The organism is Actinomadura madurae, from assembly GCF_900115095.1.
Classification (GTDB): Bacteria; Actinomycetota; Actinomycetes; order Streptosporangiales; family Streptosporangiaceae; genus Spirillospora; species Spirillospora madurae.
Genome location: NZ_FOVH01000003.1, coordinates 284,456 through 342,126, shown reverse-complemented (window position 1 = coordinate 342,126; position 57,671 = coordinate 284,456). Strand labels below are relative to the sequence as shown.

At 71.4% G+C, this 57,671-nt stretch carries 47 protein-coding genes and 1 pseudogene (2 of these 48 running past the window's edge); 12 read left to right on the top strand and 36 right to left on the bottom strand.

Translation table 11 applies throughout. The annotated features are described in order from the left end of the window. The 3 genes from BM339_RS11130 to BM339_RS11120 form a co-directional block, all read right to left on the bottom strand. On the bottom strand, window positions 1-123 hold the 5' end (the start) of the coding sequence (locus BM339_RS11130) for a hypothetical protein (protein ID WP_021598625.1). Its footprint begins 177 nt before the window's first position; 123 of the gene's 300 nt are visible here — the first part of the coding sequence; it begins with the start codon at window positions 121-123; the stop codon falls past the left edge of the window. A gap of 93 nt (window positions 124-216) precedes the next feature. Next, the gene (locus tag BM339_RS11125) at window positions 217-1,176 is read right to left on the bottom strand and encodes an LLM class F420-dependent oxidoreductase (RefSeq protein ID WP_075020791.1); all 960 of its coding nucleotides are present in this window, start codon (window positions 1,174-1,176) and stop codon (window positions 217-219) included. Between the two features lie 9 nt (window positions 1,177-1,185). Further along, window positions 1,186-1,953 (bottom strand): SDR family oxidoreductase, encoded by a 768-nt coding sequence (locus BM339_RS11120; protein ID WP_021598627.1) that lies wholly within the window; start codon window positions 1,951-1,953, stop codon window positions 1,186-1,188. Window positions 1,954-2,155: 202 nt separating this feature from the next. Here BM339_RS11120 and BM339_RS11115 point away from each other — a divergent pair, with 202 nt between their 5' ends. Continuing rightward, window positions 2,156-2,605: a Zn-ribbon domain-containing OB-fold protein gene (locus BM339_RS11115; protein WP_075020790.1), complete on the top strand. Its 450-nt coding sequence runs from the start codon at window positions 2,156-2,158 to the stop codon at window positions 2,603-2,605. Window positions 2,606-2,681: 76 nt separating this feature from the next. After that, window positions 2,682-3,839, top strand: a complete 1,158-nt coding sequence (locus tag BM339_RS11110; RefSeq protein WP_075020789.1) for a lipid-transfer protein — start codon at window positions 2,682-2,684, stop codon at window positions 3,837-3,839. Here the strand turns inward: BM339_RS11110 and BM339_RS11105 are convergent, their stop codons facing one another. From BM339_RS11105 to BM339_RS11060, 10 genes are all read right to left on the bottom strand, one after another. Continuing rightward, window positions 3,840-5,447: a serine/threonine-protein kinase gene (locus tag BM339_RS11105; protein ID WP_075020788.1), complete on the bottom strand. Its 1,608-nt coding sequence runs from the start codon at window positions 5,445-5,447 to the stop codon at window positions 3,840-3,842. A gap of 268 nt (window positions 5,448-5,715) precedes the next feature. Next, window positions 5,716-6,279 (bottom strand): dihydrofolate reductase family protein, encoded by a 564-nt coding sequence (locus tag BM339_RS11100; protein ID WP_075020787.1) that lies wholly within the window; start codon window positions 6,277-6,279, stop codon window positions 5,716-5,718. Between the two features lies 1 nt (window position 6,280). Next, window positions 6,281-7,096, bottom strand: a complete 816-nt coding sequence (locus tag BM339_RS11095; RefSeq protein ID WP_075020786.1) for an alpha/beta fold hydrolase — start codon at window positions 7,094-7,096, stop codon at window positions 6,281-6,283. 48 nt (window positions 7,097-7,144) lie between these two features. Then, window positions 7,145-7,867 (bottom strand): helix-turn-helix domain-containing protein, encoded by a 723-nt coding sequence (locus BM339_RS11090; protein WP_021597503.1) that lies wholly within the window; start codon window positions 7,865-7,867, stop codon window positions 7,145-7,147. A gap of 28 nt (window positions 7,868-7,895) precedes the next feature. After that, on the bottom strand, window positions 7,896-8,366 hold the full coding sequence (locus tag BM339_RS11085) for a MarR family winged helix-turn-helix transcriptional regulator (RefSeq protein WP_021597504.1): 471 nt from the start codon (window positions 8,364-8,366) through the stop codon (window positions 7,896-7,898). 261 nt (window positions 8,367-8,627) lie between these two features. Then, entirely contained in the window at window positions 8,628-10,196 is a 1,569-nt protein-coding gene (locus BM339_RS11080; RefSeq protein WP_021597505.1) for an acyl-CoA synthetase, read from the bottom strand. Window positions 10,197-10,224: 28 nt separating this feature from the next. Next, window positions 10,225-11,382, bottom strand: coding sequence for a thiolase domain-containing protein (locus tag BM339_RS11075; protein WP_021597506.1), 1,158 nt, complete (start codon window positions 11,380-11,382; stop codon window positions 10,225-10,227). Next, a complete protein-coding gene (locus tag BM339_RS11070) occupies window positions 11,375-12,412 on the bottom strand; it encodes a thiolase domain-containing protein (RefSeq protein ID WP_021597507.1) in 1,038 nt (345 codons plus the stop codon). Before BM339_RS11070 ends, BM339_RS11075 begins: the two co-directional genes overlap by 8 nt. Next, window positions 12,412-13,368 (bottom strand): Zn-ribbon domain-containing OB-fold protein, encoded by a 957-nt coding sequence (locus tag BM339_RS11065; protein ID WP_021597508.1) that lies wholly within the window; start codon window positions 13,366-13,368, stop codon window positions 12,412-12,414. The genes BM339_RS11070 and BM339_RS11065 overlap by 1 nt, the downstream gene beginning before the upstream one ends. Beyond that, entirely contained in the window at window positions 13,358-14,917 is a 1,560-nt protein-coding gene (locus BM339_RS11060; protein ID WP_075020785.1) for an acyl-CoA synthetase, read from the bottom strand. Before BM339_RS11060 ends, BM339_RS11065 begins: the two co-directional genes overlap by 11 nt. 156 nt (window positions 14,918-15,073) lie before the next feature. On the opposite strand from BM339_RS11060, the gene BM339_RS11055 reads away from it, so the two are divergent. Further along, entirely contained in the window at window positions 15,074-15,886 is an 813-nt protein-coding gene (locus BM339_RS11055; protein WP_177287668.1) for a crotonase/enoyl-CoA hydratase family protein, read from the top strand. Window positions 15,887-16,049: 163 nt separating this feature from the next. Further along, complete coding sequence (locus BM339_RS11050; RefSeq protein ID WP_021597511.1) at window positions 16,050-16,460, top strand: hypothetical protein; 411 nt, start codon at window positions 16,050-16,052, stop codon at window positions 16,458-16,460. A gap of 96 nt (window positions 16,461-16,556) precedes the next feature. Here BM339_RS11050 and BM339_RS11045 read toward each other — a convergent pair whose 3' ends face one another. Beyond that, window positions 16,557-17,666 (bottom strand): NAD(P)H-dependent flavin oxidoreductase, encoded by a 1,110-nt coding sequence (locus tag BM339_RS11045; protein WP_024934360.1) that lies wholly within the window; start codon window positions 17,664-17,666, stop codon window positions 16,557-16,559. Between the two features lie 177 nt (window positions 17,667-17,843). Next, window positions 17,844-18,950, bottom strand: coding sequence for a cell envelope lipid trafficking protein PgfA (pgfA, locus tag BM339_RS11040; protein WP_024934359.1), 1,107 nt, complete (start codon window positions 18,948-18,950; stop codon window positions 17,844-17,846). 182 nt (window positions 18,951-19,132) lie between these two features. On the opposite strand from pgfA, the gene BM339_RS11035 reads away from it, so the two are divergent. Together BM339_RS11035 and BM339_RS51230 are read left to right on the top strand one after the other, a co-directional pair. Then, on the top strand, window positions 19,133-19,906 hold the full coding sequence (locus BM339_RS11035; RefSeq protein ID WP_021600062.1) for a class I SAM-dependent methyltransferase: 774 nt from the start codon (window positions 19,133-19,135) through the stop codon (window positions 19,904-19,906). Continuing rightward, entirely contained in the window at window positions 19,903-21,144 is a 1,242-nt protein-coding gene (locus BM339_RS51230) for an acyltransferase family protein (protein WP_075020784.1), read from the top strand. Before BM339_RS11035 ends, BM339_RS51230 begins: the two co-directional genes overlap by 4 nt. 1,033 nt (window positions 21,145-22,177) lie before the next feature. Here BM339_RS51230 and BM339_RS51225 read toward each other — a convergent pair. The 11 genes and pseudogenes from BM339_RS51225 to BM339_RS48575 form a co-directional block, all read right to left on the bottom strand. Further along, a pseudogene (locus tag BM339_RS51225) lies at window positions 22,178-25,414 on the bottom strand (alpha-(1->3)-arabinofuranosyltransferase domain-containing protein); the annotation flags it as partial. Window positions 25,415-25,450: 36 nt separating this feature from the next. Continuing rightward, window positions 25,451-26,635 (bottom strand): glycosyltransferase family 4 protein, encoded by a 1,185-nt coding sequence (locus BM339_RS11020; RefSeq protein WP_075020782.1) that lies wholly within the window; start codon window positions 26,633-26,635, stop codon window positions 25,451-25,453. Next, window positions 26,632-27,495: a glycosyltransferase gene (locus tag BM339_RS11015; RefSeq protein ID WP_021592998.1), complete on the bottom strand. Its 864-nt coding sequence runs from the start codon at window positions 27,493-27,495 to the stop codon at window positions 26,632-26,634. The genes BM339_RS11020 and BM339_RS11015 overlap by 4 nt, the downstream gene beginning before the upstream one ends. Window positions 27,496-27,508: 13 nt before the next feature. Further along, window positions 27,509-27,640: a hypothetical protein gene (locus BM339_RS51220; RefSeq protein ID WP_021592999.1), complete on the bottom strand. Its 132-nt coding sequence runs from the start codon at window positions 27,638-27,640 to the stop codon at window positions 27,509-27,511. Window positions 27,641-27,669: 29 nt separating this feature from the next. After that, window positions 27,670-29,370: an MmpA family trehalose lipid delivery protein gene (locus tag BM339_RS11010; RefSeq protein WP_021593000.1), complete on the bottom strand. Its 1,701-nt coding sequence runs from the start codon at window positions 29,368-29,370 to the stop codon at window positions 27,670-27,672. A gap of 66 nt (window positions 29,371-29,436) precedes the next feature. Beyond that, the gene (locus BM339_RS11005) at window positions 29,437-31,569 is read right to left on the bottom strand and encodes an acyl-CoA dehydrogenase family protein (protein ID WP_075020781.1); all 2,133 of its coding nucleotides are present in this window, start codon (window positions 31,567-31,569) and stop codon (window positions 29,437-29,439) included. A 54-nt stretch (window positions 31,570-31,623) separates the two neighbouring features. After that, window positions 31,624-32,844: a flagellar basal body-associated FliL family protein gene (locus BM339_RS11000; RefSeq protein WP_075020780.1), complete on the bottom strand. Its 1,221-nt coding sequence runs from the start codon at window positions 32,842-32,844 to the stop codon at window positions 31,624-31,626. A gap of 75 nt (window positions 32,845-32,919) precedes the next feature. Continuing rightward, a complete protein-coding gene (locus BM339_RS10995) occupies window positions 32,920-33,744 on the bottom strand; it encodes an EI24 domain-containing protein (RefSeq protein ID WP_083597545.1) in 825 nt (274 codons plus the stop codon). A gap of 11 nt (window positions 33,745-33,755) precedes the next feature. Continuing rightward, window positions 33,756-34,625 carry an SDR family NAD(P)-dependent oxidoreductase gene (locus tag BM339_RS10990; protein ID WP_075020778.1) on the bottom strand — a complete coding sequence of 290 codons (870 nt, stop codon included), beginning with the start codon at window positions 34,623-34,625 and terminating at the stop codon, window positions 33,756-33,758. 48 nt (window positions 34,626-34,673) lie between these two features. Next, entirely contained in the window at window positions 34,674-35,798 is a 1,125-nt protein-coding gene (locus tag BM339_RS10985; RefSeq protein ID WP_075020777.1) for a hypothetical protein, read from the bottom strand. Window positions 35,799-35,805: 7 nt separating this feature from the next. Then, window positions 35,806-36,168, bottom strand: coding sequence for a Crp/Fnr family transcriptional regulator (locus BM339_RS48575; protein WP_075020776.1), 363 nt, complete (start codon window positions 36,166-36,168; stop codon window positions 35,806-35,808). 61 nt (window positions 36,169-36,229) lie between these two features. Between BM339_RS48575 and BM339_RS10975 the strand changes: the two genes are divergently transcribed. Both BM339_RS10975 and BM339_RS10970 read left to right on the top strand, forming a co-directional pair. Further along, window positions 36,230-37,093: a TIGR03619 family F420-dependent LLM class oxidoreductase gene (locus BM339_RS10975; protein WP_075020775.1), complete on the top strand. Its 864-nt coding sequence runs from the start codon at window positions 36,230-36,232 to the stop codon at window positions 37,091-37,093. 39 nt (window positions 37,094-37,132) lie between these two features. Continuing rightward, complete coding sequence (locus BM339_RS10970; RefSeq protein WP_021593011.1) at window positions 37,133-37,570, top strand: nuclear transport factor 2 family protein; 438 nt, start codon at window positions 37,133-37,135, stop codon at window positions 37,568-37,570. Here BM339_RS10970 and BM339_RS10965 read toward each other — a convergent pair. Further along, a complete protein-coding gene (locus BM339_RS10965) occupies window positions 37,557-38,522 on the bottom strand; it encodes an effector-associated domain 2-containing protein (protein ID WP_143118359.1) in 966 nt (321 codons plus the stop codon). The two genes, BM339_RS10970 and BM339_RS10965, sit on opposite strands and share 14 nt — an antisense overlap. Before the next feature lie 319 nt (window positions 38,523-38,841). Between BM339_RS10965 and BM339_RS10960 the strand changes: the two genes are divergently transcribed. Both BM339_RS10960 and BM339_RS10955 read left to right on the top strand, forming a co-directional pair. Beyond that, a complete protein-coding gene (locus BM339_RS10960) occupies window positions 38,842-39,129 on the top strand; it encodes a hypothetical protein (protein WP_075020773.1) in 288 nt (95 codons plus the stop codon). After that, the gene (locus tag BM339_RS10955) at window positions 39,129-40,349 is read left to right on the top strand and encodes an FxsB family cyclophane-forming radical SAM/SPASM peptide maturase (protein ID WP_075020772.1); all 1,221 of its coding nucleotides are present in this window, start codon (window positions 39,129-39,131) and stop codon (window positions 40,347-40,349) included. The genes BM339_RS10960 and BM339_RS10955 overlap by 1 nt, the downstream gene beginning before the upstream one ends. A 12-nt stretch (window positions 40,350-40,361) precedes the next feature. Here the strand turns inward: BM339_RS10955 and fxsT (BM339_RS10950) are convergent, their stop codons facing one another. The 5 genes from fxsT (BM339_RS10950) to BM339_RS10930 form a co-directional block, all read right to left on the bottom strand. Continuing rightward, window positions 40,362-44,534 (bottom strand): FxSxx-COOH system tetratricopeptide repeat protein, encoded by a 4,173-nt coding sequence (fxsT, locus tag BM339_RS10950; protein WP_075020771.1) that lies wholly within the window; start codon window positions 44,532-44,534, stop codon window positions 40,362-40,364. Beyond that, on the bottom strand, window positions 44,531-45,550 hold the full coding sequence (locus tag BM339_RS10945) for an AAA family ATPase (RefSeq protein WP_075020770.1): 1,020 nt from the start codon (window positions 45,548-45,550) through the stop codon (window positions 44,531-44,533). Before BM339_RS10945 ends, fxsT (BM339_RS10950) begins: the two co-directional genes overlap by 4 nt. A gap of 25 nt (window positions 45,551-45,575) precedes the next feature. Further along, complete coding sequence (locus BM339_RS10940) at window positions 45,576-47,054, bottom strand: VMAP-C domain-containing protein (protein WP_143118356.1); 1,479 nt, start codon at window positions 47,052-47,054, stop codon at window positions 45,576-45,578. A 208-nt stretch (window positions 47,055-47,262) separates the two neighbouring features. Beyond that, window positions 47,263-48,645, bottom strand: coding sequence for an MFS transporter (locus BM339_RS10935; RefSeq protein WP_143118355.1), 1,383 nt, complete (start codon window positions 48,643-48,645; stop codon window positions 47,263-47,265). A 376-nt stretch (window positions 48,646-49,021) separates the two neighbouring features. Beyond that, window positions 49,022-50,638, bottom strand: a complete 1,617-nt coding sequence (locus BM339_RS10930; RefSeq protein ID WP_075020767.1) for an ATP-binding protein — start codon at window positions 50,636-50,638, stop codon at window positions 49,022-49,024. 724 nt (window positions 50,639-51,362) lie between these two features. On the opposite strand from BM339_RS10930, the gene fxsT (BM339_RS10920) reads away from it, so the two are divergent. Next, window positions 51,363-53,894 (top strand): FxSxx-COOH system tetratricopeptide repeat protein, encoded by a 2,532-nt coding sequence (gene fxsT / locus BM339_RS10920; RefSeq protein WP_075020765.1) that lies wholly within the window; start codon window positions 51,363-51,365, stop codon window positions 53,892-53,894. Window positions 53,895-53,896: 2 nt separating this feature from the next. Here the strand turns inward: fxsT (BM339_RS10920) and BM339_RS10915 are convergent, their stop codons facing one another. The 3 genes from BM339_RS10915 to BM339_RS10905 all read right to left on the bottom strand — a co-directional run bounded on the left by BM339_RS10915 (window position 53,897) and on the right by BM339_RS10905 (window position 56,861). Then, on the bottom strand, window positions 53,897-55,138 hold the full coding sequence (locus BM339_RS10915; RefSeq protein ID WP_075020764.1) for an FxsB family cyclophane-forming radical SAM/SPASM peptide maturase: 1,242 nt from the start codon (window positions 55,136-55,138) through the stop codon (window positions 53,897-53,899). Window positions 55,139-55,210: 72 nt separating this feature from the next. Beyond that, a complete protein-coding gene (locus BM339_RS10910) occupies window positions 55,211-55,747 on the bottom strand; it encodes a GNAT family N-acetyltransferase (RefSeq protein ID WP_033330221.1) in 537 nt (178 codons plus the stop codon). A gap of 43 nt (window positions 55,748-55,790) precedes the next feature. After that, window positions 55,791-56,861, bottom strand: coding sequence for a hypothetical protein (locus BM339_RS10905; RefSeq protein WP_075020763.1), 1,071 nt, complete (start codon window positions 56,859-56,861; stop codon window positions 55,791-55,793). A 120-nt stretch (window positions 56,862-56,981) separates the two neighbouring features. Between BM339_RS10905 and BM339_RS10900 the strand changes: the two genes are divergently transcribed. Then, on the top strand, window positions 56,982-57,611 hold the full coding sequence (locus tag BM339_RS10900; protein WP_083597542.1) for a hypothetical protein: 630 nt from the start codon (window positions 56,982-56,984) through the stop codon (window positions 57,609-57,611). Here BM339_RS10900 and BM339_RS10895 read toward each other — a convergent pair. After that, a protein-coding gene (locus BM339_RS10895; RefSeq protein WP_021593025.1) for an isocitrate lyase/PEP mutase family protein crosses the window boundary here: on the bottom strand, window positions 57,577-57,671 show its 3' portion. 718 nt of this gene lie beyond the right edge of the window; the window shows 95 of its 813 coding nt (coding positions 719-813); its start codon lies off the right edge, out of view; its stop codon occupies window positions 57,577-57,579. The two genes, BM339_RS10900 and BM339_RS10895, sit on opposite strands and share 35 nt — an antisense overlap.

The following is a 57,671-nucleotide window of genomic DNA, read 5'->3' as shown; positions in this document are numbered from 1 at the left end:
GAGCCGCAGGGCGTCCGAGCCGTCGAGCCCGGACTCGATGCGGATGCCGGTCTCGGGCGGAAGCTCCGGGTTCGCGGTCACTGTACGAATGACCTGGACGGCACCGCTGGTCAGCGTGAGCACGATCAGCTCCTCACGTCTCTGTCTTCTCGGGATTGATCCGCCCTCCCTCCCCGATCCCCACGGCCGTAAACATCGAGACGTGACCGAACGGTCTCAGTCCGCACCCGGCGCCAGCGCCCGCACCGCCTCGACCGGGGACAGGCCCCCGCCGGGGACGATGGCCAGCACGGGGGTGGTGAGACCGCCGTCCACGTACTCGCGGACGCGGGCGCGGCACCGCTCCGGCGAGCCGTGCACGACCAGGTCGTCGACGACCTCGTCCGGGATGACCTCCAGCGCCTTCTTGCGGTCGCCGGCCGCCCACGCCTCGTTCATCGGGCGGAGCGCCTCGCCGCGCCCGAGCCACTCGTGGAACGCCTTGTAGACGGGGACCGTCATGTACGCGGCGATCATCCAGCGGCCGATCGCGCGGGCCTCCGCGACGTCGTCGGTCGGGCAGACGAACAGCCGCGCGATCAGCTCCGGCTCGTCGCCCAGCTCGCCGCGGACCGTCCGGACGTCCTTCGGCGCCAGCCAGTTCGTGATCGCGCCGTCGGCCTCCCGGGCGGCCAGCCGGAGCATGCCGGGACGCAGCGCCGCGAGGACGATCTGCGGCGGGGCCGCGGGCGCGTTGTCCAGCTTGAAGCCCTTGACGGCGAAGGTGTCGTACTCCTCCTTCACCTTCTCCCCCGCGAGCGCCTTGCGGAGGAAGCGCAGCGTGTCACGGGTGCGCTTGTAGGGCTCCTCGAACGGGATGCCGTTCCAGCGCTGCACGATCGTGTCGGACGAGGTGCCGATGCCGAGCACGAACCGTCCGGGCGCGAGGTCGGCGAGGGTCGCGGCCTGCTGCGCCAGGAGCGCCGGGCCGCGGGTGTAGACCGGCACGATCGCGGGGCCGAGCCGCAGCTCGGGGCCCCACTGCGAGGCGAGCGCCAGCGGCGTGAACGCGTCGGTGCCGTTCGTCTCTGCGGACCAGGCGTCGGTGTAGCCGAGCGCGGACAGCTCGGACACGACGTCCCGGTGCTCGGCCAGCGGGAGCCCGGTCAGCGGAATGGTGAGTCCCCAGCGTGACATGCGCTCCCCCTAGGCGACCGAGGGGCGGATGGTGGCGCCGCCGTCCACGACGAGCGTCTGCCCGGTCATCCAGGACGAGGCGTCGCCCGCGAGGAAGACCGCCGCGTTCGCGATGTCCTCGGGCTCGCCGAGCCGGCCGAGCGGCATGTGCTTGCTGATCTCCGCCTCGTTCGGTTCCCACAGGGCGCGGGCGAGGTGCGTCTTGACCAGGCCGGGCGCGATGCAGTTCACGCGGACCTTCGGCGCCAGCTCCATCGCGAACTGCCGGCTCAGGTGGATCACGGCGGCCTTGGTGGCGTTGTAGTAGCCGATGCCGTGCTCGGTGATCATGCCGCCGACGGAGGCGATGTTGATGATCGCACCGCCCCGCTCGGCGAGCGACGCCCGCAGCGCGAGCTGCGTCCACTGGACGATCGCGAACTGGTTGACCTCGACGGTCTTCGCGGCGGCGGCGGGCTCGATGTCGGCCATCGGGCCGAAGTAGGGGTTGGTGCCCGCGTTGTTGACCAGGACGTCGAGGCCGCCGAACTCGGCGACGGCCGCGTCCACGCAGGCGGCGGCCTCGTCGGCATGACCCACGTGCGCGGCCTTGGCGAGGACGCGCACGTCCGGGTACGCAGTGCCGATCTCCTTGGCGACCTCGTCCAGCGCCTCCTGCTTGCGGGAGGAGAGGACGACGTTGGCGCCCTCGGCGGCGAACGCGGTCGCGATCGCCTTCCCGATCCCCCTGGAGGCCCCGGTGACCAGGGCCGTCCTTCCCTGCAGTCCAGTCCGCATCCGCGCGCTCCCTACTGTTCGCACCCTGTGGGCGGCTTGGCAGAATCCGACTCGGTCACTGTATCGAAGTGACTGACGAGTCAGTTAGCTCGGGGGCCGGGGAGCCGCCCGTCCCGCTCACCGGACGCGTCCCGCTCCGAACGGTCGCTTGGTTGTTACGCTGCGCCCGGTTGGAGACGGCGGGAGATCAGGGAGGGGCCGCGTGACCACGACCAAGGAGCGTCGTCCGGCGATCGAGGGCTGGTTCACCACCGGGGACGGCGGCGTCCGGCTCCTGGGCACCCGCTGCTCGTCCTGCGGAACGCCGTACTTCCCGCGCAACGAGCTCGCCTGCCGCAACCCCGGCTGCACCGGCCCGAAGGACGGCTCCGAGCTGGAGCCGTACACGCTGTCCGGACGCGGGCGCGTCTGGTCGTACGCCGACTCCCGCTACAAACCGCCGCCCCCGTACGTCTCCCCCGACCCGTTCGTCCCGTACACCGTCGCGGCCGTCGAGCTCGAAGCCGAGCGCATGGTCGTCCTCGGCCAGGTCGCCCCCGGCCACACCGTCGACGACCTCACCGTCGGCATGGAGATGGAACTGACCGAAGGCACCCTCTACGAGGACGACGAAGCCGAATACACCGTCTGGATGTGGAGGCCCGTCAGATGAGCGCCGCGAAAGGGCGGCCCCGCATAGCGAGCGGAGCGAGCCAGTGAATAGGGACATAGCCGTTCTCGGTGCCGGGATGCATCCGTGGGGGAAGTGGGGACGCAACTTCGTCGAGTACGGGCTGGCGGCGGCGCGGGGCGCGCTGGCCGACGCGGGGCTCGCGTGGTCGGACGTCCAGTACGTGGCGGGCGCGGACACCATCCGGAACGGGTACCCCGGGTTCATCGCCGGCGCGACGTTCGCGCAGGCGCTCGGCTGGTCGGGCGCGCGGGTGTCCAGCTGCTACGCGGCGTGCGCCTCGGGGGCGCAGGCCATCAGCTCGGCGCGCGCGCAGATCCTCGCGGGCCTGTGCGACGTCGCGCTGGTCGTCGGCGCCGACGCGGCCCCGAAGGGCTTCTTCAAGCCCGTCGGCGGCGACCGCCCGGACGACCCCGACTGGCTGCGGTTCCGCCTTCTGGGCGCGACCAACCCGATCTACTTCGCCCTGTACGCGCGCCGCCGGATGGCCATGTACGGCGCGACGCTGGACGACTTCGCCGCCGTGAAGGTGAAGAACGCCCGGCACGGCCTGGCGAACCCGAACGCCCGGTACCGCAAGGAGGTGACGGCGGAGGACGTCCGCGAGTCCGCCGTGGTCGCCGACCCGCTGCGGCTGCTCGACATCTGCGCGACCAGCGACGGCGGCGCGGCGCTCGTCCTGACGTCGATGGAGTTCGCGCGGCGGCACGGGATCGCCGATCCCGTCCGGATCCCGGCGGTGTCGACGGTGACGCCGACGTTCCCGAAGACCGTCCTGGACCTGCCCGACTTCGCCACGGACTCGGCGATGGCGGTGCCCGAGCCCGAGCGCCCGTTCCGGTCCGCGATCGCGGACGCCGCCTACGAGGAGGCGGGCATCGGCCCCGAGGACCTGTCGTTCGCCGAGGTCTACGACCTGTCCACGGCCCTTGAGCTGGACTGGTGCGAGGACATCGGGCTCTGCGAGCCGGGCGGCGCCGAGGAGCTGCTCCGGTCGGGCGCGACGGCGCTCGGCGGGCGCGTCCCGGTGAACCCGAGCGGCGGGCTCGCGTCCTTCGGCGAGGCCATCCCGGCGCAGGCGATCGCGCAGGTGTGCGAGCTGACCTGGCAGCTGCGCGGTCAGGCCGAGGGCCGCCAGGTCGAGAACGCGCGGGCCGGGATCGCCGTGAACCAGGGCCTCTTCGGCCACGGTTCCGCCCTCATCGCCGTCCGGTGATCACGCGACGGTGAACCCGTCGCACGCCATGAAGTACGCGTCGCCGTTGGGGTGCACATGCATCCAGATGACGGTCCAGACGCCCTTCACCAGCGGGTACGTGCCGTTGCCGGAGCCCTCCCACTGGAAGTCGGCCGGGTAGCGGAGGTTCACGTCCTCATTGTTCCTCGGCACCAGGTGCGGCTTGCTCTTGACCACGCCGGTCACGCCGTTGCCCTGCTGTTCCGCCGGCGGGCGTATCTCCGCGGCCACGTAGTAGCCGGACGGTTTCGCGTACTTGAAGCGCATGCTGAGATCCACGGTCTTCCCGGTGACCGGCCGGCGCGGCGCGGACCTCTGCAGGTCGTTGGCGAGGGCCTGGTCCTCGGGCCGGACCGCCGGCAGGCAGGTGAAGTCCTTCACGGAGAACCGCGTGGTCTGGTAGTCCGTGGTCGGCTGCTTCACGAGGATCACGTCCGGCGGGCGGCCTCCCGGGCCGGGGGTCCGGGGCGGCGCCGTGGACGCGCCGCCGCCCGCGCCCTGACCGCCCTGCGCACCGCCCCCGTCGGCCGAGCCGGTGCCGCCCTTGGTAGCGCCCGGGTCGTCGCCGTCGAGGGCGAACCGCGCGACGAGCGCGCCCCCAAGGACGACGGCGGCCACCGCGGCGCCCGCGGCGATGACGGCGGCGCTCGACTGTCCGCGCCCCGCACCGGGCCCCGTCCTGGTGTGCTCCGGCGGGACGAGCCCGGACGCGGCGGCGTCCGCGACGCTGGCGGGCATCGGCCGCGGGACGCCCACCACCCGCTGGTAGAAGGGGTCGCCCGTGACGGGACCCGAGGGCGCGGCCAACTGGAGGAGCCGCTCCAGCGTGATCCGGTCGGCGGGGTCACGCTCCGCGCAGGGCCGGACCAGGTCGGCGACGCGCGAATCGACCCCGTCCAGGTCGATCTCGCCGTCGAGGGTGCGGTGGATGATCGCCTCGATGCGCCCGCCGCCGAACGGCGGGCGTCCCGTGGCGGCGTAGGCGATCGTCCCGGCGAGGGAGAACACGTCCGACGCGGGCCGCGGCTGCTGCTCCCGGACGACCTCGGGCGCGACGTAGCCGGGGGTGCCGTTCCACGCGCCGGTCTGGGTGATCTGCGTCTGGCCCTCGCCGCGGGCGATGCCGAAGTCGATCAGCCGCGGCCCGTCCGGGGCGAGGATCACGTTGCCCGGTTTGAGGTCGCGGTGCTGGACGTTCTGCCGGTGGATCTCCAGCAGCCCCTGCGCGAGGGCGCCGAGCAGCCGCACGCAGGTCTCCGGGGGCAGCGGCCCGTGCTCGGCGACGGCCTGCCGGAGCGTCGGCCCGGGGACGTACTCGGTGGCCAGCCAGTACGGCGGCGCCTCCAGCCCCGCGCCGACCATCGCGGCGGCGAACCGGCTGCGCACCCGCTCGACGGTCGCGACCTCGCGCCGGAAGCGGGCGAGCGCCTGCGGCCCCTCGAAGTCCTCCCGGATCACCTTGATGGCGACGTGCCGACCGCCGCCGGTCAGCCCGAGGTAGACCTGCCCCATGCCGCCGGCGCCGAGGCGGGCCAGGAGGGGGTAGCCGCCGATCCCCGCGGGATCCTCTGGACGGAGTGGTTCCACGGGACAGATGATCTCACTCCGCGGAGGCGGGCACGCACCGCTCGTCGCGACCGACGGGACGGACGGGTGTGACGCAAATCACGTCGCTGACACTGTGTGACCGGCGGCGTAGAGGTGACGTGTCTGGTGTCACCGCCTGAGCTGCAGACTCCGGGGACGGCCGCCGCGGCCGGGGGGACCGCCGCGGCCGTCCCCGGGCCCCACCCGACCGGTTCCGGGGTAGGCGGGGGCCGCCCCGGAACCGTCGGCTTCCTCGCTCTTGGATTCGTCAGCGGGTGCGTTCGTGGATGGTCACCAGGACGCCTTCGCCGTATCGCGTCGCCTCGCGCAGGGTCCAGTTGGTCTTGTCGGGCGTCTCCGTCCAGAGCTTGCGGCCGTGGCCGAGGATCACGGGGATCCACATGAGGTGGATCTCGTCGACCAGGTCGCCCGCGAGCAGCCCCTGGACGAGCCGGATGCTGCCGGGCACGGAGATCTCGCCGTCGACGTCCTGCTTGAGCCGGGTGACCTCCTTGGCCAGGTCGCCCGAGAGCACCGACGTGTTGTTCCAGGCGGGGTCGGTGAGCGTGCTCGAGACGACGTACTTCGGCATGCCGTTGTACTTGTCGGCGAGCTCGCCCTCGTACTCCGGCCAGGCGGAGGCGAAGCCCTCGTAGGTCTCGCGGCCCAGCAGCAGCGCCGCCGACGCGAGCGCCTCGTCGGTCTTGAACTGCTCGCCGTCGGGGCCGCGGTCGACCTCGAAGCTCCAGTCCGGATACTTGAAGTCCTCGCCGCCGGGCGCCTCGACGACGCCGTCCAGCGAGATGAACTCGGTCACCACGATCTTTCCCATGTCAGGCTCCTTGGATGAATTCGCGCAGGGCGGGGGCGAGGACGTCGGCGGTCGTGCCGTGGTTCTCTCCAGGGACCGCCGTCAGCGCGGCGGTCGGCAGGTGGGCGGCGACGGCCTTCGCGCCGGCGGCGAGGTGCGGCCAGGTGTCGCGGCCGTAGAGCACGAGCACCGGGACGCGGACGCCGGACCACAGGTCGGCGCGGAGCGGCTTGCCGGACATGGTGTCCCCGACGTTCCGGCCGTCGTAGGCGATCGTCGGCGCGATCGCCTCCAGGCCCGGCCAGAAGTCGCTCCCGCGCATCTCGGCGACGGCGTCCTCGGGCATGCCCGCGGCGGCGGTCATGAACAGGGCCACGGCGTCCCCCGGACGGCCCTCGGCCACGGCCGCGTCGAGCCGCTCGACGTAGTCGGCGGGCAGCGGCGGGGCGCTGTCGTCGACGATGACCGGCGGCTCCCAAAGCACCAGGCGCGCGACCGGAACGCCGGCCTGGACGGCGTTGAGGGCGAGGAGGCCGCCGGACGACCAGCCGAACACCGTCGCCGGACGGCCGCCGCCCGCCCCCTCGATGATCGCGGCGAGGTCCTCGAACTCGCGCTCGACCGCGTAGGGCGCGGTGTCGCCGCTCTCCCCGCGCCCCCGCCGGTCATAGTTGATCACCTGGAACTCGCCGGCGAGCAGCTCCGCCGTCTGGGCGTTCTCCGGGGTGGTGGCGCGATACGCGGTCGCGCCGTCGATGAGGACGATCGGATCACCGTCGCCCCACGCCGTGTAGGCGATGGTGGTGCCGTCCGCCGAGGTGACAGTGCCCTGGACCATGACGTCGCGCCTTTCTGGTGTCGGTTTCCGCCGCGATCGGCACCGACACTAGGGACGCGAGTCGCCCTCCGGCTTGTACAGAAGCGACAGGGGCTCGCCCGCTTCGTCGCGTCCCTGCAACTGCGTCGCGGTACGGCCGATGAACCGCCGCAGCGACCTGGCCAGGTGCGGCTGGTCGTAGTAGCCGAGCCGGTGCACGACCTCCAGGGCGGGCACGCCCTCCGCGAGCAGCACCGCCGCGTGCCGGGCGCGGTCGATCTGCCGGATCGCGCCCTGGGTCAGGCCCGTGGCGGTGGCGACGCGCCGCTGGACGGACCGGGTTCCGACCTTGGCGATGCCGCCCCACACGACCTCGTCCACCAGCGGGTCGCGGGTGAGCACGCCCGCTCGCACGATCTCGCGGACGAAGTCCTCCGCGCTCTCGTAACCGGGGATCTCCCATTCCTCGCCGCGCAGGACGAAGCGGCGCGCCCCGACGTGCGGGCTCTCCACCTCGGCGTCGACGAGCCGGGTGACCGGCAGGTGCGGCATCGACGTGCCGTGCGCGAAGGTGATCCCGAACGACTCCGAGTCCCCGGCCAGCTCGACGGCCGTCGCGGTCGTCTCCGGTCCCCGGACGGCGGCGTGCAGGGTGCCCTCGTCGTTCCAGAAGACGAGCTCCCAGTTGGACGTCGCGACGGACGTCAGGCTCCCGGATCCGCTCGCGCGCCCGCGCCAGACACGCGCGATGTACGGCGAGTCGGACCCGCGGTGATCGCTCTCGATCGGCATGGCGCGGCATCCCTTCCCCGACCGCAGGCTACGGGAGCTTGCGGATCTCCTCGATGACCGCGGGCATGACCGCGTTGTTGTGGCGGATCCAGTCGAGGAGGAGGGCGACCTGGTCGTCGGTGTAGCTCGCGAGGCGCTCGTTGAAGGCGCGGGCGATCGGCTCGAAGTAGCGGGCGAAGTGGGCGACGTTCTCCTCGACGAGCTCGACGATCACGCGCCGCCGGTCGTCGGGGTCGCGGGTGCGGCGGACGTACCCGGCGCGCTCCAGCCGGTCGATCACGGCCGTGATGGCGCCGCCCGTCGTGATGCCCATGAGCTGGGCGAGCTGGCCCGGCGTCTGCGGCCCGTCCAGCGTCAGCGCGTTCACGCACTGCGCGTCGGTGACGTTCATGCCCGCCTTGCTCGCGGTGGCATGGTGCAGCAGCACCGTGTACACCGTGCTGCGCTGCATCGCCATCTGCAGCTCGCCCGCCATCCGCTCGCGCTCCGGGGTCGACACGCCCTGACTCTCCCCTATTTCTCTCAGATAGAGAGGCTCACTTCAAGAGCGACTCTGTGAGGGGAGTCTATCGACCCCGCGGCGACCGGGACCACCCGGTGTGGCGCAGGCAACGCACCGGGTTGATGAACCCCGTCTGAGCAGCCACTACGATGAATTTGTTAGGACCACTAACAGAGGTCCGCTCCTGGCCCCGAATCCCACGAAGGTTCGGGGCCGACCTCTTCGACCGCTCTCCGTCCGCTCTCCGTCCTGCGGCGCCTACCGCACCTCCTGCGCCACCTGCTTCGCCCAGCGGTAGTCCGCCTTGCCCGCCGGCGACCGCTTCATCTCCGCGACGAACGCGTACACGCGCGGCACCTTGTACCCCGACAGCTGCTTGCGGCAGTGCGCGTCCAGGTCCTCGGTGGACGGCTCCTCCCCGGACGGCTGGACCACCGCCGCGACGCGGTTGCCCCAGCGCTCGTCCGGAATGCCCGTCACGACCGCGTCGTAGACGCCCGGATGCCCCTTGAGGACGGCCTCGACCTCCTCGGGGAACACCTTCTCGCCGCCGGTGTTGATGGTCTGCGACCCGCGCCCGTACACGGCGATCGACCCGTCCTCGTCCACGGTGGCGATGTCGCCGGTGAGCAGCCAGCGCTTCCCGTCCACCACGGGGAACGTCTTCGCGGTCTTCTCCGGGTCGTTGTAGTAGCCCTGCGCGATGTGCCCGGTGCGGGCGACCTGGCCGATGACGCCCGACCCCGGCTTGACCGGCTGGAGCGCGTCGTCCAGGACGGTCACGTTCTCCACGTCCGGCGCGAACCGCAGCCCCTTCTCCGGGCTCGACCCGGCGACCGCCTCGGCCGTCGAGCCCGACTCGGTCGAGCCGAACCGGTCCATGATCATCACGTTCGGCAGCAGCTTCTGGATCCGGTCGCGGACCGTCCCGGTGAAGATCGCGCCCGTGGAGACGTAGGCGAACAGCGAGGAGGTGTCGTAGTCCCCGCGCGCCAGCTCGTCGGCCATCGGGATCGCCATCGCGTCCCCCGTGACCGTCACCGAGTTGACCTTCTCGCGCTCGATCGTCCGCCACACGTCGGCGGCGTCGAACTTGCGCGTGTAGACGAGCGTCGCGCCCATGAACCAGGCGATCCACGTGCCCACCTGCGCGGCGCCGTGCATCAGCGGCGCGACCGGCATCATGATCAGCGGCCCGCCGTTGCGCGCGTTCTCGACGATGTCCTCCGGCTTGGACGGGCGCGGCAGCGACGGGTTCCAGAACCCGAGCAGGATCTGCTCGGCCGACCACATGACGCCCTTCGGCATCCCGGTCGTCCCGCCCGTGTAGATGATGTAGAGGTCGTCCTTGGAGCGCGCCGGGAAGTCCCGCGTCCCGTCGGCCTCCTTCACCGCCTCGTCGTAGGAGACCGCCCCGGGGATGGACGGCGTGCCGCCCACCGCGATGAGGTGCCGCAGCTCCGGCACCTCCGGGACCGTCGCCGCGACCCGGTCCTCGAACTCCACGTCGTACAGGAGCGCGACGCTGTCGGAGTCCCGGTACACGTAGAGCAGCTCGCTCTCCACGTACCGGTAGTTGACGTTGATGGGCACGGCCCGGATCTTCAGCGTGGCCAGCAGCGCCGCCGCGTACTCGATGCCGTTGTAGAGCTGGGCGGCGACGTGCTGGCCGGGCCGGACGCCCGCGTCCAGCAGATGGTGCGCGAGGCGGTTCGCGTGCTCGTCCAGCTCGGCGTAGGTGAGCCGCCGGTCGCCGCATATCAGGGCGGTCCGGTCCCCGATCGCGTCCGCGACACCCTCGAACAGGTCAGCGTGGTTGTACTCCATCGGGCGTCCCTTCCGGCGTCTGGGGGGATCAGGGTCTGTCGCTGCCGACGATCCACATCGCGAAGAACTGGGCGCCGCCGCCATAGGCGTGGCCGAGCGCCCGCCGGGCGCCGTCCACCTGGTGCTCGCCCGCCCGGCCGCGCACCTGCAGCGCCGCCTCGGCGAACCGGATCATCCCGGACGCGCCGATCGGGTTGGACGACAGCACGCCGCCCGAGGCGTTCCACGGGATGTCGCCGTCCAGCGCCGTCGCGCCGGCCTCGGTGAGCTTCCAGCCCTCGTTGTCGCCGCAGAACCCGAGGTTCTCCAGCCACATCGGCTCGTACCAGGAGAACGGGACGTACACCTCGGCGCAGTCGAGCTCGTTCCGCGGGTCGGTGATGCCGGCCTGGCGGTACACGTCGGCCGCCGCGTCCTTGCCGCCCTGCGGGTTCACCGTGTCACGGCCCGCGAACTGCATCGGCTCCGACCGCATCGACGTGCCGTGCACCCACGCGGGCGGGTGCGGGGCCTTCTTCGCCGCGTCCTCCGACGCCAGCACCATCGCGCACGCGCCGTCCGACGACGGGCACGTCTCCAGGTAGCGGATCGGCTCCCACAGCATCGGGGTCGACTCGACCATCTCCCGGGAGATGCCGGGGATCTTCAGGTGCGCGTACGGGTTCTTCAGCGCGTTCTGCCGGTCCTTGACCGCGACGAGCATTCCGATGTGGTCGGGGGCGCCCGACCTGCGCATGTAGGCGCGGATGTGCGGGGCGAAGTACCCGCCCGCGCCGACGACGAGGGACGTGGTGAACGGCCCGTTCACCGTCAGCGCCCACGTCGCGTTGGACTCCGACTGCTTCTCCCACGCGAGCGTGAGGACCCGCTCGTGCACCCCGGACTGGATCAGGTTCGCCGCGACGATCGCCGTGGACCCGCCCACCGAGCCGGCCGTGTGCACCCGCAGCAGCGGCTTGCCGGTCGCGCCCAGCGCGTCCGCCAGGAAGAGTTCCGGCATCACCACGCCCTCGAACAGGTCGGGCGCCTTGCCGACGACGACGGCGTCGATGTCCTTCCAGGTCAGCCCGGCGTCGTCGAGGGCGCGGCGGGCCGCCTCGCGGACCAGGCCCGCCATCGACACGTCCGGCCGCCGGGTCTTGTACTCGGTCTGCCCGATGCCGATGACCGCACAGGACTTAGCCATTCTTCTCTCCCGACAGGACGCACACGAGGTTCTGCTGGAGGCAGGGGCCGGACGCGGCGTGCCCGAGCGTCCGGGACGCCGTCCCGTCGTGGATGCGGGACGCGGCCTCGCCGATGCGGATGAGGCCCGCCGCCATCACCGGGTTCGCCGACAGCGCCCCGCCGGACGGGTTGACCGCCACGCCGTCGCCCAGGCCGAGCGCCTCGCGCAGGATCAGCTCCTCGTGGCTGAACTGCGCGTGCAGCTCCGCCACCTCGATCCCGGTCGCGCCGGCCCGCTCCCCCGCGACGCGGGCGGCCTCCGAGCGGGTCAGGTCGCGCACGCCCAGCGCGTGCGGCTCGGTGCGGTGGTCGATGCCGGTGATCCACGCCGGCCGCTCGCACAGCTCCCGCGCCCGGTCGCCGGCCGCGAGGACGACCGCCGCGGCCCCGTCGGTGATCGGCGCGACGTCGTAGGGGCGCAGCGGCGCCACGTCGTAGTCGTCGCCCTCGGGCTCCGGCAGGTGCAGCGCGAACGGGTTGTCGCGGCCGGAGGCTCGGGACCGGGCCGCGACCGCGCGGAGGTCGTCCTCCTTCACGCCCGACTTGTCCATGTACGCACGGGCCTGCATGGCCGCCATCGACACCTGGTCGACCCCGAGCGGCGCCAGGTGGTACGGGTCGAGCTGCTGGCTCATGATCGCGCGGAGGTCGCCCTGGGACGACTTGCCGAACCCGTAGACGAGCGCGGTGTCGACCTGCCCGATCTGGAGCTTCACCCACGCCTCGTACAGCGCCCACGCGCCGTCCATCTCGACGTGGCTCTCGGAGATCGGCGGCCACGCGCCGAGCGTGTCGAGCGCGGAGACGAAGGCGAACGGCGCCCCCTGGAGGTAGTCGCACGAGCCCGAGCAGGTGAACCCGAAGCGCGACAGCCCGGTCCGCTCCTTGATCTCCGTGATCACCGGCAGGACGATCTCGGTCTCCGCGATCCCCTGGTCCTCGGCGGTGTGCCGGCTCTGCGCGAACGCGACGACTGCGACATCACGCATCACATGAAGTCCTTGATCTCTTCGAAGGGGACGTCGGGCTCGTCGATCGGCTCGAACCACTTGATGTTGGCCATCGACCGGTCCCACTCCTCGCGCGGACGCCACGCCGCCTTCACCCGCATGCCCATCCGCACCTGGTCGGCGGGGATGCCCGCGACGAGCGTCAGCATCGTCAGCCCGGCCCCGTCCAGCAGGACGTAGCCGGACACGAACGGCACCTCGGGCGCGCGCGGGTCGGGGATGTTGTTGACCGCGAAGGTGGTGACGGTGCCGGTGTCGGGCAGCTCCACCTCCTCGGAGGTGGGGACGCCGTCGCGCGGGCAGAACCCCTTCATCGGCACGATGACCTTCTCGCACACGGGGCAGCGGTGCCCGATGATCCGGCCCTCGGAGATCCCCTCCAGGAACCGGCCGAGCGCCCGGCCGCCCTTCAGCCGGTACTCCAGCGAGGCCTGCGGGTTGATCATGGTGACCTCGGGCAGGAAGCACTCGATGTCGCCGATCGTCCCGGTCCGCTCCGCGCGGTACTTGGGCCGCACCCGCATCCCGGTCCTCAGAAACTTCGGCGGCTTCGCGCCCACCTCGAAGACGCCGAGGTCGAGCGCGTGCAGCAGCGCGGTGTCGGCGCCGTCCGGGCGGACCAGCGCCCACGCGAACGGGCGGTCGAACGGGTGCTCCTTGGCCGGGCGCGGCACCCACGACCAGGTGGTGACGGTCCCGGCGGGGCCGACCTCGACGAACTCGCCGGTGACGTCCTCGCCGGTCTCGGGGTCGCACTCCTGCGGCGGGACGAGCACCCGGCCGCCCGCCGTGCGGACGCCGACCATCCGGCCGTCGCGCAGCTCGCTGAGGAAGCGCCCGATCACCGGGCCGACCGAGCGGGTGTAGCCGCCAGGGAACCCGATGACGTGGTTCGGTTCGTCCGGCCCCGGGGTCGATGGCCCGTTAGATGGCACTGTCGCGGTCCTTCCAGTACGGGTCGCGCAGCTTGCGCTTGAGGAGCTTGCCGTTGGGCTCGCGCGGCATCGTCTCGATGAAGTCGATGGACCTCGGCCACTTCATCTTGGCGAGCCGCCCCTCCAGCGACGCGAGGATCTCCTCCGCGAGCTCCGGGCCGGGCGCGACGCCCTCGGCGGGCTCGACGACCGCCTTGATCTGCTCGCCCCACTCCTCGTCCGGGATGCCGAACACGGCCACGTCCCCGACCTTCGGATGCAGGATGATCTCGTTCTCGATCTCGGCCGGGTAGATGTTCGCGCCGCCCGAGATGATCATGTCGGCCTTGCGGTCGGACAGGAACAGGAACCCGTCCTCGGTCAGGTAGCCGATGTCGCCGACGGTGAAGAAGTCCTTGAGCCGGTTCTTCTCCGTCTTCTCCCGGTCGCCCTTGTACTCGAACTCGACGCCGGCCATCTTCATGTAGATCGTGCCGTGCGTCCCGGCCGGGACCGGGTCGCCGTCGTCGTCCACGATCAGCAGCTCGCTGATCGGCCAGGCGTTGCCGACCGTTCCGGGGTGGGCGCGCCAGTCGGCCGGGCTGGCGATCGTCCCGCCGCCCTCGGTCGCCGCGTAGTACTCCCAGATGCAGTCGCCCCACCATTCGAGCATCTGCTGCTTGATCGGCACCGGGCAGGGCGCCGCCGCGTGGATCGCCCACTTCATGCTGGACACGTCGTACCGGGACCGGACGTCCTCGGGCAGCGCCAGCAGGCGCTTGAAGTGCGTCGGCACCATGTGGGTATTGCTCACACGGTGCTCTTGGATCATGCTCAGGGTGTCTTCGGCGTCCCACCTGTCCATGTAGACGATCGTGTGGCCCATGTGGAGGGCGGTGCCGCCGAACTGGGTGACCGCCGTGTGGTAGTTCGGCGAGGTGATCAGATGGGCTTGGTGCTCGCCCCCGGCCGGGAGTCCCGGCGGGATGCCGAACAGGCCGAGCAGGAACGTCATCAGCTCGGCGCTGTCGTCGGGGTCGATGTGCATCAAGGCCCGCCTGACGCCCTTCGGCCGGCCCGTCGTCCCGGACGTGTAGTGCATGGTGGCGCCGTTGCTGCGGTCGTCGGGAAGGCCGTCGGGCTGCCCCTCGACCAGCTCGGCGTAGGGGCGGAAGCCCTCGACGTCCCCGAAGCCGAACCGGCGGTGCGCCTCGATCTCCTCGCCGGCCCGCACGCCCTCCTTGGCGTAGCGCTCGTGCACGAAGAACGCCTTGGCCTCGCTGTCGGCCACGATGTAGCCGATCTCCGGGCCGGTCAGGTGCCAGTTGATCGGCGTGTAGTACCAGCCCGCCTGGAGCGCCGCCAGGTACAGCACGAGCCCCTCGACGCCGTTCGGGACGAGGCCGCAGATGCCGTCGCCCTTCTCCAGTCCCAGCGCGCGCAGCCCGTGGACGAGCCGGTTCGAGCGGGCCAGCAGGTCACCCGCGGTGTGCTTCGTCCCGTCCGGATCGACGGCGGCTGCCCACTCGGGATCGGCCTGCGCCAACCGCCAAAAGCCCAATGACCCCATCGGATCTCCCTATGTGACCGCTCTGAGCACCGGCGTCCGCAGCGGCGCCCGGCGAGCAAAGTAGATCACGTTCTCGTTTTGGAGTTCAACCCCTACCGGTAGGGCAACGGCTTAACTAGAATCTGTTCTCGTTTGACATCTGAGCTGGAGGAACCCATGGCGGAACGACTGCCGATCAGCACCGAGCACTGCATCGTCGAGCGGGACGGGCACGTCGTCATCGTCACGATGAACCGCCCGGAGGCGCGCAACGCGCTCAGCTCCTCGATGCTGGTCGGTCTCGCCGACGCCTGGGCCTTCATCTCCGACACCCCCGAGGTGCGGGCCGGCATCCTCACCGGGGCCGAGGGGACGTTCTGCGCCGGCGCCGACCTGAAGGCCATGGGCCGGCAGCCGTCGGACCCCAAGGTTCAGGAGCGCATGGCGCAGATTCCGAACTTCCACTGGAAGGGCCTGCTCCGCGAAGGCCGGCCCACCAAACCGCTCATCTGCGCCATCGAGGGCTACGCGGTGGCCGGCGGCACCGAGCTGCTCGTCGGCACCGACCTGCGCGTGGTCGCCGAGGGCGCCACCCTCGGCCTGTACGAGGCCAAGCGCGGCCTGTTCCCCATGGGCGGCTCCGCGATCCGGCTCCCCCGCCAGATCGGGTACGCCAACGCGATGGACATCCTGCTCACCGCCCGCTCGGTGACCCCGCGGGAGGCCCTCGCCATGGGGCTGATCAACAAGATCGTCCCGGACGGCACCGCGCTCGCCGCCGCCCGCGAGCTCGCCGACCAGATCGCCGAGTGCGGGCCCCTCGCCGTCCAGGGCATCCTGCGCACCTACCGCGAGACCGAGCACCTCTCCGAGGAGGACGCCCTCAAGATCTCCGACGAGATCGGCTGGCCCGTCATCGGCTCCGAGGACGCCAAGGAGGGCTCCCGGGCCTTCAAGGAGAAGCGTCCCCCCGTCTACCACGGCAAGTGACCCCGCGCCGAGGCACCGGCACGCGCGCTCCCGGCCGCTTCCGGCCAGGGGCGTGCGTGCCGATGGCGCGTTAAGGACTGTCCGAAAACGGACGCCTGGTTTGTGGCTTTTCTGACGTGGCACCGCTGGAGGCGAAGCGAGTCACGGAAGGACTGAGCAGGCCATGGCCTTGCACATAGGACGCAAGCGGAGCGAGACCACGCAGGAGACTCCCCGGCGGCGGCTCTGGCCACGGCGGCCGGCGACGGACGAGACCGGCAGGCCCGTGGTGGTCGAGCGCAAGCCGCGGCGGTGGCGGCGGAGCAGGCAGAACCCGGTCAGCGCGATGATCCTGGCCGCGGGCTGGGCCGCCGCCGCGATCCTCGCCCTCGGCATGCTGCTGACCTGGGGTGACGCCAACCCGGCGAACGTGCTCGTGGACGCCACGCTCGACGCCGGGCGCTGGCTCGCCACGCCGTTCCACGACGTCTTCACCCGGTCCGACCCGCGGGAGCAGCTCTACATCAATTGGACGCTCGCGGGCGTCGTCTACTACGTCATCGCCCGCGCCCTGTCCTGGATGACGCGCTTCTGACGCGCCGCCGGGCCGGTCCCGGCAAGGGTGAGGCCGGCAAGGGTGAGGCCCCGGGCGGCGCCGGGGGGAACGGCGCCGCCGGGGTCCTCGGGGCGGTCAGCCTTCGGTGATGGCGTTGAGGCGCTCGATGGCCTCGACGTACTCCTCGATGAGGTCGTAGACCACCTGGGCGGCCGGCCTGACCTGGTTCATCGAGCCGACGATCTGGCCGACGGGGAACGTGACCAGCTCGCCGTCGCCGGACCGCTGGATGCGGGGCAGGGCGTCCGCGATCAGCATGAACTGCATCGGCATCGGGAGGTAGCCGGGCGAGTCCTCGCGCTCCCACGCCTCGGTCCACGCGGTCTTGAGGAAGCGCGCCGGCTTGCCCGTCCAGGCCCGGGACCGGACCGTGTCGCGGGACGTGGCGCTCAGCAGCTTCGGCAGCGCCCGCTCGGGGGTGTCGGCCTCGTCGACGGTCAGCCAGATCGAGCCCGTCCAGACGCCGTCGGCGCCGAGCGCCATGCCGGCCGCCATCTGCCGGCCGCGGCCGATGCCGCCCGCGGCGAGCACGATGGTGTCCTCGCCGACGGCGTCGACCACCTCGGGGATGAGGACCATCGTGGCCACGTCGCCGGTGTGGCCGCCGGCCTCGGTGCCCTGCGCGACGATGATGTCGACGCCGACCTCGACCTGCTTGCGGGCGTGCCGGGCGTTGGAGGCGAGCCCGGCGACCTTGACGCCGTGCTCGTGCGCCTGCGCGACGACGTCGGCCGGGGGCGGGCCGAGCGCGTTGGCGAGCAGCGCGATCGGGTGCTTGAGGGCCACCTCGACCTGCGGCCGCGCGGTCACGTCCGTCCAGCCGAGCAGCGCCTTGCCGGCCTGCTCGCTCGGCGGGTCGACACCGTGCTCGGCCAGCAGGTTCTCCAGGAACTCCTTGTTCTGCGCCGGGATCATGCCCTGGAGCCTGCCGAGCAGCTCCTCGGCGTCGCCCATGTCGGCGCCCTCGTACTTGGCGGGCATGACGACGTCCACGCCGTAGGGCTTGCCGCCGACGTGCTCGTCGATCCACTTCAGCTCGAGCTCGAGCTCCTCGGGGGTGAAGTGCAGGGCGCCGAGGACGCCCATGCCGCCGGCGCGGCTCACCGCCGCGACCACGTCGCGGCAGTGACTGAACGCGAAGATCGGGTACTCGATGCCGAATAGTTCGGTGACTCGTGTCCGCACAGCCTCGACCCTAGGCGCGCGCCCGGAAAACTGCAACAGGTTCTACTTAGCAATCTCGGGTCGGACGTGCCTTGCTCCTCCACCTAGAACACGTATCAACCTGCCGGTTTCGCGCGGGCGTGCCGACGGCCCGCGCGGCGGCGGGCCGAGAGACGGGCGGGGACGGGACGGGACGGGTCAGCGGCGTCTCGCGGGCCCCGCGGCCCGGCGCTGCTGGCGCTGGCTGCCCGGGGCCTGGCGGCGCGGCGGGGCCGGCCGGGCGGCCGGCGACGCGGGCGGCCGCGGCGGGCCGGACGGGGTCATGTCGCCGAACTTGCCGTCGGCGCGGCGCGGCGCCTCGATCGGCGGCGGCTCGCGCCGGGCCATGGCGAGGAAGCCGCCGGCGAACAGCAGGATCAGCCCGAAGAAGACGGCGGCGCCCGGCAGGTAGCTGCGCACCAGGTCGATCTGCAGGTTCTTGCCGTCGGCCAGGTCGACCATGGCCTTCTGGTCCTTGTCGACGCTGACCAGGTCGGCCTGCGCGACGATCATCGTGCCCTTGCCGTCCGGGGTGCGGACGGTGCTGCGGATGTTCTTGCGGTGCTTGACCGGGATGCCCGTGCGCGGGTCGACCCAGATGGTGTTGTACGCCTCGGTGTACCGGTCGACCTTCTGGTTGCCCGCGTCCTCCGGAAGCCCGAGCATCTTGGCGGGCAGCTTGGTGTCGAGCGCCGCCGTCTTGGTCAGCGGGATCGTCTGGGTGTAGCGGTAGGTGGTGAGCCCGTGCACCTTCTCGACGGCGTTGAACTGCATCGGCGCCGACTGCTTGGTCGTGGTGTCGTAGACGGGGTAGTCCCGCTTCTGCACGTTCCCGATCGGGAACAGCAGGCCGTAGCCCGACATCCGGACCGTGTTGTCGCCGTCCACGTTCGTGCCGCAGCAGTTGACCAGCACCATCGTCCGGCGGTCGAACGCGATGCGGAAGCCCTGGATCTGGATGGGCTTGTCCGGGTTGGCCTGGTCGTAGATGTTGGTCGTGGAGTCCCAGACGGCGATGTCGTCATTGCCCTCGTTGGCGCGGACGTCCCCGCGGACGGTGTTCTTGGCCAGGAGGGTGACGCCGGTCTTCAGCTTCAGGTCGGCCTGGTCGAAGTACGTGGAGTTCTTCGACTCAAGGTTCGTCACCTGGTACTGGTTCAGCGGCGCGACGATCATCTGGTCGGCCACGTAGAAGCGGACGAGCGGCGCGAGCGTGAGGAAGAAGGCGCCCAACCCGATCAGGACCAGGCCGACCGTTCGCCGCATCAACACCTCCGGGGGCTGCCGTCGTCGCCCACGGCCGACGGGCCACGTCCAGCTTGTCCGGGTCACCCTACCGGACGCCCGTACTGGTCGGTAAGCTCCCCGTTACCTCGCCGGCCCGGCCCGGCGGGACGACCGGACGAGACCTTCACCAGCGGCGACGATCACGAACAGCGAGGTGGCCGATGACCTCGGCGCCCCCGAGGCGGGACGCCCGGCGTCCCGGGGATGGGCACCGGGCGACGCTGGCCCGGTCGGTGCGGCTGCTGAGCGCGTTCCGCCGCGAGCAGAGCGAGCCGGAGTACTTCTACGACCTGATGGCGCGGGACACCGTCGCCCTGCTCGGCTCCTACACCGGCCTCGACGGCGCGACCGTCGTCGACGTCGGCACGGGCTCCGGGTTCTTCGCCCGCGCGCTGGCGGCCACCGGGGCGCGCTGCGCCGGCGTCGACCACGACCTCTCCGAGCTGACCGCGCACGGCGTCCACGGGCCGAACACCCTCGTCGCCAGCGCGCTGGCCCTTCCCTTCCGGACGGGCTCCGCTGACGTGTGCTTCTCCTCGAACGTCCTGGAGCACGTCCCCGACCCGTGGCGGATGGCCGGTGAGATGGTCCGCGTGACCCGGCCGGGCGGGACGGTCTTCCTGTCGTTCACCAACTGGCTGTCCCCCTGGGGCGGCCACGAGACCTCGCCCTGGCACTACCTCGGCGGTGACCGGGCGGCGCGCAGGTACGAGCGCCGCAACGGACGCCCGCCCAAGAACCGGTTCGGGCACAGCCTGCATCCGGTGTCGGTGTCGGCGGCCCTGGCCTGGGCGCGCGAGCGCCCCGACGCGACGGTCCTGGACGCCCTGCCCCGCTACCATCCGCGCTGGGCCGAGGGCATCGTCCGCATTCCCGGTCTGCGTGAGGTCGCCACCTGGAACCTCGTCCTGGTGCTGAGGAAGAACGGCCCGTGAGCACGTCCGCGCAGGCGGCCAGGCCCGCGCCGCCGCCGATCTCCGGGCACCAGGACACCCTCGACGGCGTCCGGGCCGTGGCGGCGCTCGCCGTCCTCGTCTTCCACGTCGCCAGCACCGCGGGCTCCATCACCAACCCGAGCGGCGTGCGGTGGCTGTTCAACGGCGGGCAGGTCGGCGTGCCCATCTTCTTCACGCTGTCCGGGCTGCTGCTCTACCGTCCCTGGGCGGCCGCCGCCCTGGACGGGCGGGCCGCCCCGCGCACGATCACCTACCTCCGCCGGCGGGTGCTGCGCATCATGCCCGCCTACTGGGCGGTGATCGTCGTCTTCATGGCCACGGCGGGGCGCGACCACATCGGCGACTGGGTCACCTGGGCCTCGCTGCTCACGGTGTCGCACACCTACCTGCCCGGACCGTGGTGGGACAGCGAACTCGGGCCGGCGCACCTGGGGCAGCTCTGGAGCCTGGTGATCGAGGTCGCCTGGTACGTCACGCTGCCGGTCACCGCGGCGGTCCTCGGCTGGTACGCGCGGCGGGTGCGCACCCACGACGTCGGCGCCCGGGCCAAGCGGCTCCTCATCGGCATCGGTGTCTACGGGGCGCTGTCGTTCCCGTGGACGGCCCTCATGTTCGTCCCGGAACGCAACTCCCAGATGGGGCTGTGGCTGCCGCGCTACTTCGCCTGGTTCGCGATCGGGATGGCGCTCGCGGTGATCACGGTGTGGGCGCGGCTGGACGAGCGGCGCCCGGTCGCCGCCCTGTGCCGGGCGGTGTCGGACTCGTGGGCGGCGTGCTGGGTCGCCGCGGCCATGCTCTACGTCGTCGCCGCGACGCCGGCGGCGGGGCCGCTCAGCCTCCAGACGCCGGACGCGTTCTGGACGTCCACGCTGCACCTGATCGTGTTCGGGCTGTGCGCGGCGGCGCTGGTCGCCCCCGTGGCGCTCGCCCCGGCGGGGCAGCCCGCGCTCGGCGCCGTCCTCGGCAACCCGGTGATGCGGTTCCTCGGCCGCATCTCCTACGGGGTGTTCCTGTGGCAGCTGCTGATCATCGTTTCCTGGTACGAGGCCGCCGACCGGGTGTTCCGGGGGGACGTGGCGACGGACCTTCCGCTGATGGCCGCGGCGTCCATCGCAGCGGGGACCCTGAGCCACTACCTGGTGGAGTGGCCGGTCCAGCGGCTGACCCGCCGCCGCGACCGGTCCCGTCCGGCCCCGGCTCGGGCGCCGTCCAGCTGAGCGCGATCCGCCCGCCCGCGTCCCCGCCGCCCGGCGGCCTCGGCCGCCACAGCTCGACCGCGATCCGGCCGACGATCACCAGGCCGAGCAGCTGCGGGACGATGTCGCCGACCGCGCCGGACGGGGCGGCCGGGTTGTCGATCAGGCCCAGCCGGAGGCCCGCGGCGAGGCAGCCCGTCCCTGCCAGCATGGCGAGCGCGACCGGCCACGGGGAGGCGAGGGCGCGCGGGACGGCGGAGCGGCGGGTCCGCGCCCAGCCGCAGCCGAGCGCGACGGCGGCGGTGACGGCGGCCCCGGGAACGCCGGCGATCCAGCCGCCGAGCGCCGCGGCGAGCCCGACCGCCGCCCACGCGGGCCAGCCCGTCCCGGCGACGAGGGCCCGGGGGTCCGGGCGACGGCCGGCGCGCCGCCCCCGCCGGACGGCGGCGAGCAGCAGGACCAGGAGCAGGTTCAGCCCGGCGACGACGGCGATCCGCTGCGCCCGGTCGGGCGTGTAGGTCAGCTCGACGGCGCCGCTGGTGTCCTCGGGGACGATCCAGCCCTGCTTCCACCCGTCCAGCCGCACGGCCCGCAACTCGGTGCCGCCGGCCGTCGCGCGCCAGCCGCTGTTGAAGTTCTCGTTCACGGTCAGGAACGAGGTGGTGGCGGCGTCCACCTCCAGCTCCCGGGAGCCCGGCCCCCAGCTGATCACCTTGACCCGCCGCGGCGGGCGCGCGGCGGCGGCCGCCCCCGGCTTGGCCCCGACCGTCACCGACTCGACGCGGAAGGAGTCGAGCGGCACCGCCTCCAGCCGGTTCGGGCCGGCCTTGAGCGCGGCCTGCCTGCACGCGCTGAACCGCAGCGGGCGCCCGGCGAGCAGGTCACCGAGGGTTCCGGTCGCCTTCGTCGGGACGGCCGCGGCGCCGACCCGCAGCTTCGGGCCGTACCCGCACGGAAGCTGGAGCGGGTAGGTGCGCACGTCCGGGAACGGTTTCACGCCCGGGACGGCGAGCTCGGCGATCTGGATCGGCTGGGTGCGGTTGTCCTTGAAGAAGGTGAGCTTCAGCCGGTCGGTGGTGATGGGGGCGAACGACAGCCGGCCCTGGGCGTCCGACAGCCCTTCGCGGATCTCGCCGTCGCCGCCCTCGACCCGGACGCGGATCGGCCCCGACGCGCCGGGGGGACGCGTCACCGTGACGGAGGACAGCCTCTTGCGGCCCTTCCATCGGACGCTGTACGCGGGCGCGTTCTCCTTCTCCCCCGCGATCCAGGCCGTCGCCTGGTCGCCGTCGAACCCGGACCTGGGCTGGTCGGCGGGATGCTCGGACAGCGTCGAACTGGCCGACACGACCGGCTGGCCGTGCACGGCGGCGTACCGGGCGATGAGCCGCTGGTCGGTGAGGACGGCCATGCCGGTGACGGGCGCCTTCGCGGCGGTCGGCGACGTGAACGTCCGGTCGAACCCGGTGCCCTCCTCGTCACCGGAACCGAGGGAGGGCGAGCACACCCATCGCCGGCTGCCCTCGACGCACTCGCTCGCCGCTCCCGGCGGCCGGCTCATCACGTAGGTGGCCGGGCCGTCGGCACCGGCGGGCGCGGGCATCGTGTACGTGCGGGTGGGCCGCACCCCGCCGATGGACAGCTCCGCGACGCCCGCCCGGGTGAACGCGGGGACCGCCGGGGTCGAGGCCAGGGCGGTGATGCGCAACCGCAGCCAGCGGGTCGGGCCGTCCGGCGCGCGGAGCGGCTGCGCGGTCGCGATCTTCTGGACGTCCTGCTCCACCGTCCCGTTCTCGGTCTGGACGGCGACCCGCGTGACCGGCGGCCCGAGGAGCCCGTTCTGCACGAACACGGCGGTCAGGTCCCGCACGTCGCGGGGCTCGTCGAAGTCGACGCGGAGCCACTGCCCGGAGGGGCCGTCCCATCCGCCGGTCTCCCAGGCGGTGAACCGGTCGCCGTCGAGCGCCGCGTACGGGGTCGCCTCCGGCCTGCGGGCCTGCGGGATCGCCTCCTCGTCCGCCGCCGACGACGACGCGGTGACGTCGCGGACACCGCCGCCGTACGTCACGTGGGTCGCGTACCGCCGCCACCCCTGGTCCAGGACGTCCGTCGCCTCGCCCCGGTGGGCGGCCGTGAGCGTCGGGGACGTCTGGTGCAGCTCGCCGAAGTTGCGGCGCAGCAGGCGGGGCGAGTCGGTCACGACCGGGGTGCCCTTGAGATCGGGGGCGTCGTCGTCCAGCAGGACGGGCCCGTCCGGCAGCACCTCGTCGTCGGCCATGGCCAGCAGCGACTCCGGACCGCCGTAGACGCGGACCGGGTCCGTCGCGTCGGCGAGTCCGGCGACGTCGGCGGCGCCCTCGACCTCGTACACCTCCAGCGCGGCGTACTTCTGGTCGACGGCGGACACCGCGTCGTCGGTGTCGCCGCCGACCGGCGCGCCGAACGAGGCGGCCCTGCGCAGGCCGGGCGAGCCGTCGAGCGCCTGGTGGAGGCGGGCGGGCCACGCGCCGCGCAGCGTCTCGCGCCGCAGGTCATTGCGGACCAGGACGTACCGGACGCCCATCCGGCCGAGGAACGCGCTCAGCCCCGGCGAGCCCTGCCCCGAGCGCACCTGCTGGTCGATCGCGTCCAGGGCCCGCGTGTAGCCGGGCGATCCGGCCGGGACGAGCTGGCGGACGCCCCATCTCGCCTGTAGCAGCGGCTGGACGATGTCGTCCATCGGCCGTCCCCACAGGTACTCGCCGAACGGCGCCCCGGGGACGGCGAGCACGCCCTGCTGGCCGGCCCGCGCGTTGATCCAGGACGCGGCGTCCCGCCAGTAGCGGGGCACCTCCTTGAAGTCGCCCGGCCCGGTCAGGCCGTGCGAGGCGGCGGTGAGGCCGATGCCGCCGAGCGCGACCGCGGCGGCCACGGGCAGGCTGACGAGCGACCGCAGCGTCGGCCCGGCCGCCGGTCCGGTACCGCCGCTCAGGCTCCGCACATCGGACCCGCGGCGCTGGGCGCCCCTGGCCTCCCGGGCGCGCCGGGCCGCCGCGACGAGCACGTGGGCGAGGCCGAGCGCGAGCGGGAGCCGGACGACCGCGTCGAACTTGTGCAGGTTACGCAGGGGCGCGAGCGGGCCGTCCAGCAGGTCGCGGAGCCGGTCCGCGAAGGGGCCCGGGATGTCGCTGATGTGGCCCATCGACAGGATCGCCAGCCCGGCCAGCAGCGTGAGCAGCAGGAACGTCCGCTCCGGCAGCAGCCGGCTCAGCAGCCCGGCCAGCCCGAGCGCCGCGACGACGCCGGTGCACAGGACCGGCAGCGGGCCGAGCGACAGCCCGTGCCCGACCGGCCACCAGACCTGCCCGTCCACGATCAGGTAGTTGACCCAGCGCTCCGCCCCGCGCAGCACGTTGATCAGGCCGGTCGGCCCGGTCGTCGTCTCCGCCTTCTCGGTGTAGGTGAGCCAGGAGAACCCGTACGTGCCGGTCAGCAGCAGCGGGGCCAGCCACCAGGCGGTCGCCGCGCCCGCGCACACCGACCACCACGCGAGCATCCGGGCCCGGAACGTCCCGCGCGGCCGCGTCAGGACGTACACGACCGGGACGACCAGCACGGCGACGGTCGCGGTCGCGTTGATGCCGCCGCAGCAGGCGATCGCCAGGCCCGACCGGGCCGCCGCCCGCAGCCGCCCGCCCTCGCCGGACGCCGCGGTGACCAGCGGCAGGACGATCCAGGGCAGCATCGCGGCCGGCAGGTACTCCGAGGAGATCTGGCCGAGCGTGGCCAGCGCGTTCGGGGCGATCGCGTACGCCATCGCGGCGAACAGGCGGGCGCCCTGGCCCCCGCCGGGCCCCCCGCCTGGCCCCTCGCCGACCGGGCCGCCTATGCCGAGGCGCCCCGCCAGCCGCCACGTGCCGACGAACGCCACGCACATCAGCAGCGCCAGCCAGAACCGCTGGGTGACCCAGGCGGGCATGCCCGCCAGGTCGCCGAGCGCGAAGAACGGGCCCATCGGGAACAGGTAGCCGACGGCCTGGTTCTGGAGCTGGCCGAACTGCTCCGGGTCCCACAGGTGCAGGGCGCGGCCGAGGAACCCGAGCGGGTTCACCGCCATGTCGATCTTGGTGTCGGCGAGGATGGCGCCGGGACGGGTGCCGAACGCGAGCGCGGTCAGCGTCAGGCAGCAGGCGAGGACGCGGATCCGCTCCCGCAGCCGCCCGGCGGCGTCCAGGCCCTCCGGCCCGCCGGCCCCCGGCGCGGGCGGGCGCGGCGCACCGGCGCGGGGCGGGTTCGCCTCTCCCACGGCCATGCTCGCCCTTCGCCCCTTCCCGTGCTCCGCCCGACGTCAGCGATGCCGGTCGGGGTGCTCGTCACCGTACCCGCGGCCGGTCCCGTCCCGGACCGCGGAGGCGACGAGCTCCCGCATCCGGCCGGCGGTGTGCGCCCAGTCGAATCCCGCCGCCCAGGCCCGGCATTCCGTGGCGATCCGGTCGCGTGACGTGGCGTCGGCCAGGTCCTTGAGGGCCCGCCGGACGACGTCGGCCTGGTCGTCGCCCTCGCCGACGAGCCATCCGGTGATCCCGTCGCGGACCGCGTCGCGCAGGCCGTCCACGTCGTGCGCGACGGTCGGGACGCCGAGCGCGGCGGCCTCGATCACGCTGAGGCCCCATCCCTCGCCCTGGGACGTGCTGAGGTGCAGATCGGCTCGGACGACCAAGGCAGCCTTGACGTCCTCGGGGACGTAGCCGTGTGCGATGACGACGCCGTCCAGGCCGCGGGCCGCGATCCCGGCCGTGAGCGTGGCCGCTTCAGGCCCGTCCCCCACGACGTGAAGCCGGAGATCGGGATCGCTCTCGACGAGATCCTCGGCGAGGTCGAGGAGCAGGTCGAGGCGCTTGTGCGGGACGAGCCGGGTCACGCAGACGAGATCGGGGTCGCCCCTGGGCTCGGCGACCGCGCCGTCCGGTTCGGCGACCACCGACCCGTTGTGGACGATGTGGGTCGTCCCCGTCCAGCCCAGACGCTCCCGGACGGCGCGCCGCGTGGACGGCGAAACCACCACGAACGCGTGCCGCCGGTACGTCCAGCGGCTCACCGGCCCCTCCAGCACCCGACCGACCCAGGCCAGCCATTTTGGGAAGTACAGGCCGAACTGGGCGTCGTGCACATGATGGACGACGCAGAAGACCGGTACCCGGCGAGGCAGCACCCAAGGCGTGAAGAACGGGATGCCGTTCTGGCAGTCGATGACCGCGTCGAAACGGCCCCGCCGCCGTCCCAGCCGGTGCCAGAGCATCCACAGCAGGACGAGCGGGTAGACGGTGAAGCGGCCACCGAGACGGACGAACTCGACGCCCTCCACCCGGTCCGTGCGTTTCTGTCCGGGCGCCCTGGACGTGACGTAGTGGACGCGGTCCCCCTCGCCGGCGAACCTGCGCGCGAGCTCCCACGCGTAGCGTTCGGCGCCGCCCGCGGCGGGATGCCAGGGATCCCGCCAGTTGACGACCGCGACCCGCAGACCCTCGTTCATCCCGTCTTGGCGGCCGGCGCCGACGCTTTTTTCGCGAGGGGCGGTGCCTTCTTCGCGAGGGGCAGCGGGCCCGGCTCACCGAACGCCGCCCGGACGGGCACGACCGGGATGTTCGACTTCACCGGCACCGCGGGCAACCGGAAACCGGCGCGCGCGCGGATCCTGGCCAGGTCGAGCAGGCATTGCAGGGAATGGCGCCGCACCGAGAACGTCGACCCCGCACGGTCGCGCCAGACCACCGGGATGTCGGTCACGGACGCTCCCCGCCGCACGCAGTGGGCGAGCAGCTCGACGTCGAACGAGAAGCCCGTCGTGCGCAGATCGGCCGCGGCGGCGCGACCCAGCGGGCCGAAGAAGAACTTGAAGCCGCACTGGGTGTCGGCGATGCCGCCCGCGAGATCGCGGACGATGCGGTTGAACGTGATGGCTCCGAGCCGCCTGACGGGCAGCGCGTAGCCTTCGACGACCGACCGACCGTGGCGCCTTGACCCGACCACGACCGGGCGGCCCCCGCGCAGCAGGACGATGGCTTCGTCCAGAGCCGCGAGGTCTGTTGCCATATCGGCGTCCATGAAGCCTACATAAGGAGCACGGGTCGCGAGGAGTCCCTCGCGGACCGCGGCGCCCTTTCCGCGTGTTTCGCAGTGCACCAGCCGCACCGGCACCGGCCCGTCCCAGGCGCTGACGATGCCCGCCGTCCCGTCGGTGCTGGCGTTGTCGACGACGATGACCTCCGCCCGCACCGGCAGCCCCGCGAGCTTGTCGCACAGCAGCCCGAGCCCCGCCGGGAGCCGGTCCGCCTCGTTGTAGGCGGGAACCACGATCTCCAGGAGGACGGAACGGTCACGCCGGGTCCCCATCAGGGCCTTCAGGTCACCGGGAGCCGTAGTTGTACAGCGGCTTGATGACGGGGTCCTTCTGGGAGGCGTTCGCGAGCTGGACCGCGCCGAACGACGCTCCGGCGGCCAGCAGGACGCCGACGACAGCGGCGATGGCGATGCGCATCAGGGGGTCCCTTTTCAGTGGAGATGGCGTCAGGGGTGAGGGCGTCGGTGGTGGGGGCTGCGGGGCGGGGTACCGCCGAGTAACGGAAGGCTCAGAGTAGTCCGTGGGGGCAGGATTGACCAGAAAACGGCCAGACTCCCCGCGATCCACGCGATCACCACGGGCACCACGGGAACCCCGTCGCCGGGGACGGCCGCGGCCCCCTCGATCCGGTACACGGCCAGGTCAGACCCTTGGAGCACCGGCGTGGCCGGACCGGACGGGCGCAGCGTCCCGATCTCCGCGTCCACCACGACGTACCGTACGCCCGCGTCACGCAGCGTCGCGGCGGGCGGCGCGCCGGTGCGGGCCACCGGCGCGAGCCGCACGGCCCTCGGGTCCTCGGGCGCCACGGTCGTGCCGTCCACGGTGACGGCGTCGTCCACGATGACGCGGCGGTGCAGGTAGCGGGGCAGCGGGTCGAGCACCCGGCGGCCGTGGTTCCACGGGTAGCTCCGGTAGGAGGCCCAGGGCAGGACCAGCACGTCCCCGGGCGCGGGGTCGCCGTCGATGATCTGCTTCGCCCGCGCCCAGTCGTCCGGGTACCGGACGGCCCGCAGGTCCCCGGCCGCGCCCCAGGCCAGCGTCGGCAGCAGGAGCACCGGGACGGCGATCGCGGCGGCGGCCACACCCGGCCATCGCGCCTCCGCCGCCCGGTCGGCCGCCGTCCCGAGCCCCACGGCGACGAGGACGGCGAGCGGTGCCACGTACTGCTGCCCGTCCCGCAGGACGGCGAAGCCGGGCCAGAGATCGATCACGGCTTCCAGGGCGCCGGACGCCACCGCTCCGAGAGCCGCCACGGCGAACCCGATCGCGGCGGCGACGGCGAGGCCGCGGCGCCAGGCGGGCTCCCGGCACCATCTCCAGTGGGCGAGCAGCGCGACGGCCACCACGACCAGCCAGATCGTCGCCGTGACGGGTGCTCCGTACCCTCTCGGGACCGTCTCGCCGTTCCAGACGCCGCCGAGCAGGAGGAGGCTTCCGAGCGCTCCGAACGGCGTGTCCGCCCTGGCGGCGAACAGGTCGACGGCCGTCCCGTCCCCGGGAACTCCGGCCGGGCGCAGCGCCCCGGGGATCAGCCAGGGGAGACTCAGCGCCCCCGCCGCCGCGAGAACCCGCAGGGCGGCCCGGGTCCGGCCGGTGGCCACGGCGACCACCAACGCCGTGATCGCGGTGACGGTCAGCGCGGCGAATCCGCCGACGGCGGCCGGGATCAGCACGCGGACGAGGCGGCGGCCTCCCCCCGGCTCGTCCGTCCGGGCGGCGGCCGCGACCACCCAGGGCAGGGCCGCGTAGCCGAGCAGCAGGGCCCACTGGCCCAGCAGCAGCCGCTCGGCGACGAACGGGTTCCAGGCGTAGCAGGCGCCCGCGGCGAGACGCGGGGTCAGCCGGCGGGACGGCACCAGCGACGCCGCCGACGCGCACGCCATGACGAAGATCGCGAGCACGATGAGCTTCTGCACGGCGTCCGCCGGGACGGCGGCGGCGAGCGCGGTGACGAACGCGTCGCTCGGGACGTGCCGGGGGACGACCCCGGTCAGCCCGAACGTCATGCGGGTGAACGCCGGATCCGGGACGAACACCATGTCGTACGACAGCACGAAGCCGGGCGCGAGCCCCGGCCCGAGCGCCGCGAGCCCGAGCCCGAGCCCGGTCAGCGCGGCCACCAGGTGCCGCGTCCGGTCGTTCAAGGAGTCCGTCCCCGCATGTGAGCCTGGACGCTACCCCACCCGTCCCCTGACCCGGGACGCGCCCGGCTACCGCGCCGGGGCGGGGTCGCGGGGCAGGCCGAGGATGCGCTCGCCGATCACGTTCAGGTTGACCTCGGTGGTGCCGCCGCCGATGCTCATCGCGCGGGACGCCAGCAGGAGCCGGGTCCAGCGGGCGCGCAGCGCGTCCTGCCGGCCGCCGGTGAGCGCGCCCTCCTCGCCGAGGAGCGTGAACCCGAACTCGGTCACCTGCTGGCCGTGCTCCATCGCCACCAGCTTCCGGACGTTCGCCGTCGCGCCCGGGTCCGTCCCCGACAACTGCTTCAGCGTGGCGCGCAGGCCGAGCAGGTTGAACGAGTGCTCGTCGCAGGCGAGGCGCCCGATGCCGTCGCGGACCACCGGATCGGCGTCCAGGCCGAGCCCGGCGGCCAGTTCGAGCAGCTTCGGCAGGTCGCCGCCGAGCTGGAAGCTGCTGGTCAGGCCGACGCGCTCGTTCGCCAGCGTGGTGCGGGCGACGCGCCAGCCCGCGTTCACCGGGCCGACGACCAGGTCGTCCGGGACGAACACGCCGTCCAGGAACACCTCGTTGAACACGGCGTCGCCCGTGCACTCGCGCAGCGGCCGGATCTCGATGCCCGGCGACGCCATGTCGACGAGGAAGTAGGTGATGCCGTCGTGCTTGGGGCGGTCCGGGTCGGTCCGCGCGACGCAGATGCCCCACTGCGCCTCGCGGGCGAGCGACGTCCAGATCTTCTGGCCGGTGATCGTCCAGCCGCCCTCGACGCGCTCGGCGCGGGTGCGCAGCCCGGCGAGGTCGGAGCCCGCGCCCGGCTCGGAGAACAGCTGGCACCAGATGATCTCGCCGCGCAGCGTCGGCGGCAGGAACCGCTCCCGCTGCTCGGCCGTCCCGTACTGGACGAGCGACGGGACGACCCACGCCGCGATCATCAGCGGCACCGGGCGGACGTTCGCCGCCTTCAGCTCCTGCTGGATCACGACCTGCTCCAGCGGCCCGGCGCCCCGCCCCCACGGCTCCGGCAGGTGCGGCGTCACCCAGCCGCCCTCCGCCATCGCGGCCCGCCGGCCGAGCGGCTCCATGGCGGCCAGCTCGGCGACGCGGGCCCGGATCTCCTCGCGGACCGGCTCGGCGTCCTCGGCCAGCTCGATGCTCATCGGCCGCCTGACCCCCTGGACGGCGAGCGCGGCGACGCCCGCCCGGTGCTCGCTCGCCCGGCCCAGGAGCGCGCGAAGGGTCAACGCCCTCCGGTAGAGCAGGTGGGCGTCGTGCTCGTAGGTGTAGCCGATGCCCCCGTGCACCTGGATGTTGCCCTCGGCGCAGGTGACGGCGGCGTCGGCGGCCAGTGCGGCGGCCACCCCGATGGCGTAGGCGCGCTGGTCCTCCGGCTCGTCGAGGGCGCGTGCGGCGTCCCACACCGCCGCCCTGGCGCGCTCTACGGCGATGAGCATCCGGGCGCACTTGTGCTTGATGCCCTGGAACTGCCCGATCGGACGGCCGAACTGCTCGCGGAGCTTCGCGTACGCGACGGCGTCGTCCAGGGCGCGTCCCGCCACACCGCAGGCCTCGGCCCCCAGGAGGACGGCTGCAAAGGCGTGCGCGTCGACCCCATCGAGAAGATGCCCGTCAGGGACGGTCACGCCGTCCACCGTGACCGACCCCACAGGACGGGTGATGTCGAGGGACTCCAGCGACCCCACGGTGACGTCGTCCCGTCCGAGGACGACCCAGCCGTCACCGACCGGCAGCAGGAACAGGTCGGCCAGCGGCGCGCCCAAGACCGGCTGGATCGTGCCGGAGACGGTGTCGCCGTCCCTGGCCAGGCTCCCCGAGAGCCCGATCGCCGCCGTGCGGGACCCGTCGGCCAGCCCGCGCACGTCGCCCCCGGCCGCGTGCAGGACCGCGGACGCCAGCACCGTCGGCGTGTAGGCGCCGGGGGCCATCGCCCGGCCGAGCTCCTCCAGCGCGACGGCCTGCTCCAGGATCCCGAAGCCCTGCCCGCCGGCGTCCTCGGGCAGGTGCAGCCCCGGAAGGCCCTGCGCGGCGAGCGCGGGCCAGAAGCCGGCGTCCGCGTCCCGGACCGCCTTCGGCGTGATGTCGCGGGCGGCGAACGCGCGCACCGACGCCGCGAGCGCCTCGTGTTCTTCGGTCAAGCCGATGGCCATGGCCACACCTTTCCGCAGGAGTGGCGCCAGCTTATTAGAACGCGATTCGGTCTGTCAGGCCGCGATCTTCAGTTGCGCGAAGAACGCGTTGACGTCCGGCCAGCGCTGCTTGTGCGTGTTCGGCATCGACGCGAACACCACGGCCGGCGACGGCCGGCCGGTGTCGATCACCGCGGTCGCGACGACCTCACCGGTCGCCCGCACCCCGTCCCGCTGGTACGTCAGATACGAGGCGATCAGCCAGCCCGGACGCCCGCCCACGGTCAGCGCCTGCGACGCCAGCGGCGCCGACTTGTGCGGGAACGCGTAGTACTGCGCCTCGTAGCCCTGCGCGACCACCCCGGCGACGTTCTTGACGCTGTCCGGCCCCTGGTAGACGCTCTGCAGGCTCGGCAGCAGCGTGCCGGTGAGCAGCTGCCCGTACCAGAGCTGCGCGCCGCGCTTCTCCGTCACGAGGATCTGCTGCCCCGACCATCCCGGCGTGCCCAGCCTGTTCTTCTTGGTCGGCACCTGCCACGGCGCCGCCATCCGCGGGTACGACAGGCCCGAATGCTCGTCGTTCACCCGCCCGAGCATCCGGCTCGGCGTCCCGGCGAACTTCGCCAGCGGCTTGTCCGGCGGCAGCTTCACCTGCGCCGCCTCCGACTGCTCCGCGGCCGCCCGCTGGTCGGCGTTGCCCGTGTCGGCGGGCTCGTCGCCGGAGTTCTTCATGAAGTAGACGGCGCCGGCCGCGAGCAGCGCGACCACCAGCAGCCCGACCCCGCCGAACAGGACGAGCCTGGACCGGCCGCCGCCGTCGTCCAGCCGGTCCCGCGGCGGCTTGACCGAGGAGCCGAGCTTGGCGTCGGCCGCGGCCTCGTCCGCCATCCACTCCGGCATCTGCCAGTTGCCGCTGCTGGGCTTGCCGGGCTTCGCCGGCTGCCCCGACCCGGTGGGCACGGCCGGAACGTACCTGTCGTCGCCGCCGCTCTCGTCGAAGAGCGACCCCTCCCACTGGGGGGCCTCCTCCTCGGGGACGGGCGCCACCTTGACGTCGTCCGCGCCGGGCGTCTCGGCCGGAGCGGGGCCAGCCGCACCCCACACGCCGGGCAGGTTCTCGTTGCCGTCATCGGACCCGGAGAAGTCGGTGCGGCCCACCGGAGCGGGCATGAACACCTCGGGCACCTTCGGCTCGGGGGAGGCCGGCTGCGGGCCGGTCGCCTCGCCCGCGCCGTCCCACGGCTCGCTCTCGCTCATGTCGGTCCAGCGCACGCCGCGCTCCCCCTGATCGGACATGCGGCACACGTTACGCGAAGATCACTCATGGGTTTCCGGACGGTCATCACGACCAGGACACATCTTCCTATCGCCTCAGTGTTGCGCCGCCAGGCCCTCGGCGGGCTCCGGCTCTTCTGCCAGGCGCTCCCTGGCGAGCAGCGTGCCCCCCGCCACCGCGCCCGGCATCGCCAGCACCGCACCCAGGGGAATGAGGAACACCACAACAGTCGCCGCGCCGAACCCGACCGCCAGCGGCCGGTGCGCCTTCAGCCGCGCGAACCGCTCCTTGCGCCGCATCCCCCGCCGCTCCAGCGCGACCGAGGTCAGCTCGCCCGCCAGGAAGTACCCGGACACCAGCGCCGCCACCACCGGCACGACCGTCTGCCCCACCACCGGCAGGAACCCGCACGCGAAGAACACCACGGCGAACGCCAGCGCGACGAGCGCGAGGATCAGCGTGTCCTTGACCGCCCGGCCGATCTGCACCAGCAGCGGGACGTCCGGCTCCGGCGGCGCCCCGCCCTGCGACTCCTCCACCCGGACCGCGATGGCCTCGTAGAACGGGTCCCCGACCAGCAGCGTCACCGCCGTGAACGTGATCACCGCGAGGAACAGGGCCGCCCCGTAGATCGCGATCCCGGCGACGACGCGCGCCGACGTCCGCGCCGCGTCCGCCCAGCCGTCCGCGAACCCCGTCACCCACCCGGCGAGGTCGTCGATCTGCAACGCCAGGACGACCAGCGCCGTCCCGTACACGGCCAGCACGATCAGCGCGGGGACCAGCCCGAACAGCCACTGTGCCGGATGCCGGGCCATCCATCCGATGCCGCGCAGCAGATACCCGGCGCCGTTGAACACATCCTTGACCGCGGACGGCCTGGGCGGCTGCTCCTGCGGGGGAACGTACGGTTGGCTCACGCACCCTGACCCTATAGGGCGGGCAACCCCACAAGGCGGGAAGAACGCTCCCAAACAGCGCGCCTCAGTTCCGGGTCCTTCAGCGCGCCCACCGTCGGCAGCAGCCCGGCACCCGGAGTGGAACTGTGGAAGCCGCCGCTGCGCCCCTCGAACTCCTCGTCCAGCGCCAGCCGCAGCGCCATCCGCGCCCCCTGCGCCGGCGTCCGCACCACGGGAGTGCGCGACAGCAGCGCCCCGACCCGCTCGCTTCCCGGGATCTCCCTGCTCAGACCGGTCGCGGCGAACCCGGGACACATCGCGTTCACGGTGACCCCGCTGCCCTCCATCCGCCTGGCCAGCTCCTGCGCGAACAGGATGTTGAGCAGCTTCGACCGCCCGTAGACCCGCAGCGACCCGGCCGCCCCGTACGCCCCGGGCTCCGCCATCCGCTCGACGTCCAGCCGGTCCGACTGCCGGTGCGCCTCCGACGCCACGACGACCACCCGCGACGGCGCCCCCTTCTCCAGCAGCCCGAGCAGCAGGTTCGTCAGCAGGAACGGCCCCAGATGGTTGGTCGCGATCATGCGGTCGTACCCGTCCGCGCTGACCTTGGCCCGCAGGAGGTGCACGCCCGCGTTGTTCACCAGCACGTCCAGCCGGTCGAACCGCTCCTCCAGCGACGCCGCGACGCGCTGGACGTCCATCAGCACCGACAGATCCCCGATGAACGTCTCGACCCGCGCCCCGGGAACGTCCCGCGCCAGCTCCTCCACGGTGGCCGCGGCCCGCACCTCGCTCCGGCAGACGATCCCCACCAGGAACCCGGCCCGCGCCAGCCCCCGCGCGACCTCCTTCCCGATCCCCGACGTCCCCCCAGTGACCACCGCGACCCGCGCCTCCATCCCCCCACCGAACCACCCCCACCCCACCCCCGGCAACACACCCCCCGGTCAGCCCACTGCCGCTCGCCGGAGGCCGACCTGCAACCTCAGCAGCAGGCGTCGCCACTCGGGCAGCAGCAGCTCGACGAGGACGTCGTCCCTCACGTCTCGCCCGTCCCGGCGCGTCTCGCTCCATGCGCGTACAAGATCGACCGCCCGCCGCCGTCGCCGACGATCGCCGTAGGCGGCCCAGACGAGACACTCCACAATGCCTGGACGCAGGTCCGGACGCGCCAGCGCGGTGTCCAGCCACAGCTCCGCCACGTCCACGACGCCCCGGTCACCCGCCAGAGGCTCTCCCAGCGCGACCTGCCAGGCGAAGGCGCAGTCCTCCGGGTCGACGGCACCCGGCCCTGTGAGCATCACCGCGTGCCCATGCTCGTCCCGCCCGGACGCCAGGGCGACGAACAGTGCCGAGCCGAAACGAGCCCGCTCCGGAGTACGGCCGAACGGGTCGTCGTGGACGTCGTTGACCCAGCCGAGGGCAGCGCGAACAACCTCCGCGGGGTACTCGGCGGCCAGCGTCTCGGCCGCGCCCATCGCGAGGGGACCGAACCTGCCGCCCTCCGCCGCGAGGTTCCCGACGGCGTCCAGGACGGCGCGCAGCCGGAGCGGGCCGGCACCGTCCGGGCCTCCCCTCACCAGGTCGACCAGAACCCGCAACGCCACGCCCGCGAGCCCGGCCCCGTCCCGCTCGGACGAGCATCGGACCGCCGCCTCGCACCACTCCAGCGCCGCCTCGAAGACCTCGCGGCGGTGGACCCGCGCCAGCCCGCCGGCCGCCTCGGCCACCTCGTCGCGCACCTGGGCGTTGCCGAACGTCGCCAGGTGCTTCAGCCGGGTCATCGCAATCGACGGATACGTCTCCCCGAGCACCTGCCCGACTCGGACGATCGTCAGCTTCAGGGTCTGCGCTGCCCTCCGCTCCCGCGACCACTCGTACAGCCCCGTCCGGACCCGCCCGCCGACGACCGGGTGCAGACACGTCCGGGCCAGCGCCACGTAGGCGAGGTCGGCCTCCTCCCGGCGAGCCCACGCCTGCGCCGTCTGCAGGATCTTCCCGGCCGCCCCGTTCTCGGCGGCCAGGTCTGCGAAGACCTCGGCGACCTGGCGGCGCAGCGGGACGTCCAGCATCGCCGTTTCATGATCGTGCGCCCGCGTTCGGTCGAGACGACGCCGAGCTCACGCAGGCGCGCCAGCTCGGCGGCGACGACACCGCGGGAGAGGCCGACCGCCTGGCCGATCTCCTGCTGGCCGAGGCCCTCGCCGACCGGTCGCCTCCGCCGAGCACGGCGATCTCCCCGAGCAGCTCACCGGGCCCTCGCACGGCGAGGAGCAGCACCTGGCCGTCCGGGAGCGTCATCAGCGCTTTGACGCGGCCCGCCGTCAGAAGAAGGACATGGGTCGCAGGGTCACCCTGGCGAAGCAGGACGTCCCCCGCACCGAACCTCCGCTCCGCGCCCGCCGCGACGAGCAGCTCCCAGGTCCGTTCCGAGACATCCACGACCACATGATGCGCCCGGGCGGTCTGGCATGGAACTGGAACGCGTTCTAGTATTCGGGCCATGAGGTTCACCTACGCCGAGGCCATGACCGATCCGTCCTTCTACCTGCCGCTGGCCAGGGCGGCCGAGGAGGCGGGCTACACGAGCATGTCGGTCGCCGACTCGCTGGTCTATCCGAAGGAGTCGGACTCGGTGTATCCGTACACCCCCGACGGGAACCGGGAGTTCCTGGAGAACAAGCCCTTCATCGAGACGTTCACGCTGATCGCGGCCATGGGGGCGGTCACCAGCACGCTCCGGTTCACTCCGTTCGTCCTCAAGCTGCCGGTCCGCCCGCCCGTCCTGGTCGCCAAGCAGGCCACCTCGGTCGCGTGCCTGACGAACGGGCGCCTCGGGTTCGGCGTCGGGGTCAGCCCGTGGCGCGAGGACTTCGAGGTCATGGGCGTCCCGTGGGAGCGGCGCGGGAAGCGGATGGACGAGGCCATCGACATCGTGCGCGGCCTGAGCGGCGGCGAGTACTTCGAGTTCCACGGCGAGCACTACGACATCCCGGCGATCAAGATCAATCCGGCGGCGCCGTTCCCGATCCTGGTCGGCGGGCACAGCGAGCCGGCGCTGCGCCGGGCCGTGGTGCGCGGGGACGGCTGGATGCACGCGGGCGGCGACGATCTGGACGCCCTCCTGGTCAGGCTGAACCAGATCCGGGAGGCCGAGGGGAAGGCGGACGGCCCCTTCGAGATCCACGTCATCTCGATGGACGCCTACACGCCCGACGGTGTCAAGCGGCTGGAGGACAAGGGCGTCACCGACGTCATCGTCGGCTTCCGGGTGCCCTACACCAGGGAGCCCGACACCGAGCCGCTCGCCAAGAAGATCGAGAACCTCGAACGGTACGCCGAGACCGTCATCGCCAAGGCAGGCTGAGCCTCGACGGGGAAACGAGAACACGTTACAGTCCGGCGCATGGACGCCATCACCTGGGACGCCCCGGACTCCGACCACCCGGCCCGCCGCGCCGCCCGCGCCTCCATGACCGCCGTCTCCGAGGGACGCAAGGCCGACTGGCTGGACCTCTTCGCCCCCGAGGCCCTGATCGAGGACCCGGTCGGCCCGTCCTTCCTCGATCCGTCGGGAAAGGGCCACCGGGGCCGGGAGGGCACCGAGGCCTTCTGGGACGACTTCATCTCCACGATCGCCGGCTTCCGCTTCGCCATCGCCGACTCCTTCGCCAACGGACCGTGCTGCGCGAACGTCGCGACCATCACCACCACGACCCACGACGGCGCCACGATGACCATCGACTGCGTGCTCATCTACACGGTGGACGACGGCGGCCTCATCACGTCCCTGCGCGCCCACTGGGAACCCGACCGGGCCATGGCCACGGTCACCAAGGCATAGGCGAGTCGTCACCCGGCGGCAGCAGGGCCTGGGCGATCGTCCGCTCTGTGCGGCGCACCGCCATCGACTCGCCCACGAACCCCTTGACGGCCTGGAGGAACTGCTGCAACCCGCCCGGATAGTCCAGGCACGTCTGCACGATGGCGAACAGGTCGGCCCGCGCCTCCCCCGACCGGGGTATCGCCCCGGCGATCTCCAGCGACAGCGCGCCGACCACCTGGTCGCGCCCCCGCTCGGCGCGGAGCCGGGGGATCTTCAGCAGCTCGTCCACGATGCGGAACATCGACGCGGGCGGAAGCTCCTCCACCATCGCCGGCAGTTCCCAAGGCTCCGGCACGCCGCCGTCTTTCTCCACCTCGTTCTTCTCGGGCACGGCCGGAACCGCGGCATCCCCGGGCCGCACCCCCGGCACCATGATCCACGCGTCGTCGGCGGTCTCCTTCACCCGCACCTGGACGGGGTAGTAGTCGCCCGGATCGACGAGCCCCCGCCCGTGGCTCACCACGTCGTCGTACACCCGCCGCGAGACGATCACCGCGATCCCGGTCTCCGCCGCGGCCACCGCCTCCTTCAGCTGGGCCGCGTCCAGCAGCCGGAACGCGTGAGTCAGCGCCGTGCTGACGATGCCGTGCCCGTCCGCCTCGGCCTCCCCCACGTTGACCGCCACCCGCAGCCGCATCCGCGCGGCCTCGTTCGCCCCCGCGTTGTGATGCCGCACCTCCGCCCGCAGCCGCTCGACCACCGTCGTCAGCAGCACCTCCGTGCCGACACTCGGCGGGAGGACGACCATCACCCCGTCCCCGCGGTCCTCGTGGTGGCAGTCGTCCATGCGGACCCCGGCGTCCGCCAGGCTCAGCTCAAGCCCGTCGTACATCGCCTTCCGGACCCGCACCCGCACCGGATCGACGCGCTCCGCGCCGCTGAACCCGGCGATGTCGCACACGAGGAACACGCACATCCCTGCCGGCCGCCATCCCTCCGAGGCCGGTCGCACAGTCTCCGTCACGGGCACCTCACCGATGGGTCGCTGCGATTCCCACTGTGCAACCTTCCTGCAACCTCGGCAAGGAAAATGCGTCACCCGTCACAGGCCCGCCGACGCCGCCGCATTAACGATGCCGGGAGCACCCCAACGCCCCCAACGGCGGCCGGCCGCCGTCCCGGGGGACGATCACGATGAAGAACCTCGGCGTGTCTCTGTCGTTTCCTCGTCCCACGCGGCTCTCCGGTCAATATGATCCTCAAGGATCACGGCGTTACGCTGGTGACCCTTGACTCGGCAGAAGAATCCCGACGACACCCATACGCTTGCGGAACAAGAGGGGGAGGCGGCCGTGGCGGCCACTCAAGCCAACGCGTCAAAGCCCGAAATTCACACGGCCCCCTTTATCGGGAGCCCTCCCGCGCTCTCCGAACTGGACGCGGCGAACCTGCCCGCCGGAACCGTCCTCGCCATCGCCGTCCCGGCCGCCGCGACCCAGCGCCGCGACGCCGGCCCGGTAACAGCCGGCTTCGACAACAGGCTATTGGCCGACCCCGTGTTGGCCGACGACTCCTGATGCTCGGGGCCGAGACCGTGGAGTGGCCGTTCGACGGTCTCGACCTTTCCGCTCTTCAGGACAGCGGATGGCGGCCCGTGCCCATCTCGGAGGTCGTGCTCAAGGTCCACGGCCGCTGCAACCTGGCCTGCGACTACTGCTACGTCTACGAGGGCGAGGACCAGTCGTGGCGGACGCGTCCCGCCGCGATGTCGTCCGAGGTGATCGCCGCCACGGCCGCCCGGTTGGCCGAGCACGCCCGCGAACACGCGCTCCCCAAGGTGACGGTCGTCCTCCACGGGGGCGAGCCGCTGCTGGCAGGAAGAGTGTCTCTGGCCGAGACCATCACGCTGATCCGCGCGGCCATGCCGTCCACCTGCGAGGTCGAGGTGTGCACCCAGACGAACGGGGTGCTGCTCACCGACGCGATGCTGGCGATGCTGGACGAACACGACGTGGGCGTGTCGGTCAGCCTCGACGGTGATCGCGAAGGCCACGACCGGCACCGGCTGCGCGCCAACGGGCGCGGTAGTCACGCCGACGTCATGCGCGGCCTGAACCGACTGGCAGGCTCATATCGGCGGCTCTACCAAGGGCTGCTCTGCACGGTGGACCTCGACAACGATCCGGTCCGGACGTACGAGGCTCTGCTGGAGACGCGGCCACCGGGCATGGACTTCCTGCTGCCGCACGGAACCTGGCAGGCTCCGCCGCCCCGCCGTCCCGTCGAAGGCGGCGGCACGCCCTATGCCGACTGGCTCATCGCGGTGTTCGACCGCTGGTATCAGGCGCCCCGCAAGGAAACGGGCGTCCGGTTGTTCGAGGAGATCATCAACCTCCTGCTCGGCGGGCAGAGCCGCAGCGAGAACATCGGGCTCTCCCCCGTCGCCATGCTCGTGGTCGACACCGACGGAACCCTCCAGCAGGTCGACACGCTCAAGATCTCCTACGCCGGTGCGCCCGAGACCGGCCTCACCGTCTTCGACCACCGTTTCGACGACGCGCTGCTGCACCCCGGCGTGGTCGCCCGTCAGATCGGGCGGGCGTCGCTGTCGGACACATGCCAGAAGTGCGCGGTCCGCGACATCTGCGGCGGTGGCGGCTACGCGCATCGCTACCGGGAGGGCAGCGGCTACCTCAACCCGTCCGTGTACTGCCCCGACCTGCTGAAACTGATCAGCCACATCGGCCGGACCGTCCAGCACGATCTGGCCCTCGCCCAGCCCGCCCGGAGCCGCTGACCTCACCCGTGCTCACAGAGGGGCGGGTTCGATATCGCATTCGAGGAGACCGCCGCGTTCGACCACTTGTACGTCGGGGTGGTCGCGGCCGAGTACGCGCACGAGGGAGGCCAGCACCCGGTCGACGTTCTGCTCTCCTGCTCCCATGGCGGCGCGAGCACGCTCCAGGTTGAGGGCGGCGGCGAGCGAAATGGGATGCCGCTCACCGAGGAAGGCGACCAATTTCGGCTGCACTTCGGACAGCAAGTGGGCCGCAGCCTCCAGTTCACCGAGCAGATAATAATCGTTGGCGAGACCCACCGACCCGCACAGCGCATAGTAATGGTTCGGCCCGAGAATTCCACCGGCCTCGAGACCCGCCAACGCGGCCTGATCGGTTTCCTGTGCCGTGTACACCTCCGCGAGACGCCGGAGCACGACCGCCCGGTCGATGGCACAGACGTGAACGAAGGGGTGGGATTCCCCCATCTTCCGGCGATAGCAGTCCAGTGCCTCGTCGATGAGCGGCAAGGCGTCGGCCGGACGTCCGATCGCGCTGGTGGTCAGCGCCAGGCAGATCTTGCTGGCCAGCGTGTTCAGATGCTCCTCACCGAACCGGCGGACATGGGCGGCCACCGTCTCGGTCGCCAGGCGGTGCGATTCCTCGAAGCGTCCGAGTTTCCGCAGGGTGCTCGCATGGCTCATCTTCGCTTGCAGCACCATCGCGTGTCCGGGACCGAGAACCGGCCGCAAATTGGCGAGGCTCTCGGCCTGCATCGCGCAGGCCTCGTCGTACTGGCCTAAAGCATGCAGGTCACGGGCGAGATGATGGTTGATACGGAATTGCTGCCTGTAGGGCTGGCCAGGCTGCTTCAGCCTGTGCCAGACCTCAAGGTCGATATCGTATGCCCTTTGGAAGTCGCCCAGAATCCGCAGATCGAGGGCGAGGTTGGTGGCGGAGACCTGCGTGTTGGGGCTGGCGGCTCCCTGAAGCTCACCCATGCGCCGCCAGGCGTCGAGATCCACCTCGTAGGCCCTGCGGAAGTCACCACGAAATCGCAGATCGGCACCGAAACCCGTGGCGGCGAAGAGGGTCTGGATGTGGTCGTCCCCGAACTTGCGGCGAGTCCGCGCCAATATGTCCTCGCTGAGGTCCGCGGCCGCGCTGTTCTCTCCCAGATCGCGCAGCGCGTTTGCGAGGACGCGGGAAATGTCCAGGACCGTGTCGTCGTCGAGCCCGTACCGCTCCAACCAGCGTTCCAGCGCGATCTCCGCCAGCCTGCGGCTGCCTTCGTACTCACCCGACATGTAGAGGAAGCTCGCCTGGTCGACCCCCACGAACCGGATCTCGGGATCGTCCGACTCGAACACCCCCGAGGGAACCACGTGGGGGGTGATCTCCGAGCGGCGCTCCCATGTGGACTCCACCTCCGGCGGCTCGTCCGGAGTCGCCGCGGCGAGGATCACGTGGACATGCCCCTGCACCCGGCGCCGGCCGTCCTCTTGGAGCCGCTCGTTGAGAATGGCCCGGACGAGCCGGTGGACCTGGAGGGTGGCCGACTCTTCGTCGAAGCGAGCGAGCGAGAACCGGGCGATGGCCCGCATCACGTCGCGCAGGCGCGTCTCGTCGGCCAGCAGGCCGGTCAGTTCCTCGGGCAGCACGGCCGACTCACCGGCGGCCAGCAACCCGCAGGACACCGGCTCGGGATCGAAGACGGCCCACAGTTCCAGCAGTCTCCAGGCGACGGCGTCCTGCTCCTGGAGCAGGTCCAGGTTCAGGCTCACCGCGGCGGCCAGCGGTCCAGGCAGGTCCTCGCTCGGCGAGCCGGCCACGGTGAGTTCAGTTAGCCGCTGGTCCAGCAGCGACAGATAATCCTCCACCGTGCCACCGGTGACCGCCTGCCACGCCGCGGCCTGATGGACGGCCAGGGGAAGGTCGCCGACACGGTCGGCGAGCAGGTCGGCCTCGGCGCCGGAAAGGCGCGGCACCAGGCGCCGGAGGAAGGCGATGCTCTCCGAGCGTTCGAAGACGTCGACGTCGACCACCGACGCGTGCCGTTCCCAGCTCCGGTCGCGCGAGGTCACCAGCACATGGCGGCCGGCCTCCAGGCTCGGTTCAAGGCCGTCGACCGACAACGGGGTGAGCGGGACGACCTGGTCCGGCTCCTGGGCGTTGTCGTATATGAGCAGCCAGCGGTCGTAGGGCCTTCCCGCGCGCAACGCACGCAGAACGCCGTCGACGGTGCCCTTGATGTCGTCGCTCATCGGCATTCCGAGCTGCCGCGCCAGGACCGCCAGCGCCGCGCGGGCGGAGGTCGCCTGCTCGGCCGGGATCCACCACACCAGGTCGTAGTCGCCGGCGTGGCGGTAGGCGTACTCCACCGCGAGATTGGACTTGCCTTCTCCCCCCATACCGGCCTCCGACTGCGGCAGGAGCGCAGCCATGCCGTCTCGCAGGGCAACCTGGATCGCCGAGAGAAGCCGGTCACGTCCGATGAAGTCGGGATTGCGGCCGGGCAGCCCGCTGCGGGGCACCGGCACAGGTTCGGGGCGCGGCAACGCGTCGGCCCCCATGGAGGGCGTCGTCGCCGCATCGGTCAGCTCGGCGTCAGAGGACGCCGGCGCGCCTGCACCGTCGCTCGTCAGCTGCTTCGCCATCTCGCGGTACGGGCCGCCGAGCCCCATCAGTGCCTGGGCCGCCACCTGCGCGAACGGCAGGTCGGGCGGAAGCTCCACCTCCCCGCGGCCCACCGCGGCGAGGAACGCCGGGAAGTCCAGGGACGAGCCGATGCGGTCCCGGACGACACCCCACACCGCGCGCAGCACCTGGAGCACCTCACGCCTGCGCAGGCCTTTGAGGAGGATCTCGCGGACCCCGTCATGGAACTCGTAGGCGATCTCCTCCTCGCCTCCGTCGACCGGACGGCCCACCATGCGCAGCAGTCCGCTGAGGAAAACCTCCGCCAGGTCGGCCGACGTCGATGCCGGGAGCATCGCGCTCTGGACGAGGCGCATCACAGGCAGCCGCAGCGGTGCCGCGGCGAGGAACGTCGCGAGTCTGAACGCCGTCGGCGACGAGGATGCACGGAACTGCTTGACCCGCATCTCCGGCGACAGCGCGTCGGGAAGGGTGTCGGCGGGCGGCCGGGGCGCCGCCGGACGCCCGGTGAACAGGGCGGCGCCCATGACATCCCGCCCACCACGCGCGACCATGCCCGCCCAGGATCGCAGCCAGCGCTCGCTCAGCTCGACCACCGGGATCGGGATGCCCTCGGGACGGGCGTCGGGCAATTGGAGTTGCGTCCGCGTCACGGCGAGCTGCTCGTTGGCCACCCCGGGCCCGGACGCGTCGAACCGCACCGGCTCGATGGCCGCCGCGGTGCGCCACCACAGGCGCTGGGGAAGCGGCTGGGCGATGGCGACGGTCCCGGACCGGCCCCACCGGTCGAGCAGCGCGGCGGCGCGGCCGTCCTCCCACGCCGCACCGATGCAGTCGCTGACGACCAGGATGAGTCGCCGGCCCGTCGGGTCGACCAGTTCGTCCGGGTCGCGCTCCGCGCCCGCCTCGAAGACCGATCCGGTCCGCAGGGACAGCCCGCGCGCGCCGGTGTCCAGGTACCACGTCCTCATGTCACGGAAGGCGCCGAGCTGCTGCAGCAGCAGCCCCAGTTCCTCGACCGTCCGCCGCCACACGACCATCGATGGGCCAACGTCCGCGACCAGGTCGAGGTCGTGCCGGCGTTCCTGCGCCGCGACCATGACGGGCTCGCACACCCCGGTCTCGGCGATGCGCTCCGCCGTCGCCTCCTCGTCGAGATGCTCGCGCGTCAGCGACGGGACGGTCGCGCGCAGCGGGCGCAGGGCACGGGACAGCTCCAGCGCGCCCGAGATGGCCGGCATCGCGGGCATCCGGACGGGGAACGCGGTCGCCGGCACCTCCTGACCGGTCAGGTAGAGCCCCGCCTCCGGTGACCGCCGCGGCGGAGGCTCCCGCTCGGGCGCCGCGGGCGGCTCGGGCGGGTGCGCGGAGCGCGGCGGCGGATCGGGAGAGCCCGCTCCGCCGGGGTCACCGGAGTCGTCCGTCCCCAGCCGGGCCCCGCCCTCGTGCGTCCGGAACCAGTCGGCGAGCCACAGCGCGTCCGCCAGCTCACCCGGCGTGGGCTCCGGTTCGAGCGCCTGCAGGGCCTCGACGAGCCGCTTGATCATCCCGCGCCGGGCCTCTCGATCGGGCGGAGCACGGTCTCGAGCAGCTGCTCCAGCTTGGCCTCGGGCGGCCTGCTCCCGGAGGTCGCGAGGTAGACCGCGTTGAGAAGCTGGTCGGTGGCGAGCGCCCCGTCCGCGCGGCGGGCGAGGAAGTCCTCGATGAGCCCGTCGCTCACCGCCCTGGCGTCGGCGCCCAGATGCGCCTCGATGATCTCCGCGAGCCGGTCCCGGCCGGCCGGCTCGATCGTCAGCCGGATGCACCGGCGCAGGAAGGCGGGCGGGAACTCGCGCTCGCCGTTGCTGGTGATGATGACGATGGGGAAGTTCGCGCACCTCACCTCGCCGTGGTCGATCGGTACGCGGGCGCCGCCGTCCGCCGTCATCACATGGATGCGCGACTGCTCCTCCGGGAGCCGCTGCAACTCCAGGATGGTGAACCGGCCTTCCTCGAACACGTTGAGCAGGTCGTTCGGCAGATCGATGTTGCTCTTGTCCAGCTCGTCGATGAGCAGGACGCGCGGCAGATCGCCGGGCAGGAGCGCGGTGCCGAGGGGGCCGAGACGGATGTAGCGGCCGATGTCCGGCGGCTCGGCATCGTCCGCCCGGTCGCCCATGCCGCGCAGGCTGGTCTCATGGAGCCGGCCGATCGCGTCGTAGTTGTAGAGCCCCTCCTTGAGCGTGGTGTTGCTAGTGATCGACCAGGACAGGACGGAGCCGAGCCCCAGTTCGTAGGCGACGTTCTTGGCGAGGGTGGACTTTCCCGATCCCGGCTTTCCCGTCACCAGCAGCGGGCGCCGCAGCAGGATGGCCGCGTTGACCCTGTCGACCACCGATTCGTCCGGCCGGTAGGAGATCGCCTGCTGCAGATCCCGCTGCAGGCGGCCCTCCGCCGCTTCCTCGGTGCTGAACCGGCGCCAGGGCGGGGGCGGCGGGAGCCGCCGCACCCGCTCGTGCGGCCGGCTGTCGCCCCGGTAGACGCGCCAGTCACCGTCCAGGCCTCTGGTCTCTGCTTCTGTCATGGTGGACGCCTTCCGGGAGACGGTGCTAGGCGGGCGGCCGTAGCTGGACGTAGGGCTCGGGTACGCGATCGGCATCGTCGAACACGAGGGTCAGATGCAGCCCGAGGTGGCCGCCTCCAGCGCCCTCGGCCCCGGCGGACAGGGCCTGCCGCCGCAGTTCCCTCGTCCGGCGCGGCAGCTTCATCAGGTCCGCCGCCAGCAGTTCCTTGACCTCCCTGGCGAAGCGGGCCGGGTCGCGCCCGTCCCGGCACCAGGCGACGACGGGAATTCCCGCGACCAGCCCCACCCAGTGTTCGTCCGGGACATCGCTCGCGCCCGCCCAGGGAGGGAAGGCCAGCGCGAGCACGGCCGTGGAGGCCTTCGACAATCTCGAGTACAGCTCCTCTTTGTCGTATTCACCACGCCGGCTCAGCAGGCAGACGGGGGCGTCCACCGAGTTGCCGGACAGCCATCCCCATTTGTGCCGCCAGTCGGGATGGATCGCCGCGTGGCGCATCCGGTCCAGGCTGCGCACGACCACGGGGTATCGGATGCCGATCCGGTGCTCGAGTCCCGCGATGTTGATTCTGCATTGTTCGAACGGATGGTCCAGCAGAGGACGCGGCAATATGAACTCGATGGTGAGATCGGGGTTACGCCGGTTGACCACCAGGCTGTCCGAAGTGAGCAGCCGTTCGAGGAGTTCGGGGATCCTGCTGAGCGGCAGGGCCTCGTCGCTGCACTGCAAGGTGTCACCGGGCTCCCGGCCGACCTGGAGCCACGCGGTGACGAGGTAGCGATCGGGCTCCAGTGCATCAGGGGTGCACCCGATGATCAGGTAGTTCTCGGACGGTTCCGAGTCAGGCGGCGCCGTCAGCGACGCCTGGCGGCGCTGAAAGAGCACGCCGTCCAGGCCTTGTGCCGCCATCTGGCGGCGCAGCCAGTCCCGGAAGGCCGGCCCGGTCGGATAGCCGGCATGCTCGGCCAGGTCGTCGACGAACGCCAGCAGCGGCGGCACCCCGTCGTCGCCGGCGGGCATGTCCTCAAGCAGCGCGACCACGTCGTGCAGGCTGCGGATCTCACGATCCAGCTCCGGCCACGCAGGCCCGACCGCCCGCCGGTACAGCATCGGAAACCTGGCCAGATGGGGGAGCCCGGGGTCGGTCTGCTCCAGCGAAGTGATCAACTGATGAAGGTCGCGCCGTTCGGCATGGTCGAGCCATGGTTCCGGGAGAAGCTCCCGGACGAGATCACCGAGAGCCCGCACCGACAGGCTCCCCTGGTAGAAGGTCTCGAGAATGCGCACGAGAACCTGTGCGGCACCCGGGTATTTGAGAAGGACGTCGACCAGCAGCAGGACGTCGAGCATTTCCTGGTCATGGTGCACGAGCGGCAGCCGGTGGCCGAGCTCGCGTTCCAATGTCTCCAGGAGAACCGTACGGCCGCGTTGCACGCGCATTGCGTCGATTCGCAGGATCGCCTGGACCAGCCGATGTTGATCATCGACGTTCAGCGACGTGATCAAACGCCCCGCCTCCGACCGGAAGATGCCCAAGAAAGCCGACATGGTCGACGCGCAAAGCGTACCCCCACGGAGCACCCAGAGCGGGCGCTCACCCGTCAACTCGGAAGCGACCGGAATAGGACCGCGATAATGTGTCATCTCACACAGATCGGGCGAAACGAAGGTGGTTAAGGCTTCCCGAAGAAGGGCGGAGTCCGCCAATCGCAGGCTACGCGTTCCCGCTCGCCGACGCAGCACTGCCCACGGGCAGCTTCTCTCCGGGTACCGCATCGCTCGGCGCCTCGGCCACCGCATCGTTCCGCGCCCCGGTCTCCGCCTGCCGGACACGTCCGGGAGGGTGGGCCAGGAGGCAGACGACGCCGGCGATGGCGAGGAAGGCGCCCGCCACGAGGACGGCCGTCATCCGGGTCCCGAAACGGCTTATCACGTATCCCCCGGCGGAAGCGCCGAGCGCTACCGCACCGGTCGTCAGGAACTGGGTGACCCCTTCGACTCTGCCCAGGACGTCCTTGGGAATGACCTTGCTCTGGTGCACCGCCAGCGCGACGTTGATGTAGGCGCCCATGAAGCTGCAGGCGCCCCATGCGCCGATGCCGATCCGCGGGTCGTCCGCGGCGGCGACCACCACGATGAGGGGGACCCAGAGCAGCACGCAGCATTTGATCGTCAGGACGGGCCTGAGCCATCGCACCACTGCGGAAGCGGTGATCGCACCAAGGAACCCGCTCACACCCGACGTGGCGAGCATCGCACCGATGACCGTGCCGGTGAAGTGCCGCCGCTCAGCCTCGACAACGAGCAGCAGAATCACAATCTGGAAACCGGCGTTGGCGACCGCACAGGCACCGAACGCGACGAGAAGCAACCGGTCACGAGCGATATGGCCCAGCCCCTCCCGCAGGGAGGGCAACGCCTTCCTGCTCGATGCCCGGGAGGCCCCTCGCAGGGTCGGGTCAGACTTGAGATCACCTTTGAGGCAGGCGATAGAAATAAGAGATATGCACGTGGTCGCCGCATCCAGTATGTAAGGGAATTGCCGTCCAAAGGTGAACAGCAACCCTCCTACCGGGCGCCCGAGCACCAAGGCCAGATGGTGGCGCGCCTCGCTCTTGCCCATCTTGCTCTCGGCTTCGCAGTCCGGCACCACATGGCGCACCGCCGCGAGCTCGGCTATCCGGAAGAAGACGGCGCACGAGCCATCGATCACCGCGGCCACGACGAAAACCGCCCAGGGGGCGGGGAGAAAGATGAGACAGCAGATGAGGACGACCGAATTGACCAGCCGGAGCCCCTGGCTGATCGCCATGATCCATCGGCGGTCGTAACGATCGACGAGCAGCCCGACCGGTAGGTGCAGTACCAGCCCCGGCAGCGTGTTGGCGGCGGCCACCCAGCCCGCCACGATCGGCGAACCAGTCAGCGCCAGCGCCAGCAGCGGGTTGGCCGCGGCCGCCCCCAGCGTGCCGAGCTGCGAGAGCACCGAACCGCTCAGCAACAGACGATAATTGCGAACCCAGACTGGTCGCGGAGGATCAGAATCGGCTGCCGCGCCTTCACCCGGAAGGCTCATTTCTGCTGAGGCGGCGGCCACCTTCTGACTTCTCCTCGCTTCGGACCGCGGGCACCACCGCAGCCCGGTCGACCTTGACAATCCACTTTCGAAATATGCCCAGCAAATTGCTGCCCAAGGCCATACTGCGCACAAGGTTCCACCAGGAGTCGCCAAAATGCCCGTCCGTCGCGCTTTCCCGGACAGGCACGCCAGCGGCCCCGGCAGACCAGGAATCCTAGCAGCCACCGCAATTGACGGGCACCACGGATCGCAATGATTTATCGAGATGCCGATCCGCGGCGGTGGCCATCCCAGCCAATCAGACGAAAGGGATATACGCCTTCATAGTGGATAGAGACCTACAGAGCATGCCTCACGCGTGGCGCACTGAGAAGTAAGTACAGAATCCGTGCTTCTACGCAGGACTGGACAAAGCTCGCTTGGCGTCGAGGGCTTCGCGGTTCTTGCTGTCGTGGCCGAGGACGTCCTCGAACACCGCGCGGGCGGCGCGCGTCCGCCCGGACCGCCAGAGCGCCTGCCCGAGGGCGGTCTGGACCGAGAGCTCGTGCGGGAGCCGGCTCGCCGCGGCCTGGAGCTGGCGTACCGCCTCACCCGGATCGCTCGGCAGGAGCACCCGGCCGATTCCGGCCAGGAGCCAGCCCACCGCGGCGTTGTCCGGGACGGCCTCGAAGATCGCAGCGGCCTCGCGGTAGTGCACGACGGTCGTGTCGGCGTCCCCGCGTTCGTGGGCGATGTCGCCGAGAAAGGTCGTCGCGTCGGCGAGGACCCGGAGATCGCCTCCGCCGCACGCCCGGGTGGCCGCCTCGGTGTGCCGGCGGGCGAGTTCGGAATCGCCGGTGGCCAGGGCGTGGTGAGCCTGCCGGAGACGCGCCGAGGGCCCCGGCCGGCGGATGGGGACGGCTCCGTCGCCCAGGCGCTCCACGGGTTCCATGAGGCGCGGATGCAAGAGCTCGTAGTACCGGTCACCGTCTCGGAGCCTCGCCCGGATGAGGTGGGCGTCCTGCACCGCGTCGACGACCGCTCTGGGCATGGCCTCGCATGCGCGGGCCAGCGAGACTCCGGCGCGTCCCTCCGGACCACCGAACAGCGAACGGAACCAGGAGAAGAGCGTCCCGGCGGGGAGGCTCTGATCGGCGGCGATCGTGGCGAGCCTCTGCGCGCAGAAGTCCTCTAGAACACGGTTCACCTCGGCGCGCAGGCGGTCGGCGGACACCTCGGTATCGCCGTTCAGCTCCTCCCAGAGGCCGGCGAGGACCAGGTGCAGGAGCACGCCTTCGACGCGCGAGATGACCTGGACGCCGCCGGTCGACCGGACCGTCCGGAGCTCCCGCACCAGCGCCGCGGCGATGCCCTCGCCGGGGTGGTCGGCGCGGTGGAGCAGTGCCGAGGCCGACTGCCGCGCCGCCTGTGGCGCCAGCGGCTTGAGCTCCCGGGTTGCTGGAGGGGCCTCGCCGAGCCGGCCGGCGAAGTCCAGCGCGGCGTCGATCGCGTCGTCGCGGACGACCAGCAGCAGGTGCAGGTCGGGCATCTCCTTCGCGGCCGTCGCCAGCTCGTCGAGGAAGTCCTGGCGGTGCCGCTCGTGCCGGTCGGACGCGCGCAGCAGCGCCTCCAGTCCGTCGATGGCCCCCAGCATCGGCAGCGGCCGGCCGAGCCGGTCCCTGCGACGCTGCTTGCGCAGGAAGGCCCCGATCGTCAGCTCGGAGATGTGGACCGGGGACTCGCGCGGGTACCAAGAGGCCAGCACGGCGAGCCGGAAAACGTTGTGCTCGGCCAGCGCGGCCACCGGGAAGGACGGCCGATGCGCCAGGTGCGCCACGGGCAGGACGTGCGCCCCCTCGGCATCGAGGGACGGGATGACGCCGGCGCGCAGCAGGGAGGTCTTGCCGACACCCGCCATGCCGTTGAGGACGAGAAGCCGATTGCGCTTCCACAGGGTCGCGATTTCGGCTATCTGCTGATCGCCGCCGTAAAAGATCTCCCGGTTCGGCTCCTCGCGCGTTCGCCCGGGCACCTCAGGGCCGGGTGGACCAAGGGAAGACTGCGCGATCATCGTTCCGTCCCATGAGCAGGCACCCGTTTGGAGGATGACACCGGCCGCCTCACCCGAGCGTAACGCATGGCCGAACGAAACGACCGGACAATGTGACGGCGGCGCATTCCGGCCTCAATGTCCAAAAAACATGAGTCGGTCGGCCGTTATCTCCGCCCTTCCGGCCGTACCGTGATCGATCTCAGTTCAGGATGCGGGCACCCTGTTCGCGAACTCGAGGTCCGCGGACGTCCGGTCGTGGGCGCACTTGTTGTCGAACGAGCGCCCCAGGGAACCGTGACGGGCCAGCTCAGCACGCACCCTGCGGAGCCCGGGACTCGTGGCGCCGACGGCGGGCCCCGTCCGTACGCCCTCGCTGGGCAACAGGAATGGGAACTTGGACATTGGCCTCTCCCTGATGTCTTCGCCGGTGCGAGTCCATTGGCAGATCATGGCAGGCCGCCGCGAAGCGACCGCGGTCATGATCTCAGAAAGTACGGTAAGACGCCAGAGTTGAAATGTCCACAGAATTCGGCCAGCCCGAAAGAGGCGAAGAGGGAACGACCAAAAGTGACACACCCTCTCCGTGTCACGTGACACATATCTAAATCGCCGACTTCAATATACTGTCTTGGTTGGTGAATTTGCTTGACTACGACGTGATGCAGCTCGCTTCGCAGTCTCCAGCGTGATGCAGGGGGATCGAGTGATCAGTTCACAACCGGACCAGTCGACCATCACGGATCGGATCCCCCAGGTCTGGGGGAAGGTGCCACCCCAGAACAAGAACTTCACCGGCCGCACGGATCTGCTCGCCCGCTTGCGCAACGGCCTGGCCAACCAGGTCACCGCGGTCGTCCCGCATGCCCTCCACGGTCTCGGCGGCGTGGGCAAGACGCAGATGGCGGTCGAGTACGCCTACCGCTACAGATCCGACTACGACCTGGTGTGGTGGATCCCGGCCGACCAGCCCGTGCTCGTCCGCTCCTCCCTCGCCAGCCTGGCGCAGCACCTCGGCCTGCCCTCCGCATCCGTGAGCGGTGTCGAGGACGCGGCCAACGCCGTGCTGGACGCCTTGCGCCGAGGAGAGCCCTACACCGACTGGCTGCTGATCTTCGACAACGCGGACGAGCCGGAGGAGCTCACCGACGTCCTGCCGCAGGGCCCCGGGCACGTCCTGATCACGTCACGCAACCACCGCTGGGCGGGCATCGTCGACGCCGTTCCGATCGATGTCTTCACCCGCGAGGAAAGCGTGGAGTTCCTCACCAGGCGGATCCCGCGAGGAATCACCCCGGAAGACGCGGACCGGCTCGCGGAAGAGCTCGGGGACCTGCCGCTCGCTCTGGAACAGGCCGGCGCGCTCCATGTCGAGACCGGCATCGCCGTATCCGAGTACCTCCGGCTTCTCACGCAACGCACCAGCCAGTTGCTCTCCCAAGGCAAGCCGACCGAATACCCGGTGTCCATGACCGCCGCCTGGGCCCTTTCGGTCGCCAGTTTGGAGGAGAAGCTGCCGGAGGCCCTCGATCTCCTGCGTTACTGCGCGTTCTTCGGTCCGGAGCCGATCCCACGGGACGCCTTCAGCAAGGTGGTCCGCGGGCTGAGCCCCCAGCTCTCGAACCTCATCGAGGACCCCATCCGGCTCGGCCGCGCCATCGGGGAACTCGGACGCTTCGCCCTCGCGAGGCTGGACATCCCCGCCCGGACGATCCAGGTGCACCGGCTGATCCAGGCTCTCGTGCGGGACGAGCTGCCGAGCGCGGAACAGGACCGTCTCCGCCATGAGGTTCACGTGCTGCTGGCCGCGTACACCCCGTCGGACCCGAGCAACGCGAACAACTGGAACACCTATCTCAACGCGCTCGGCCACTTCGAACCGGCCGGAGTCGCGCAGTGCCAGGCCCCGGAAGTGCGCGAGCTCGCGCTCAATATGATCACGTATCTCTACTCGTCGGCGGACTTCCCGTCCGCCCGCTCCTTCGTTCAGTCGTTCATCGACGAGTGGACCGCCACGTCCGGCCCCGACCACGAGGACGTCCTGAAGCTCCACGTCGAACTGGGCAACCTCCTGCGCGAACTCGGCCAGTACGAAGAGGCGGCCGAACTCAACCGGCAGACGCTCAGCACGGCCGAAAAGGCCCTCGGCCACGACCACGACACGACCCTGCGCGCTCTTCGCGGACGCGCGGCGGACCTGAGAGCGAGCGGCGACTTCCAGCAGGCCCATGAGATCGACGAGGAAACGCTGCGCCGGTACGAATCCAAGTTCGGAGCAACGGACTGGAACACCTGGCGCGCCGTGAACAGCGTGGCGCTCGACTATGGCCTCAAGAGCGATTACACGAACGCCCGGACGCGCCTTGAGAAGGTGCTGCGCGGAGTGCTCGCCGAAGACGGCGCGTCCTCGGACCCCAGTTCCTACCTCAACATCTACACGGGGCTTGTCAGAACGGTGCGGCTCGGCGGGGACTATTCCGAGGCCTGCGACCTCGGCGAGGACGTCTACGCCTTCGGCATCGAGCAGTTGGGCCCCGAACACGCCTGGACGCTGCGCGCCGGCAAGGACCTCTCCATCGCCTGGCGCCGCGCCGGGGACTACGACCGCGCCCTGGAACTGGCCGAGGAGATCCAGCAGCGCTACGTGCGGATCTACGGGCTGGACCACCCGGACACCCTCGCCGCGGCCGTCTGCCTCGCCAACATCCGGCGGACGATCGGCGAGTTCCAGGAGGCCTTGGTCCTCGCGGACGACACCGTCCGCCGTTATCCGCGGATCTACGCCGCCGAGCACCCCTACAACCACGCCTGCGCGGGAAACCTGGCCGTCCTGCGGCGCATCACCGGGGATCCGGAGATAGCCAGGAAGCTCAACGAGGACGCCTTGGCGGGCCTGGAGGTGAAGCTGGGGCGCGACCACCACTACTCGCTCACCGTCGCCATCAACCTGGCCAGCGACCTGGCCGCCATCGGGGAGACGGAGTCGGCGTACCGGCTCTGCTCGGGCAGCCTGCGGCGGCTCCGGGCGCTCCTGGGCGACAACCACCCCCTGACGCTGGCGGCCGCCGCGAACACCGTCGCCGACCTGCGGGCGCTCGGACGGGACGACGAGGCCACGGCGCTGTACGACGACACCGAGGAGCGCTACCGCCGCACCCTCACACTCGACCACCCCGATGCCCGGGTCTTCCTGGAGGGACGCCGGCTCGACGCCGACTTCGACCCGCCGCCCATCTGACCTCAGACCGCGGTGGCCACCGGCTCCGCCGCAGAGAGGTCCAGGTCGCGGCTGAGCACGTCCCGGATGTGGGTGATCAGTTTGAGCAGGTCCTGGCAGTAGACGGACGGGTTGCGGAAGCCCGTGCCCGACCGGTAACGGTGCGGGTAGAGGCCCGCGCCGCAGACCTCGTGCGCCGCGCAGGCCAGGCACTGGTCCGACAGGGCCCGCCGCCCGATCTGCCGCGCGGCGACGGACGGCAGCGACAGGACGGTGTCGAACGGGTCGCGCGACACGTGCAGCCGCGTGCCCGCCGCCCCGTCGTACGCCGACTTCAGCGAGTCGACCTGCTCGATCTCGCCGTTGGTCTCCACCACGACCACCGCCACCGGGGACAGCCCGACGGCCTCGCTGGCCGACATCCGGCCGAACAGCAGCCGGATGATCTCGCTGAACAGCCGGATGCGCACGTCGTCCGCCTCCGCGGCGTACCACCGGTCGAAGATCGCGATGAGCCAGTCCCCGTAGGGCGTCGACTCGTCCGGCGGCCGTCCGGGAGGCGGCGTGTCCCAGTTCCCGTGCGGCAGCAGGAAGTCCATCTCGGGCGGCTCGAAACTCAGGAGCGACTCGTAGGTGACGATCGGGTCGTTGCGCAGTTCGATGGTGCTCAGCACCCCGCCGAACAGATGCCGATAGTTCGGCCCGGTGAGGCGCTCCAGGCCGTCCCGCACCGCCTGGTAGCTACCGCGACCGTCGGCGCGCCGCCGGTGCAGGTCGTGGCCGTCCTCGTCACCGTCCACGCTCACGCCCACCGAGACGCCGTGCTCGGCGAACAGGTCGAGGAACATCTCGTCCAGCAGGACACCGTTGGTCTGGACGCTGAAGCCGACGCGCACGTCCGGCTCCGCCGCCGCGACGATCGTCTCGATCGCGTACCCGAGGTGCTCCGCGCCCGCGAGCAGCGGTTCGCCCCCGTGGAGCACGACCTGGACGTCGGGGATCCGGTTCGTCCGCGCATGCTCGGCGACGCGCCTCGCCGCCCATTCGAGGACCTGCCGCGACATCCGCCGGGGCTGCCGCCGCCAGCCCTGGTCGGCCATCTCGTACATGTAGCAGTAGTCGCACGCCAGGTTGCATCTGCTGTGGACCTTGAGGATGAAGTCGCGGATCGGCGTGGGCCGCCAGCCGTCCTCCAGGAGTCCGCGCACGTCGAGTGCGCCCGGCCACTCGATCGTCTGGCCGGGTTCTTCATTGCGGACGCCCACCTGCTGACCCCCAGGAGATCAAGACACGGCGCTGCGCTTCTAATTTTGTAGTGATATGTCTAGTTCACAAGATCAATAAACGCGATCGACGCCCTTCGCGAGCGCCCACCGCTCGTGGTCCCGCCATTCCCCGTCGATCTTGATGAACCCGGGAGAGAACCCCTCCCTGCGGAAACCGAGCCGCTTCACCAGCCGGACCGACGCGTCGTTCCCGGGCTGGATGTCGGCCTCGACGCGGTGCAGTTCCAACCGCTCGAAGGCGTACCTCACAGCGAGCGCGACCCCTTCGCTCAGGTATCCCTGTCCCGCGTAGGGCAGGAAGGCCGCGTACCCCAGCATGCCGCGCTGGTAAGAGTCGCGGACGATCCCGTTGATGTTGACGAAGCCGGCCAGGTCTCCCCCGTCCCGCAGGCAGACCACCATTCCGACCGCAGTGACCTCGTCGAACCGCGCGAGATACGCCGAGAACTGCTCCGCCGACACCGGCGGATTGACCCAGGGCCGATGGAACGCGGAACTGGCACACGCCAGCTCGACGAACCGCGCCTCATCCTCGGCCCGCACCCGCCGGACCGCCACCCGGGCCCCCACCCTCAACTCCACGCCCACCCGCGAAATCTACGCCACCCGCCCCAGCGCCGGTGTGTCGTGTTCAGGGGCTCCCCTGGTCCGCGGGGGATGGTTCGTACCCGAAGCGGGAGCCTGGCGGCGCCAGAGCGGTGAGGCGTTCCAGCATGCGCTCGGTGTTGGCCCCCCACATCTTGGAGAGCACCCAAGTGCGGTCGCCGTCGTGGAGGGGGGACTCCAGAAACCAGCGTCGCAGCCGTTCGCTGAATCCCGGATAAGCCGTCGCCAGAGCGTCCGCAAGGTCCTCTCCGGTCAGCGTGCCGTCGACCGAGATGAACTTGGAGTTGGGCAGTGCCTCGGCGAGCTGTTCCGCTGCGACGCCGGCCCGGTGGAGGCCCGTCACCATGGCCAGGACGGCACGCCGCTTGCGGAGAGGCTCGGTGCGTCCATCCGGAGTGGTGATCACGTACGGCGTCCAGTCGCGGCCGTCGCCGGTGCGCGCCGCTCGCGCCCGGGTCTCGCGGCGCCTGAGCTGGATCGTCAGCTCGCTCGCTTCCGGGAGTGGGATGACCTGCTGGACGTCCAGCAGGAGCCGATCGCCCACCTTGTACGGGGTGAGACGAACGCACTGGATGTCCAGCCCGTACACCTCGGTCAGCCAGAGGACGGTCGTGGTGATCTCGCGGTCGAAACCGCCGGAGACCAGCACGATGCGGACCTCGCGGCTGAGCACGGTGTTCTCCCCGTCGGCCTCCTCCAGCCAGTCGGTGAGGCGGGAGTGCGCCTCCTCGACGGCGGACGGCTCCACCCGCGCCAGGTACCGCTCGTAGTGCTCCACCAGGTCTTCGAAGGTCATCGCGGAGATCATCGCGGCGTACCGCAGCGCCTGGAGCTCCAGATGGCCGCCGTCCTCGGTCCGCTTGAGCTCGAAGACGACGAGATGCCCCTCCCGGTCGATGCCCAGAAGGTCGATGCGGCGGCGGGCGTCGGTGAAGGCTCCGAACTCCTCGGAGACGATCAGCACCCCGTCGGCGATGGCGCTGATGCGAGCGCGCAGCAGGCGTTGCAGGTCCGCCCGTTCGAGTACCTGCTCCGCCGTGAAGGTGGACGAGGGCACCGGTACCAGCGATTCGGGCGTCATTTCGAACAGCGGCATGGCTTCGGTCCCTCCCTGGCCGGCGTCGAGCACTCAAGGGAAGCACAACATCGAAAGCGTCGTATTACGGAGCGCTTACGGGATCTGGTGGGCGGGGCTTGTGGTTCTACGATCGCGGGGGTGTGGAGCATCGGAAGGTTGGTTCTGGTAGTCGCCGCGCCGCTCGTCCTGGCCGTGGCGGGGTGGGTTCACCCCCACGGACTGTCCAGGGGGACCGCGGAAGACTGGGCTCACCTGCATATCGTGCTGCTGCCTGTGTTCCCGCTGCTGCCGGCCGGATTGCTGGTGGTCCTGTGGCATCGGCCTCACCGCAACATCGCGGGCGTGGCCAGCGGGGTGGCGTGGGTCGCCGCGTTCGCCTATGCCGCCTACTACACAGGGCTGGACGCGGTCGCCGGTATCGCGGCGGGGACCACCGTCGAGCACGCTCCGCAGACCGCGGATCTGGGAGCGCTGAAACAGCCGCTCTACGACACCGGCGACGCACTCGGGCATATCGGTGCCTACGCCCTCATCGTCGCCGTCGTGGCCGCCGCGGTCGCGTTGTGGCCGCGGCACGGCGTCCGCGTTCTTCCAGGCACGGCCGTCCTGCTGGTATCCGGCTGGTCGTTCATCGACAGCCACATCTTCTGGCCGCGCGGCGTGTTCACGATGCTGGGATTCGCGTTGGGCTTCGCTCTCCTCGACTGGGCGTCCAGGACGAGCACGGTGCCTGCTACCGGACGAACGCCGGGAGCAGGTCGGACATAGGCGCCACGTCGGTCACGAAACCGAACCGGCCTTCGCGCATTTCGCGGGCGCCGTCCAGGA

Coding starts and splice junctions, on each gene's coding strand:
- BM339_RS11125 (WP_075020791.1), bottom strand. CDS start 1,176: ATGTCACGCTGGGGACTCACCATTCCGCTGACCGGGCTCCCGCTGGCC.
- BM339_RS11120 (WP_021598627.1), bottom strand. CDS start 1,953: ATGCGGACTGGACTGCAGGGAAGGACGGCCCTGGTCACCGGGGCCTCC.
- BM339_RS11110 (WP_075020789.1), top strand. CDS start 2,682: ATGCATCCGTGGGGGAAGTGGGGACGCAACTTCGTCGAGTACGGGCTG.
- BM339_RS11100 (WP_075020787.1), bottom strand. CDS start 6,279: ATGGGAAAGATCGTGGTGACCGAGTTCATCTCGCTGGACGGCGTCGTC.
- BM339_RS11095 (WP_075020786.1), bottom strand. CDS start 7,096: ATGGTCCAGGGCACTGTCACCTCGGCGGACGGCACCACCATCGCCTAC.
- BM339_RS11090 (WP_021597503.1), bottom strand. CDS start 7,867: ATGCCGATCGAGAGCGATCACCGCGGGTCCGACTCGCCGTACATCGCG.
- BM339_RS11080 (WP_021597505.1), bottom strand. CDS start 10,196: ATGGAGTACAACCACGCTGACCTGTTCGAGGGTGTCGCGGACGCGATC.
- BM339_RS11075 (WP_021597506.1), bottom strand. CDS start 11,382: ATGGCTAAGTCCTGTGCGGTCATCGGCATCGGGCAGACCGAGTACAAG.
- BM339_RS11070 (WP_021597507.1), bottom strand. CDS start 12,412: ATGCGTGATGTCGCAGTCGTCGCGTTCGCGCAGAGCCGGCACACCGCC.
- BM339_RS11060 (WP_075020785.1), bottom strand. CDS start 14,917: ATGGGGTCATTGGGCTTTTGGCGGTTGGCGCAGGCCGATCCCGAGTGG.
- BM339_RS11055 (WP_177287668.1), top strand. CDS start 15,074: ATGGCGGAACGACTGCCGATCAGCACCGAGCACTGCATCGTCGAGCGG.
- BM339_RS11050 (WP_021597511.1), top strand. CDS start 16,050: ATGGCCTTGCACATAGGACGCAAGCGGAGCGAGACCACGCAGGAGACT.
- pgfA (WP_024934359.1), bottom strand. CDS start 18,950: ATGCGGCGAACGGTCGGCCTGGTCCTGATCGGGTTGGGCGCCTTCTTC.
- BM339_RS11035 (WP_021600062.1), top strand. CDS start 19,133: ATGACCTCGGCGCCCCCGAGGCGGGACGCCCGGCGTCCCGGGGATGGG.
- BM339_RS11020 (WP_075020782.1), bottom strand. CDS start 26,635: ATGAACGAGGGTCTGCGGGTCGCGGTCGTCAACTGGCGGGATCCCTGG.
- BM339_RS11015 (WP_021592998.1), bottom strand. CDS start 27,495: ATGGGGACCCGGCGTGACCGTTCCGTCCTCCTGGAGATCGTGGTTCCC.
- BM339_RS51220 (WP_021592999.1), bottom strand. CDS start 27,640: ATGCGCATCGCCATCGCCGCTGTCGTCGGCGTCCTGCTGGCCGCCGGA.
- BM339_RS11005 (WP_075020781.1), bottom strand. CDS start 31,569: ATGGCCATCGGCTTGACCGAAGAACACGAGGCGCTCGCGGCGTCGGTG.
- BM339_RS11000 (WP_075020780.1), bottom strand. CDS start 32,844: ATGTCCGATCAGGGGGAGCGCGGCGTGCGCTGGACCGACATGAGCGAG.
- BM339_RS10990 (WP_075020778.1), bottom strand. CDS start 34,625: ATGGAGGCGCGGGTCGCGGTGGTCACTGGGGGGACGTCGGGGATCGGG.
- BM339_RS10985 (WP_075020777.1), bottom strand. CDS start 35,798: ATGCTGGACGTCCCGCTGCGCCGCCAGGTCGCCGAGGTCTTCGCAGAC.
- BM339_RS10975 (WP_075020775.1), top strand. CDS start 36,230: ATGAGGTTCACCTACGCCGAGGCCATGACCGATCCGTCCTTCTACCTG.
- BM339_RS10970 (WP_021593011.1), top strand. CDS start 37,133: ATGGACGCCATCACCTGGGACGCCCCGGACTCCGACCACCCGGCCCGC.
- BM339_RS10955 (WP_075020772.1), top strand. CDS start 39,129: ATGCTCGGGGCCGAGACCGTGGAGTGGCCGTTCGACGGTCTCGACCTT.
- fxsT (WP_075020771.1), bottom strand. CDS start 44,534: ATGATCAAGCGGCTCGTCGAGGCCCTGCAGGCGCTCGAACCGGAGCCC.
- BM339_RS10945 (WP_075020770.1), bottom strand. CDS start 45,550: ATGACAGAAGCAGAGACCAGAGGCCTGGACGGTGACTGGCGCGTCTAC.
- BM339_RS10905 (WP_075020763.1), bottom strand. CDS start 56,861: ATGCCGCTGTTCGAAATGACGCCCGAATCGCTGGTACCGGTGCCCTCG.